The organism is Nitrosomonas sp. (assembly GCF_022842015.1).
Taxonomy (GTDB): domain Bacteria; phylum Pseudomonadota; class Gammaproteobacteria; order Burkholderiales; family Nitrosomonadaceae; genus Nitrosomonas.
The window spans coordinates 1-46,186 of the sequence record NZ_JALHQJ010000015.1 but is presented as its reverse complement, the minus strand read 5'-3'; the positions used below and the strand labels follow the sequence as shown (position 1 = coordinate 46,186).

Below are 46,186 nucleotides of genomic sequence, written 5' to 3'. Positions count from 1 at the left end.
TTTGTCTCGTTTACGGCTTCAGCTGCAGGTCCTTTTTATCAGTTCACTGTGGCTAAGAACGGTCATGTTTATGCGACGGTGGAGCCTAGTAGCGCCTCTTACGAAAACCATATGTACGCGGTTATTAATGGAGTTAAGTCGGGGGTATTTCTTAATAATCATTCGCCGGTCGGAACTGTTGTTGACTTTGGTAAATATCACAAGGGCGATCACGTTCAATTCCGCGTAGATGTTATTGATACGGGTAATACGTGGTGGTCGAACCCCGCAAAGAATTCCGATCATTTGCAGCACATGCAAGTTGACTTTAACTCGAAAGGAATGCATCTGCGCACAGGATTTGAGGATATTCGAGGCGGCGGAGATTTTGACTACAACGACATGAATGGATTGTGGAAAAACGTGCACGTTGCTGCCGTACCAGAGCCGGAAACATACCTAATGATGTTGTTCGGATTGTTGGTGGTCGTGTATGCGTTCAGGGCAAGAAAGTTTAAATAACAAGCAGGCTAATTTAAGTGTAACCGATTAAGTTTAACTAGCGAGACAAGCATGATCCACTACCACGGAACGCCTATAACGCCAGATGAAACATGCCTTTCGGCGGTTAAAGGGGGTCATGCTTTCGTTTCTCATAGATACCCTGGGCAATTAGGTTTAATTCTTGATGTTTGCCAGTCTTTCGCTGTTGATAACGGTGCTTTTTCGGCATGGAAGAGCGGATCTCCTGTTGAAGTTTGGTCAAGATATTACGAGTGGGTTGCACGTTTACACCGATTCCCTTCATTCGATTTTGCGGTGATTCCTGACGTGATCGATGGAGACGAAAAAGCAAACGATGAACTTATCGCTGAATGGCCTTGGAAAGATAGTTTTAAATCCAAAGGTGTCGGCGCACCTGTTTGGCATATGCATGAATCAATAGATCGTCTATTCAGACTTGCCACTGAATGGCCGCGCGTATGTATTGGTAGCAGCGCCCAGTATGCGGTTGTTGGAAGCGGAATTTGGTGGAATCGTATGGCCGAAGCTATGAATGCGATATGTGACAAAGAAGGAAATCCAATCTGCAAATTGCATGGTTTGAGAATGCTTGATGTTGATGTTTTTTCTAGGTTTCCTTTTTCGAGCGCGGATAGCACGAACATCGCGCAGAACGTCGGTATAGATCAAAAATGGAAGGGAACGTATACGCCAGCCAGCAAAAATTTACGAGCTCTTGTTATGAGAGACAGAATTGAATCTGTTCAGGCGTTAACTTTTTGGGATAAGAAGCAGATACAGCGTGGATTGGATATTTAAAGTTTAACTAGCGAGGTAATCATGGCATCAAAAGAGAGTGAAAGATTGGTTAGTTGGTTTGATGACTTGCTGAAAAGCGTTGCGGATCGGTTACACAAAATCGACATTGAAAAAAAGAAATCTGAAATGGAGTTAGATAAAACAAAGCGGGAGAGAGACGAAGCCAAAAATGAATCAGCGAGAAACAAATTACTCATCAAGCGAGAAAGAACTAGAGCGAATCAAGCTGACGACAAATCGACCTGCTCGTTACTGTGGTTGATAGCCGTGTGCATAGGTTTCGCCATCTATTTTACCTGGACGCAATTGTTTTGGTGATAGAGCGCAAGTACGCGCAATAGCGACGATTATTTTTTTATAAATTTAAGGACGGTTATGAGCATTTCACAGATTAAACAAGCAGAAAAAAGAGCAGATCAGTATCCACAAGAAACGGAACATGAAGCGGAGTTAAAGCGGCTTCAAGAGTATGCGGACGGTCGTGATATTTGTATTGATATGTTGCTGCAACGGTGCGACGACAAAGAAACTGAGGTGGTAAAAGAGAAAGTTAAGACAAAAATAATGTCGATTCTTTGCGCGACGCTGACCGCATCGGCTTTGCTTTACATTCTCATAATCAATTATTTCTGATTTACGCTGCATTTATGAGCGGCACAGTTTAATGCCTTGCTACTGTGAGCAATGAGGGCAGAGCGCCTACAGTCAAACAGGCGTGTGATTTTATCGAGATTTGTCATGATCCCGAATATAAAAAACTCTGCATCGATAAGTGGGGCGAATGGTTCGGTGAAAGTTTAGCGATTGCAATCCGGAGCGAATTGGAAGCAAGAAAAAATAAACAGGGCAAAAAGTAATATGAAATTTCAGTTTCCTGGATGCTGAAAATATAAAGAGCCAGGGCAAAGAACCATGAATATTTTAAGGATTTATCTTTTTGATTGAATCACAAGCACTTGAAGTATTCATGGTTGTTTGATTAGAAGCCTATATGGACTGGATAGATTGGAAAAGCTGAAAATGGAGATAACAAGGCAATGGAGCAACAGAGAATCGGTAACGCAACAATAATGAATGTTGATTGCATGGAATTCATGAGTACGTTGCCAGACAAGCACTTCGATTTGGCGGTTTGCGATCCACCCTATTTTGATGGTCCGCAAAAACCAGGTTATTACGCCGGATCAAAACAAAAAACTGATGTTGGTAGTTACAAGGATATTTCTTCAAGCTGGACGGTACCCGGAAAAGAATATTTTGAAGAACTGGTACGAATTTCAAGAAACCAGATCATATGGGGCATTAATTACTATGAATTCTTGGCGCCTGGCGGACGGTTAATATGGATAAAAGGCGAGCAAGGAAGTCCATTCAGCATGGCTGAGATTGCTTATCAATCATTCTATCTTAGAGTGGATATCTTTAAGCACTTGTGGGCTGGTTTTTGGCAAGAACCAGGGCATCACAAAGAAAAGCGCATCCATCCAACGCAAAAGCCGGTGCCGCTCTATGAGTGGATTCTGGTTAATTACGCAAAACTCGGGCAAAAAATATTCGATTCTCACATGGGATCAGGATCAAGCGCTATCGCTGCTAATAACCTTGGGTTTGAGTTCTTCGGATGCGAATTAGATAAAGATTACTACGAAGTTGCGTGCAAGCGCGTGATTGAGTATTCCAGACAAGAAAGATTGTTTGCTTAATGGAGGTATGACAAAGATGAGTATCGTAACCCTATCAAGTAACCAACCCGTTACAACCACTTTAGCCATTGCGGAAGGCACCAATAACGATCATGCGAGCGTTATTAAACTTGTACGAACTTATCTGGTTGATTTAGAAGAGTTCGGAAGGGTCGGATTTCAAATCGCACCCTTTGAAACCGCCGGTGGAGTCCAGCAGCGTGAGATTGCAGTGCTTAATGAACAACAATCTACATTATTGATGACCTATATGCGGAACAACGAGGTGGTTCGAGAGTTTAAGAAGCGTTTGGTTAAAGAATTTTGGGCAATGTCGCAGAAAATACGGCAGCAATCACAGAATCCCGCAAACCTATCGCGGCTTCAGTTACTTGAAATGGCCATACAAGCGGAACAAGAAAGAATGCTGCTTGAGAATAAGGTCGATGAACTATCACCCAAAGCGGATGCGCTTGATCGTATCGCAACCCATAGCAACGGCTCATTTTGTGTGCGCGATGCCGCCAAAACCCTCCAGATACAAGAAAAGAAATTCAAACAACTATTGTTTGCTGAAAAATGGCTATACAGACGGCCAATGGGAGCTGAATTGCTTGCTTACTCTGACAAGCTGCAAAGCGGATTGATGGAACACAAAATAACCAAGGTGGATAAAGATGATGGATCTGAGAGAATATTTACGCAAGCGAGAATTACCGCAAAAGGTCTGGCTAAATTATCAAAGATGCTTACTGCTAACCGGCCTGATCAGTTGTTTGCTTAGGAGGGCATAAAAAAATGTCTGATGTTGTGGCGATTTCAGCTTCAAGGGGCGCTTATAGGGAAACTGCTGACGGTTCTCTGGAAGTGAAAATTATCATAGATCCTCGTTTTAAAGATGATTTTCATCGTATTTTCAGGGAAAAAGACATGCGGGTTGCGCTTGCGCCATTGATACCAAAAGCTGCCGGCCTGGATATCCATACCACAGAGATAGCAACTAAAACCCCAAACAGGCTGGCTCAGGCGATGCACCTGGATGGATATTTTCGCAACCCGAAGTTATGGACCGGAATGGAAATAGCTGAAGTTTACAAGCAGGATGATCATAAAAAATATGTGGAAACACTTCCTTGCTGCGGTACCAAGTTCGCAAAGCATATTAACTGCGATGGCGATGTAGTGGGGCACCACGTCAAAACATCGGCCAATTCCGGCGTAGGAATCAAACCGCCGCACTGGTACCTGGTGCCATTGTGCCATAACCATCATATGACGTGGGCTCATGGCTCACATGCCGGATCCGCAACCCATGAAGATAGGCATGAGGTCCTTTTGCCGCACGCGGTTGCGCTTACGGCTAATCAAATGAAAGTGTACGTAAAGAAATTGATAGGAATCAGCAGCCTTTCCGAGATAACAATCGAATTGCTTAATACATTTGAAGAAGAAATCTTTGGTGAGGTAGTACATAAGTATGAGTGAAATTCAATTTGTGGTGCCAGGTCAGCCGGTGGCCAAGGGTAGACCAAAAGCGGCAAAAAGAGGCGATCACATAACCATCTACACGCCAAAGAAAACGGTTAATTATGAAAGCCTGGTTGCCTATGCAGCAAGCATAGCGATGGCAGGAAAAAATTTGATGTTAAAGCCTATTTATCTTGAATTGGATGTGAGGCTACCGATACCGGCCTCATGGTCTGCCAAGAAAAAGAAAAAGGCCGTGGATGGCTTGATAGCTGCCACCAAGAAACCAGATTTGGATAATCTTGAAAAATCGATCAAAGACGGAATGAACGGTGTGGTTTGGCATGATGATTCGCTGGTAGTGAAGGTTGCCAAGGGTAAACGCTACGCTGAAACCCCAGGTGTTGTAGTGATCGTGCGTGAACTTGATTTGGAGAGCGCTTAACAATGAATGACGCAAATGATTCAAAAGAATCTGAGAGCACAGAAAAAAACGCAGCCTGCAGCGATAAACGCAACACCATTTAATCACGTGGAGTGATCGTTCTATGGCTAGAGTCGTCAAGTATATTCCAAAAACAGAAGATCGAATCCGCCTCGTAAAAATATTGGGCAAACGTTTGCGTGAGGCGCGTGAAATACACGGTCTAAGCCAGAGTCAGGCTGCAATGCGTCTTGGATACGCCAACTCTTCAAAGCTGGCCAAGATTGAAGCCGGATCGGATACCAATTCAATCCCGCTGTGGCTAATTATCCGGGCAGCAAGGCTCTATCACGTATCAATCGATTTTCTATTCGGTGAATCAAGCGATTGGGAGATGAGCGCCCAGGCCGTAACTGAAAGAGATACCCAAAAATGGCTGTTTGAGGCATGGGATCAAGCCAGGCGCGAAGATATGGATAAGGTCAGGAGACTTCAAGACAGAATCGATGCTGTGACCGCATTCATGAAGAACTTCTTTGAGTCTGCTGTTGACTTGGAAATAGCCATGCAAAAGTTCATTGAGCTCAATCCGCAATTCAATGACATGAAGGGCAGTAATTCGCTTCTGACCAAAGCGGACAGGATCGCTGACTTGACCAAAAAATCACGCACCAAGCTGGAAATATACGCAGAACTAGCCAATGGTATCAATCGATTCAAGATAGACACCAACCCGCAACCACGGCTTTTTACGGATTAACCCATGGCAGCTAAACCGAAATTAACCCCGGAAGAGTGGGATGCGGTGAGAACTGCCTGGGAATCTGATCCCAGGGAAGGTTACTCATGGTTGGTTACTGAATTGAACCTGCCGGTATCAAGACCCGCTATTGGTAAGGTTGCGGCGCGGGAAGGGTGGAAAAAATTCAAGGTTACGCAAAAGAGCGAAACCATCAAAGAATCTGCCGCAGAGAAACCATCGAAACCTAAGCTACAAAGGGCTCAGAGCAAGAAAAGCGCCGCCAAGGTTACGAAGGTTACGCAAAATAACAGCGAAACCTTGAGCGAAACCATCAGCAAAACCATGGAGAAACCATCGAAAAAGCGGGCAGGGCAACCATCGCTATTTAAAGAAGAGTATATAAGTCAGGTATATAAATTATGTATGTTAGGGGCTACTGACAATGAGTTGGCTGATTTTTTTAACGTGACGGAAACTACAATTAACAATTGGAAAATAGAATTCCCTCCTTTCTTTGAGTCACTTACCAGGGGTAAGACAATGGCCGATGCAGATATGGCCGTAAGTCTCTATAAAAGGGGGATGGGATACTCTCATCCTGAAGTGCACGTCAGCAGCTATATGGGCGAGATCACCTTAACCGAATTAACGAAACATTACCCGCCTGAGACCGGAGCGGCCTTTTTGTGGCTGAAAAACAGGCAACCTAAGAAATGGAAAGACAAGATCGAACTTAAAGAGGAAATCAACTTAAACGTTTTCCCGCCCAAAGAAGAACTGGACGCCATTTACGCCAAAGCGCTTGAGGATGCCAAAAAGCAAAACGAAACGCTTCTTGGGCGGCGTGAGCGGCTTGGGGTTGTTATCGATAACGAAACCGGCTTGATTGATGATGATCTATGAATAAGCGAGTATTACTGCCCGAAGATCCACGATGGTTGCCATTTTGTGAACGCTACGCAGGAAGTATTGAGCGTTTCGCTATTGAAGTGGTCGGCATAACGCCCTCATATCAGCAGATGGAACTATTCGGCAGTGTTTCCCCTTCCAGATCGCGCACTTCTGTTGCTTCTGGTCATGGCACCGGAAAAACGGCAGGAATAGCAGTTATCGTTTTGTGGCATCAATTATGCTACCCAATGTCGGTTACATTGCTGACAGCAAACGATATGGATCAGCTAAAAGCAACCGCATGGAAAGAAATAGGCATATCACACGAACGTATCCGGCGTGGAAGGCATGGATGGATTGCTGAACACCTCGAAATTCTGGCCGATGCATCGTGTCGGATAAAAGGATTTGAAGCAATCTGGTTCACTGAAAGCAAGACCGCCAACGAAAAAACCGCAAACAAGATGGCTGGCCGGCACGGTGAATGGTTGCTGGTAATTGGTGATGAGGCTTCAACGCTTCCTGATGCGGTGCTAACCACATTATCGGGTGCTTTAACTGAGCAGCATAACCGGATGTTGCTGACCAGCCAGTTCACGCGCAACGCCGGGTTCTTTTATCGAACACAGAATGACCTATCGATTGAGAATGGCGGCGAGTGGACTAATCTCAGGTTTAATTCGTTTGATTCTCCATTTGTAAGTGATTCGTCTCTCAAAGAGTTGTGGGAACAATACGACGACGATGAGAGAAACGTTCGGCTGTTAGGAATTTCGCCGCAAGACTCATCAAAGCACATGATGAACAGGAAGGTGGCCGAGGCCATGTACCGGCGCGGTCGAATAATTAATGACAATGAGAATTATGGTTGGTTGGTATTGGCTGATATAGCTTCAGGCGAGGGTTTGCGCGATAAATCAGCGTGCGTTTTGGCGCGTGCAATCGGTTATGGTGACATGGGCCCGGACGCACGCCGGGTGGAAGTCGTCAAAGTACCACTTCTGACCAACAAAATCCGCTCAAATACGTTTGCCGGTTACGTTTCAGACAACGGATCCGATCTGTCCAACGTTACGTATGTAATTGATTCGGGTGGGCTCGGTATCAACGTATGCCAAGACCTTGAGGACATGAATAAGGTTGTGCACCGCGTGAACTGGGGCAATCCCTGCTTTAAGAATATAAATAAGGATAGGTATCTTAATCTACGGGCCCAGGCCATGCATCAAGCAGCCAGGGCAGCGAAAGACGGACGGTTGTCGATTCTAACCAGCGATTATCGTAATGCCATGTTGGATCAATCAGCCCGAATACCCAAAACATTTACGGATAAAGGCCGTATAAGAGTGCCGCCCAAAGGTGCCACTGAATGGGATGGGATGAGTTCACCTGACCTTTGGGATGCTGTTTGCTTTGCGTTTCTTGAGGATGTGAGTTACATCGTGTCAGGTGAGGGCGGGTGCGGTGGATTGACCGATTCTGCGGCTGATACCGCGTTAAAAAGAACCGAAGAAATGTTTAGTGATGTTTGATGCAGCGAAACGCATTTCAAAGAATTTGATAGAAGACTCCTCACCATTCCCGGAGAGTTTTCAAGATACATGACGCGCTTGAACCAGTTGTCCGTGTCGTAGCTGGAAAAGAAAGTGTTTGAATTGTATTGCTCGGCCAGTGTGCATGTAGAAAAACGATGGATCGTTTAGCCGATTCGACCGCAACGATTGCTGAAACTAAAGAAACTAATAAGCCTGCCGAAATGGCTGATATTGTAAACGATTCAGTAGTTCCAGTCTCTACAACGATAACAAATCAGCCCATCAGGGAATCGCATTTCAATGCTAACCGAGAATGTTGACTGGTCGCAGGTCGCGGCGTGCATTTCAAGCCCGGAAAACTGCATTTGCTATAGCCATAAGGCGCAACGGCTCAATATCGTACCTGACACCTGCAATGCAGCCATTAACTATGGTTAGATTGTTACTAACAAGCTTTAGAGGAAGGAAATTTGAAAATTCTGGATTTTATTACTTACAAACTGTTATTAATGCCTTATGTTTTATTCATTATTTTTCTTAGAAGTAATGGATTTATTACGCCTAAACGCTTTCAGTGTTTGCTATTCGATATACCCGAAAGAATGTCAAAACGCCTTTAAACTTTGACCAGTAGCAAATCTTTTAAGGCGGCTCCGAGGCTTTGCCAAAGGCAAAATGTAGGAGTTTTCAAGTTTGCGTAAACGGGTCATTTTCTTCTGCCATCTTCAATTCCCACATAATTCCACTTAGACTATATTAAAGAACAGGCTTGTGTGACGTTAGAAATTAACAGTAAAACACATTCAACTAGATGATAATATATATTTTTTAAACTAATAAAAAAGGTTTTATGATGATGAACTTGATAAATGAATATTCAATTATTATTGGAGGGGTTTGCATTGCTTTTTTAGTTCCTATTTATTTTATTGTTACTAAATTCGTGTTTAAGAAAAGCAAAGATAAAAATATTACACAGAAAATACAGGCCGGGAATAATTCTACTAACATTCAATCTGGTAAAGATATTAAATTTTAGAAAATGTTTAATAATTCAAAAGAACTGGTTGCGGGAAATGACTCATTAAATGTGCAAGCTGGCGTTATAAAAGTTGGATTAACATATTCTGAATGTAAAGAAATATTTCTAGATCTTTTTAATGCAAATTTTCCAAAATTGTTAGAGCAAGCAGGTAGGATTGCGCATGAGCGCGCGGAGTATATTTCGCAAAAAATATTTTTGGAACTTTTTAATCGAAACCCACAATCAATCATAAAGTTTAGCCAACCCGATTTACAATGTGATTTATTAACGGTTCAACGTGAATATGCCAGACAGGGCAACATTGAGATAGGGGATTTACTTGTTGAGCTTTTGATTGAACGTGTTTTGCAAACTGAGCAAAATGTGCTGCAAATAAATCTTACCGAGGCTCTTAGTATCGCTCCTAAACTATCTGCAAAACAACTCGATATTCTTACAATTGCTTTGCTTTCAAAACTTACTTTTTTTAATGAATATGAGCAATATTCTTATTTGATTGATTATCTTGAAACTAAAGTCTGCCCTTTTTCTAAAGAATATGCATATGAGCCTATAGATTATATTCATCTCGAATACTTAAGATGTTTATATAAATTACACAGTAATGGATTAGAAGATCCCCTCACTTCAAAATTAATTTCCGAGCCTAAGCTAATGAGATACTTTGCTAACGGAGCTACAATTGAGCAAGTTATTGAAAGATTTGGTGATATTAATCATATTGATAAAATATTAACAGAATCGTATCATGATTCATCTAAGTTACAATTAATTACATATGACCCTGTTAAATTTAATAAAATTCTTATCGATAATAAAATTACTTTTACAAAAGATCAAAATTTTTATTGGTATTTTACCGCAGGTGGTCAGCTTATGGGGGATGGGGAAATTAAGAAAATATTAAAGCAAGAAATACCTTGCATTGAGAAAGTGTTTCGATCGATAGAACGATTAAATGATTTTAAATTATATCCTTTAGGTATCGTTATTGCACAAGCAAACTACAAAAGGAGAATGGGTAATACTTTGGATATTTCTCAATTGATAATTTAACTACTCTTTTTCTCAAATTCTCTCTTTTAAAGTGGGTATGTTAAGTAAAACTTCTTTCTAAAATCATACCAAACCGGCTTTCAAGAACCAGTTGCCGTTTATAAAAATCAGCTTTAACTTCCAGTGTATTAATATCCTCATTGTGCCGCACTAACCCCTGCTTTAACAGTTCACTCGCGCTGCAAACTCAATAGCTGCTGGGCTTTCCAGAACAAAGCGCTATTCTCCTGCGGAGGAAAACCGTTTTCCATTCCGGAACACAAAACAAGTAACCCACAAACCGATATCCTTTCCTTTAATTGAACTCGCAATTCACCGTGGTCTTGCTGCGGGGATAGGTGTCGGGCGTGCGGAGCAAATTTATTACGGATGGATTGCTTCTAAAAATCGTTAAAGAAGTAGGTTAAACACAAATAGACGCTAAAACCAGTTTATTTAAAACATTGGGATAATTTCAGAGTTCTATACTTCTTTGCATATTGTCAGAAAAAAAATTACATTGGAGCTTATAACAATGTTTGAAAATAATGTAATGAGTAGAAAATCCAAAACTTATTTCAAGAATCAACAAGACTTACTGTATTCCAGCATAATAATTATTATAACTTTAGCTCTATCCGCATGTATGGCAGAGAATCATTTACATCAGGCTATTAGATATTCTGAGGCTTCAATAATTGCTGATGATGGAGCAACAATTGCAAGACACTCAACAACCGCAATAAGTCATGCGCTTTCAGTGCAAGATCAAGAGTATATTTCGTCTGCCAACCGTATTCATTTAGCAATGGCCATTGTTAGTTTGGAGAAGGCTATTGAAAATGGATATTATGACAAGGATGATTCAGCAAGGAATGCCGCACGTATCGCTATAGCTCACTTCAAAGAAATTAAGATAACTAAATAATTTAACCTACAACTTCTCCAAGGGTCGCGCCGCCGTCCGGCGCGAAGAGTGTGGCCCCGAAAAGGAGGGGCATGCTGCCCGATCCCTGACGAGGTTTATCTAAGTCCTAATTCCGTTATTGCTGAACGCTTTTTGATAGTTCTTCCATTTTATGGTTTATCTGATTAGACAAAACCTAACTTACGCCATCATAACTGTGTGCATAGATCAAAATAACCATTCCACACTGTACCATCATTTCTGAGTAAATAGGATGAATAATCTGGTCCAAAGCCGATGATATTTGTAATGCCTGGCAAATTGCACATCTGAATTGGAGTAAGATACTTAGCCTCTGCTCTGGGTGGTCCGGTTTTAAGAAAGCCGCTGCCCCATCCCCATATTGTTCCGTCTCCCTTTAATGCATAAGATGCAAAGGTACTTGTCTGAATATCAACGATATCATGCAGGTCCACTAACTGAACAGGTGTTGGAATGGGAGTTATAATATCCATTGACGTTCCGGTTCCAACGCCAATTGCACCATATAGATTATTCCATCCCCATGCCCAGACTGTTCCATCATTTTTGAGTGCAAGAGTGTTGAAGGTACCCACAGAAATTTTGATAATGCCGGTCAGCTCACTCACTTCTGTAGGCTTATCTACAGTTGTTGTTGTCATTCCAGTACCAAGTTGATTACCAGTATTATCTCCCCATGCCCAGACCGTTCCATCTTTTTTCAAAGCAAACACCTTCACCCCGACCAATGTCCCCACTACAGTAATTTCTTTAACACCAGTCAATCCAGCCACTTGTTCGGGAGTATCACGATCTGAACCTGTTATCCCATGAGGTAATATGGTATCAGAGTTCGTTCCATCTCCAAGCTGACCAACAAAATTACTTCCCCATGCCCAGACTGTTCCGTCACTTTTAAGCACATAGTAACTATTGAGCGCTCCATTCCCAGGGCCAGATTGAAAATCAATAACGTCAGAAAATTCATCAATCTGCGAAGGTAGACGAGTAGATTCACTACTGACACAAACTATAGCATGATCAATAATTCTGTTGGCTTGGCAACCCCATATCCATAATGTTCCATCCTGTTTAATCGCATAAAAGCCAGTGTGAGAAATTGTATTGTTTTGACCGATTACGGCCACATCGGTGAGCCCTTTTATTTGAGTAGGAGTGTACTGAAATTCTTTTAATGCTGCTAATCCTCCTGCTCCGTTACCAAGATCACCTTCAATATTCCATCCCCATGCCCAGACGGTTCCATCATTCTTAAGTGCAATAGTAGCATTAGCCCCGCTTATTACACTGGCGACATCGGTTAGACCTATAACTTTGACGGGCGTTGAACGAGCCTCTTTAGTACCGTCTCCTAGTTGGCCAAAACCATTATTTCCCCAACCCCAAACTGTTCCGTCTGTTTTGATTACAAAAGCTTGGCTACCTAAGACCATCGATTTAACATTAGTCAGTTTTCCATTATTGGCTGTCAGCAACAAATTAGAAAGACTATCAATGTAAGTCGGATTGACATTTCCCCAAGGCCCGCCGAATACATAGACACCGTTTTCATTTGTATTAACACCTGCATAAACATTTGAGTTTGGGTAAAAACGAAATAACCATGGCGTGATACTTTGCGTTGTTTCATGAGTTGGAAAGTATTGTGGATAATTACTCTCAGCCCAGTTTAATAATGTCTCTGTATTACTAGCTGTATCTGCAAAAGCAAAACTGATACTGCCAAGAAAATTTAGTGTGCAGCAAAACAAGATCAGTTGTTTTAATCGTTTTTTCATTATTATTTTCCGTTGAGTAGTCGAAATTGAATATGTTTAAAGAAAAACATCTTTATTCTTTTTTATTACAATTATCTACAGCGAATTAATATTAGCATGGAACTTATTCTTCAGGATTCACCTTCTTGCTCAACAGGTTTATATTTCAGATTGTCTGCCGCCAATATAATCAGTTTATGGAAACCGAAGTTAGGTGCTGTAGCCGCCTGTCACAATATGAGCAATACGCCGATCTTTCACATCCTGTCCTATTTCCTGTTTTGCGACCGCGTTTGAGGTGTCTTTTTTGCTGCTGATACTTCCCACTGGCGTAATAATTGGCGGGGCATCCGGTATCGAAGGTATGGATGACGACACGGAAGGAATGCTTGGCGCGGGTGCAAAAACGGTTTTAGCCGAATCATAGCTAACCGACGATGTGAAGGAATTGCTAGTTTCCGGTATGGACGCACCGACCACTGAAGCATAGCGTTTATCCAGAGCGGCCTTGTTAGCATCGATGTATTCAGCAGCAGTTGCGCTATTTTTACCGTAGTTATTATCAATGCCGAATTGTGTTTTTTGGGATAGATCGCCCTTTGAAAGCCCTTTTTCAGCCCCTTGAATCACTTCCTTGGCTGCAGCCGGTCCTAGTTGGTGCATCATATAGAGGTTTTCGGGTGTGATCGGCAATCCCTGCTTCTTAAGCATGTTCATGTTTTCCACCGTCAACTTCATGCCACCCTCAATGTTCTCATCAATATCAAAGCGATTCTTAATACCGACGCCAGTAGCGGTTCTCCCTGTGAATTGAAACACTCCAATGGCGCCGGTCTCGCTGATAGCATTGGGGTTGCCTCCGCTTTCCATGGCCGCTATTTTTTGCATCATAACGGGATCGAGCCCATGCTTCTTTGCTTGAGCCGCGATCTTGGCCTGAATCTCAGGCGACATTCCACCCTTTAAGTTTGCCGAAGTATTGGCCGCGCTGGTCTTTAATGCGCGTATTCTCTGCGCTTCAGCGTCAGTATAGGTTCCATGGCTGGCCAGTTTATCGCCGCCTTTTATGCCATTAAATGATGCCCTGTGCCGGTAGCCTTTGGGCATTACTGTTTCCAGCGCGGATCCTGCACCCGCTTCTGCAGTATCGTATGCACGCTTAACTGCTGATGAAACTTTATCTTTGACCGCCTGGTATCCACTTTTAACGGTATCAATAACCGGTTTGAGTGTTTTGTTGATATCAATGCCCAGTTTATCTTTGACGAATCCGGTAAACGTGGACCAGGCCGATTCGATCTTGCTGCTGACGCCTTCAATGAATGAGGTTAATTTTTCGCCAATAAGGTCCAGTGGACGGCGTATTGCCTCTATCGTTTTGTCATGAGCATTTGATAATTTTTCTCTGATATCCTTTCCTGATCCGGTCATTAACCACCCGATTCCAGCTATGGCCAGTGGCAGAACATACCTCATTAACCAACTAGTACCACCGCTATCGGACGTGCCGGTGGATTCTGTCGTCTCTTCAATATTTTTCAGGCTTTTATTGGCCGCTTTATTGAATAATGTTTCGTCTTTGCGGAATAATCTTAACTCACCAAAAATGCGACGAAACCACCGATCTTTGCGCTTCTCATCAATCCCATTGCCTATTGATAGCATTTCATAGCCGCGTGATAACGGCTGAGAAACTTCATTAAATGCTTTGATGGTAGGGTCAGTGTCCTCCATGCCGCCGCCGATGCTGCCAACAGCATTAACAATCTTGTTTGCTGCATCACGCAGAGTTCTACCGCCCTCTTCATTGGCGTAAACGGAACTTTCCACGCTATCATCCGTGCCACTTCGATTTCTGAAGCTGTCGTTTTTCTTCTCAAACCGTCCTGTCGTGGTATTTCTGTTTGCTGGCGCGGGAATGTTATTTCTCTCGCTTCGATTGCCGGATCCCTCGTTTTCTCCATTCGTGGTTGCTATTTTAGGGTTACGAGTGTTTCGAGTAATTGCTTCTCGTTCGAGAGGACTGGCTAGTTGCGAAAACTTACTCGTGCCAATGTCCTCACTGATTGGCTTGGCTATTGGCCTACCGGACGATGAATTAATAGCGCTCCTGGCTAGTGGTGTAGCTACTTGTGGTCTTGCCGGCGCATCCGGTAGTGGCTTTTTAATCCGAACTATAGGTGCCGCTAAGTCTCCCTTGCTGCTGCCGGTCAGAGCCGCACGGATTGCACGCAAATCTTCCCTGATTTCATTCCAAAGCCCGAAGGTTTTATCAAGATCAACGGATTCACCAATCAAAAATCCTTGATTGTCATGTTTAACGGCCATTGTCAGATTCCTATGCTTTTATGAAAGTATCTATTTGCGAGAATGTCATTTGCACCTCTGCCATAGCATCCTCGCGTCTGGACAGGCTGATATCAAGATTAGCTGGCCTGAACCATCCGATGCTCTCATACGCCCCATAGAGCGTGCTTTCTCGGGTAACAAATGAATGAATAATATTGAACTTGATGGCGTACATTGACGGCAACCCCACGGTACCATCTTGCGCTACAACATTGCTGTGGTGAAGTTCATACCATTTCTTTATGGTGCCAAACTGATCATCCATAGTGGAAATACGCATTTCTACCGGTTCGCCGGTGCGCACCGAATCGATAACCGAACCGCCCGTTCTGTGCTTATCACTGCCCACGGTAAGCGGCGCGTACTCAATCTCTGTTGCGAACATATTAAGCCAGGGGGATACCCAGTCGCCCATCAGTCGGCTGGATGCCTCAATCAAGAATAAGTTTTTCTTAGCCAGCCTGGTCGATTGCATTGTTTCATAGATTCTTAGCGCTTCTGTTGGAGTAATGCCGCCAAATAAGGGGGAAGGGCGGTTCCAGTACATTGCCTGGGAAGCTGCAGCACTCATGCCCGGTAAAAGTTTATTCAGCAATCCTGAATCGAGTATGCGCAAACCTGCGGCGTTTACATCGCCGCGCATGATATCGCCTACAACCCCGGCGCCAACGTTTAATCCGCGTCTTGCCGTGATAGGAATGTGCTTATTGATCTGGTTAATGACGACATTTCGACCGGTGGCCGCGCCAATACTGCCGATTGCTTTGGCCAGTTCGCCATTGCCCATCATGCTGGCGGCTCTTTGGCCGATAGTGTTGGTAATGGAACTGGCGCCACCTATTACTGAGCCGGTGAGACCACCCCTTGAGAGTGATTGTGCTACATTGTTATATAAACTCATACTTGCCCACTATTGGTTAATTTCCGCCACCAAAGCTGCCGCCTTCGCCTTCCGGATCATTTTTCACTTTAACGATGGTTGCAAACAATTTAGCCTGATCATCATCAAGCATCATGTTTTTAGTCAAGAATTCAGCCATTATTTCTTCGGTAGCGCCCATGTCCTTCATCATTTGAATCGATTGAGCCAACAGTAAGCCTGAATTCATTGAATCTGCTTTGGTACGCTGTTTTTCTGCCTCAAGTGCAGAGATTGAGCCGAAGAAATTAATATGCCACGGGCGATCTCTTTCATTGAATACAATGCCATACCGCTTCATGGTGTGGATGTCAATAATCTGGTTGAACATGTCGGCCAGTGATGAGCGGATCATTCGGGCATTTTCAGCAGCCTGGGCGGATGTTCTAAAAAATCCGCCTTCACCCAGTCCACCCGCCAGTTGATCGGCAAAACCAAGCATGGAAAGATCGACACCGATGGCACCGGATAGCAATCGTGCATGAATCATCACGTCGTCGATTATGATGCTTTGCATGGTTGATTTATCTGCACTGGATATTGAAACCAGTTGCTTGTCTGCGTACATTGGAAGGATTGAGGTGACGGTTTCCGGTATCGATCTGCCGTTTTCTATAGCCTCGGCAACGATTCCTTTAATATCCTTGTACATCGACACAACCGATGCCATAAACCGGTCCTGCTGCTCTTTAGTCATATTTTGCATCTGCAGCCCTACAATTCTGTGATCAAGCGATGCCTTCCATCGTTGACTGACCATGCCAAGTAACGTTGAATTGAAGTTGTTGTAGGCTTCCTCCGCGTTATACAAGAGCGAACCACCGGCCATGCTTGGCATGAGCGGTAATTCGTTAAGATCATCCTCAGTAATTGCTATTCTGAGTGATTTCTCAACCACTCCATACTGAGGTGTCCATTGCGTGCGTGACATTTTTAAACGAGCCATTTGCGATACATCCAGGCGCTCAAAATTGCGTCTGCCCGTAAATACGGCATAGCCAACGGTACGATTACCGCGCTCGAACGGTTGCACCATTGGTGGTCTGACCATTTCATCGGTGCTTACATCGATCACGCCCCGGTTATCCGTGTAAACGCGGCCATAGGCATCACCAAAAACCGCACCTATGTACGCGGTCTGAAATGCAATTCTATTGAATATGGGTTGGAGTTCCTCGGCTGTCTCTTCGACTAGCCGGATCAGCCTTTTATCCTTGCTGGCAGCAGGTGTCGTCTCCATAAATACGATATCGCCATTTGTTTCGTGACCACCAAGCGCTGATGTGACAAGTAGTTTCAATGCCGATGAAACAACGGCGTCTGACTCCATCTCACTCCACTTATTGTAGATTTGCTGCCTTGACCTAGCCGATTTTTTGCCCGATCCAAGCAATGATGCAACCGTCGTAATACCGGACCCATAAAGAAAGGTGTCTGCAGGTTGGATTTCCTGAGCAGGGTCCAGGTATTCGGATTTCCAGCGCTTTCCGGGTATCCCAAGGCTTGCGAGTAAACCTGGTTTTTTGGTTAATTTATTGTCTGAGGTAGGCATATGTCACACGATGGCAAATGATGCGCAGATATTAGAGTGGGTTGGCCATGAAATACCTCGCATTTTCCGCAGGAAGCCTATCTAAACGGAAAAACACAGGTAATTTGCTGGTATCCAGGCGGCATTATTGAAGAAATTCACCGAATGGAGTCAGCTATGCCAACTACTACACCCATGATCAGATATTCACTTAAAGAACGGGGTCGCAAATATACCGGCCAGTCGCGTAACTTCAATATCCAGAAGATTTTTGATAGCGTTAATGGCGATGCATGCCAGGAAACAGTTAATTCCAGAGGGATGATTGGATATTACGGTCACTTCCCTAGAATCCGGTTCGGAATGCATCCGTCTGAGGGCGGTTTAGATGGCGGTAAGTACGTTCCAGTCCAACCGGCATTCATAACCACTCACCTCAAAGTAACAATGGACGGCATGGTAGAGCATCAAGCGGAATTCCTTGATACCGCAGCAGGGCAGGTCGCAGAGAAACTATTTTTTCAGAAAGTGGGCGGGTTTTCTTCGGCTATCGATGAAAAGAGACCGCAATTCTATGGCTTCGATTACGTTCTGCAGCCTAATTTTCTTGATAATTCATTCAGGGGTGTGGCGCTTGACGATGCATTGAGCGGCAATACCGGTGAGCTCACATATGATGATGTGTACGCAGCCGAACAGGAAGAGCACGCCCATTCCATGATTGTGTTGCTGGATAGCATAAATACTGAGCGCGAAGCTACCAGTGCGGTTATCGAGAGATTGCAAGCAGAAAACGAGCAATTCCTATCGATGCTTGCCGGTAAAGGAGTCGACGCCAGTTCTATTCTTGATGCTGTGGCAATGGCGCCGTTAACAGTAGATATCAATCCCATCAGCACGCTGCAAAACGACCGTGATTATTTCCGCTCGGTAGAAAAATTACCTGAGTTTGAAGAGCCGGTTGAAGAGGAAGTCAGCGAACAGCAAGTTAACCCTACGTTTGGACGGTTAATTAACAAGTTCATGAGGTAATCCAGGCATGTTTCAGCCAGTTAAAAAGGCTTTTGGCGAGTATATGGGCAGATATTATGCCGGGATCGCGCCTACCACCAAGTCTCTGAATGAGTTTATAGCACGTGGATTACCAAAGTGTGTCGTATGGGCGCCATCGCGCATGGTTGATGTTGTTGAAGATATGCTTGCTGCCTGGCAGAGAGAGGATGTTGATAACACGCCAACCAACCCGGTAGATATGCCGATCATTATTATTGCGGTGGCTGAAGATTATGTGCCTTCCGGGCGGGATTACACCCGGCAAATATCAGAGGAAGTGTTTTTCACGTTTCCGGATGATGCCAAGGAGCGCATGTTTAAACTTCAGGCGATTGCCGGTGATATACGTGCGCAGGTAGTATTCGCCGCACATGACGAGCCAACTGCAAAATCACTCGCTTCACAATTCCTTTTGTTTATAGATTCCGCACCTAACCGTAGATTCGATGCGCAATACACCTTTGCCGGATTCGTTGATATGTGGCCGGTGCAGATTGAATCCACCGATGCTCCCGCCATGGCCATAAAAACGGACGCCAAGAATCTCACGGTTCTGGCTGTTGATCTTACCCTCAAGGTATCCACGCCTTTGTTTAAGGCACCTGCAGAAAATGAACCCAATGATGGAAAAGGAACCCCAGGAGATCCACTCGATCCTTTCGGGTACCCAGTAGTTGATCAAGTTGATTTTGATGCCAAAAAAATTAACAAACAAACCACGGTAACTTAATTATGGATGGCTCAACGATGAATATCATTTATGAAATTGACATAGACCTGATTAAACAGGTCGCTACTTATTACCTGCTTGCCGGTTTGGTTTTCTTATTCGCCGTATTGCACTTTGGCTTTAAAGACCCGGACGAAAAGGCAGATATTGCCAGCAATCTAGGAGTGGTTGTCATGACGGTAATTGCTTTCTGGCCATACAACCTTATTTGTCTGGTGTTTTCGTGGCCGGTGTGGTTGGTTCCGATAGGTGATTTATTCCGGAGACATAGATGATTCAGCAAATACAGGCTACTTTCGCTGGATATGGCGGTCGAGCTTGTACGTTATTTTCTGCCCTATACAAAGATACGAATATTCTTGTTATTGGTGCGGAAGCTGAATACAGAACAGAGCGCCGCGATAATTGCGTGGTTTTAACCAACGACCCCGACATACCGCGCGATAGTCTATTCGAGGATCTTGAGCTCAAACAGGCGATATCAGCGTTCTACTCTTTAAAATCCGGCGTTGCTGTTGATGGCAAAAGTTCTCGCCTGGTGATCTCTGACCGCGCAGCACGCGCCAATCCTGAGCCGTCAATCGAGAAGGACGGCATTGATAATTCAGGTCCGGTGTTTCGCGTTGCTGACGGAGTGACGTGCAGCCAGATTGCCGCTCTTGCTACATGCTTGTATGCTATTAGGGCAGGGACCATAGAAAGTGCTGTGAGCATGTCTGAGCAATTGCTGGCTTTATCGCGTGGCCAAATAATCACGATTTAAGTCTAATTACCCAATGATTGATAATAATTCGGTTGCTGCCAAGGATTTTTACAAGGAAGTCAGGATTTTTGCAGACAGCATTAAGCCTTGGGATACAGCCATTTTCTATGAAACAAAGCCTGATGAAGCCTACGACCTGTCGTTGGTATCTCAGCGCGTGTACGGTCGCCGTGATGAGTATCTTGCTGTCATGGCCGCTGCCGGTCTGGATATGGTCGATCAGGCTTTGCCACAAAAACGAATCATTCTGCCCACTGAAAGCCAGTTATACGCCATCAAGCGTCGCACTGGGTTCGAGTCTATTGGCACCTATCGAGAAAATTTCTCGCCTACCTGGGCTGATTAAACCCGGCCATGGCTAGTTTAATACTTGGAAATATTAGAGCCAGTATCGGCAGACTGAAAGGTCATGTCAGCGAAGCTAAGGCCAATGCCAGGGAGGACTTGCGCGAACGCCAGGCGGCTGAAAAGTCACCACGCTCGATTATCCTTACCAAGAATGAAGTGCAAGGCGAGTGGGATGCCAGCCGTGTGCTGATGACAACTATGGGTGGTCAGGTAAGACCAATTACAACCAGTGATCTTGCGCAATTCCGACACAATATGCGCCTGGCACAAAGAAACTTTAATGGCGATGGCATAACTGCCCGGCAAGTAATCGATTTAGCCGCTTCCAAGCCGATGCCAGAATCCGGACCGGAAACCGATCTAGATCGAGCCAAGAAACAAATCACCATGGCGGTACCCGCGTCAGCCATGAATGGTCAGATTAGATTCATTACCAATGCCGGACCGGATTCCGATGTAAACCGTCACCATGTATTGGTGCGCTTCAATGCATTTGCAGAAGCGGCCAATCGCCTTATGTCCTCCAAGGCCAAGGATAGTAAATCTCCAAAGCAGATAGCCAACTGGCTGAGAAAACAAAAACTCGCGTTTGATTGTGATTGTGGCCGCCATCGATATTGGTTCCGTTATATCAGCACCATAGGCAACTTCAATGCTGGCCGGAAAGAAATGGGATTTCCTAAGATCAGGAATCCGAATCTTAAAGGTGTTGCGTGCAAGCATGTGCTGCGAGTCATGGCCGAAGTGGAATCATCAGGCAATGTGCTCAACTTTCTTGCTAAACACATGGAGAAATTGCACGCATCAAAAGATAACACGGCCAAACATACTGCCCGGCAAGCGGATATCGATAAACAGAAAGCCAGTGCCACGCGCATTAAGACAAGCGAACAGCGTGCTGCAGAGCGCACAAAAGCAAGAGAGAAACAAGCTATTCATGAGGTGGCAAAGAAGGTCAAGAGAATTGTCAGGAAGCCGGTTGCTACGCGCAAAATTGAGGCGGCTCTGGCATCAGGTCAACTTTCAGCGTCAGACTTGGCGGTACTGCGCAGATTCAACATGACAGACAAACAGATTGCCGCAAAACTAGGAGGTAGTTAGTCATGCTTAATAATGTGCCAGGCGCGGTTAATCGAATGACAAGAAATATCGTCATTAACCATCCTAATACCTGGGAATGCCAGGTTTTCAGAAAGACTGTGAACCGTGTGGGCGAATCTGTTTCGGGTGGGTTGCCTACCCTGGGTGGCGTGGGCGTCATGGCTGCAGATGATGAAGAGGACGTTTCATTTGAGCTCGTGGGCATCGGATACGCGCTACAGGCTGAAATGTTCTCGGCATCCTCCATGATGGACCGACAGGACGCCAATAACGGGTTCGCCGGTGAATTCCGTTTTCTGATCGAGCCCGAAGAGCCAACAGGCATGCCCGGTAATTTCACAATCAAAAAGCGAGATGTGTTTTACCTGGTCATTTCTGATGAAGTGAAGCTGGCGTTCGAGATCGTTGATGTTGAGACGGTTATCAATATCCCGCCATTCGCAATGCGCTATGTGGCTAATCGTCGCGGTGATCTCGACATATAACCATGCTGCAGAGTTAAAAAAGCGGAAAAACCCCCGTTTTATAAAATATTAGACTCTCAAAATACGGGCTTCTATCGGTGTCATTGCACATTAAGCGCATTGATTCCGGGAATAGTTGCCCGGTCTTTAGTCCGGGTGTGTGTGAATAAAACCAAAGGACCAAAGACAATGACCACCACCATCAAGCGTACAAATCAAGAATACCTGAACAATAAGACTGCGGAAGTGGCAGTGTTTATTGATAACCTGAAAGAAAATGCCGTTAAGTCTGGAACTTTCGATTCCGCTGCAGCGATGGATTTTATCGACACAGCAACCAACCAGAATACCGGCGTAAAGATTCCTGAAAAGCTGCAAGTGGTTTTGGATAACCTTGATAGCAAGGATTCTTCGCGCATTACCCGAGCGTTACTGGATAGCGTTAACGTGTACGAATCACAGCATGGAGTCGAAGCACCTGCTGACGTGATCGAGCAAGCGATTCATTCTGCTTACGCCACAACCGACACAGCACGCAGACAACATAAGTTACCCACCCTTGATTCTGCTGATTCAAATCACCACGATCAAATCTCACTGCAACCTAACCGCGCTGTTGTTGCGATTCTGTCAGCGATGGGTGATGCAATTCCGTTTGCTCATTATCTCCCTGCAGATATCGGATCAAACGAAGGTATTTTGGCGATAATGTCTCACCGCGCCGGTAATACCTTTGGTCAATACGCTGAAGGCGGTTCATTGGACGGTGTTAACTCGGGCGATTCCTACATTTCATCTTCTCGCGTGAATAAGAGTATGCCTGATTCTGGAACCGGTGCAGTGACCGGCGCGTTAACCTCGATTCAGGATACTGACGAGACCTGCGCTGGCGGCTCTCAAGTTAAATTGCTGCGCGGTCGCTCAATTGTTTATGTGAACGGTATACCTGCTGCGAAAGAAGTTGATTCAGCCGGAACCGGTAACTCAGCCGTAAGCGGCACCATAATAGTTGCTGGAACGAGTTATGCCATCGGTGGAACGATCAATACCGATACCGGCGTTTATGCTCTGACCACCACTCCAAAACTACCGGATACCGTGCCGGTAATCGTAGAGGGCTTCCTTGACTTTGAACGCGCACCTGAATTAACGCCATCAATCGTGACTGCTGTTAATACTTTTAGACTGTACGCAAAGCCATGGAGAGTGACCACTTATCAAACCATGGATAGCCGCACTCAAATCGCTAATGAATTGGGTTTGGATGCTTACAGCGAAGGTGTTATCTCAGTGCAAACCCAGTTTGCGAACGAGCGTCATTATGAAGTTCTGAGAAAAGGTAAACGTATCGCTGTAAACAATCAAGCAACATTCGACTTTGATTGGGATGCACGTTCACAGCAATTGCTGAAATCACAAATCATGGTGGATCTTGCCTCAGCATTGGGCGCTGTTTCTCAACAAATGGCTATCGATACGATGGATCACGGCCTGACACACATTTATGTGGGTAAAAACCTGGCTGCAATCATCCAGGGAATGCCGCGTGAAGTGTTCGAGCCATCAGGTATCGCAGAACGGCCTTGCATTTTCCGCTTAGGCCGCTTGTTCGGACGCTATGAAGTCTACTACACGCCAAAAGTGGTCGTTGAAACCTCTAACGCTTCACAAATCCTGGGGTTTGGTCGAGCAACCAGCGTTCCAATGAATCCTTTCGTACTGGGCGATGCTGTGCCTCCAACCGTTCTGCCGCTGGCATTGAATGCCGATCTGAAACAAGGCGCTGCTTTCTATGCGCGCAATTTCACGGCGGTTAATCCGTTCCCGCAAGCTGCACTCGGATGCGCATTGATTAATGTAACCAACATGCCTTAATCGTCGCACGATAGCCGAGAAATAAGAGAAAGGAGTACCAAAATGACTAGAAAACGAGTCGACCTTGGCGCTCCTTCCCTAACGGGAAGGGTGGCCGAACTAATAGCTAAGGCATTTGCCGGATGCGTTTATCCGGTAGATGTTGAGGCGGTCAATCGCATGCCCCACGATATTACGCTCTCAGAAGTGCGAGGGCTTTATCTTCGGGGTGTTACGGTTTCCGATGGATCCAACAAAAAAGTGGTGCAAATAGAGAGTGAAGATCAATTCATTCGGCTTGCATCCAGCATTCAGCAAATCGCCACGCTGAATGGTCATGGATATGTGGTTATGACTATTGAAATGATTGCCGAGGATGAGCAAGAACCAGAACCGGTACCTGAGCCTGACCTGGTGCCTGAGCCCGATCCAATCCCTGAGCCTGATCCAATCCCTGAGCCCGATCCGGACCTGAATCAAGGGCTAGAAGGCGATAATCCAGCAGGTGAGGATAAAAACGAAGGCGAAGAGACGCAAGTAGAAGGTGAACTCACCTCATCCCAGGCAAACGATTCAGCCACGGAAACCGACGCCCATAAGAAGGCAGGTCCCAGGAAATCCGGCAAATCGCACGCAAACAGCAGCAAAAACGGAGGTTAATAAGCCATGACTACCACTTTCGTTAGACAACTTGGTGCCGAATCTGGCGTGCAGCTTAATCCGCTACGCGACAATTCTGAGGTTCCGTCACAGGATAATCAGGACCAGGTATTCGGAATAATGATGCGTTCTGCGCGTGGCCGCATAGACAAGCCTTTCAAAGTTGATCGCGGCAACGTGCTCAAAAAACTTGGGAAAGGCGAACTGATTCGCACCTCTGCTTTGAATGAAGCCTGGGTGCACGTAGTTGAAGCGCTTAATAATGGCGCTTATGAGGCGGTTGTGCAACGACTGGTAACTGATGCAGCCTTAATAAAATGGGCTGTTATAACCGCCTCAACCGATACGCCAGTATTTGCGGCGTCACATTTACCTGCCGTGTTAACGGCTGTTGTCAATGCCGGTGCGATTACTTCCGTGACCGTTGTGAGTGGTGGCACTGATTATGCTGGAACGGAAACAATTACAGTGGGTGGACCGGGTACCGGCGCCACGCTAACCCCGGTGTTTACGGATGGGGTTATTACCTCCGTAACTGTGACCGCTGCAGGTGCTGGATTCTCAACGGCTCCGGCTCTCACCATTCTGCCTACGTCAGAGACACCTGTCGGCACTTATTTCTTTGCGGTAAAGCATCTTGAGTGCTTTAACGATGGAATTATTGTCGAGTTTCGCGCTGATGAGAAGAAAACCGGTGGTTCTGCGGTCGATAATGACTTCATTACCTTGCGTATCAAAGACAAGGCCGGAATTTTGATACATGAATTCACTGGATCTCTCAATGCGGATGCCAAGGATGATTTTGGAGGCTCGGCTTATCTGCCTGATGTGATATCCGCGCAAACCGATCTGGTAGAGGTCTTGGTTGGTGTGACTGGCGGCGCTGCTGTGGTTACAACCACCTCCGATGCCTATGGATACAACACAAGCGGCTTGGAGAAATGGGCTAAATCGGGTGTTCTGACATGCTTTGTAGAAGGTGGAAATGCATATTCAACCGATGATTATGTGGCTGCGCGGCAAAAGTTGCAGTATACGCCGTTCAATTACACCTACATCTCTTCGGGTGGATCTCAATCTGTAGCACTTTTGGGGCAATTGGCTCAATTGGCGTTCGATACTAACCGTCAACTGCGATTCGATGTGCCAGGAAACCTTACCGCTGCTGCCGCGATTGCTTTCGTAGAGCAGTTAAATCTAGGTGCAAATGAAACCTCTCACCTGATTCATGCTTTTTGGGCGCCCATCAAATCAAATGACCCTGCGGGTGTAAATCCAAATGGTTATTTTGGTATGGCCACGCTGAATATCGCGTATGCGTGCGGTCGCAATGCTCAAACCGATTCAAGAGGATTCGCGCCAAAGAATTATCCGGTAGCGAATAAGAATTGGCCTATCCGCCGTTCTCGAATGATACAGACCTACTCGCCAAGCAATCAGGAATTGAATGCTCTGGCAAATGCCAAAATTAACCCGGTAACCTGGGAAGTATTCTCTGGCGGCGGTCTCTTCGTATTCCGCGATTCATTAACCAGCGCAACGGTTAAAGACAGTTTGAGAAAGCTGATTTCCACCGCTGACATGTCAAGCAGCATTGATGACGCGGTAACAAGACTAGGCAAAGACGTCTTGCAGCTACCTATGCAGATTGCTTTGAAGCGATTGAAAAACGCTCTCACGCAATTATTCGAGGGTGCGGAGGCTTCCGGCTGGCTGGTTCCTAGTGATGATCCAGGAATGGACGGACAGGCGTGGAAATTCGAAGTAGTGCCTAACGAGGTGCATCCTTATGATCGAATCGACTGTTCGTATTGGCTGCGATATGACGGTGTTGCACGCCAAATATATGTCACTCAGACACTAACCCGCTAATCATTCTCATAACCTAAGAGGACTGAAATATCATGAATCATTTAAGAACCAGTGAAATACTGCGTCGGCAAATAGCAGCCAGCCCAGTGGGAGATAATGCCAAAGGCAAGAAAACGCTTGACGCCGCCGAAGAGGGCGAAGCCAAGTCATTGAGCGGTGCCGATGATTATACTATTGCTGATATTACGATGGCCGCTGCCGCCGTAGTTCAACAATGGGTGGAAACTGACGACCTGGCCAATGGCGAGAGCTCCGCTGACCGCCTCCTGGCAATGATGATCGGAATTGCCGATGAAAACAAAGACGGCGAAATTACCGATGATGAGCAAGCGGTTCTCGATGTTGCGCTGAATGCATCCTGGGATTACCTGACCAGCAAAGGAGTAACAGAAGAGGACGCTGACTCACTGCTGAATGATTTTGACGGCGATGTGGCTGATCGCGTTCGTGATCTGGTTGCTTCCGCACTTCCAGAGGGCGAGGATGAAGCCAGTTCCGATATCGATGATTTTGTATTCGGTGATGACGACCAGGAACCAGCACTGGATGCTGCGTACAAAAAGAGACTTGTTATTCGCAAAGGCAAAAAAGTGCGTATCAATAAGCGCGTTTCTGGAACGGTTCGTTTGAGTGCAGCGCAAAAAGTGGCTATCCGTAAGGCACGCATGAAAAGCCACTCGGCTACTGCCCGAATGCGTCGCGCAAAATCAATGAAAATTCGCAGAAAAACCGGATTGAAGTAAATACTTCGATTCATCTTGCGTTGAAATCAATGGCGCTGCCGCATTCACAAGTGGCGGTGCCTTTTTTATTGGGTACTATCAAATGAATCAGCCGCCAAGCCTTATTTCAGACTCTCTATCATCGCAATGGGATGGGTTATCACCGCACCTGATCGCCAGCTTTTACGAGGTCAAGAAAATAAAGGAAGGTGTGTGGCAAAGATCAAATGATACCGATCCAAAAGCTGTGTTTGCACCGCTCACCGAAGCCAGTATGGAGTTGTCATTGAACTGGCAAAGCCCGTTTGAACATGCCGGTCCAGAGTCACGCGCTCCAACGTTACTGGCAATGCTCCAATCCGGCGCCCTGCAGCCTGTTATTGACGCCTTCCTGGGGAATGAAAATCCGGATCGCAGCGCAATTGGGCTGGCGCAGCAGAGATCGAATGATTTTATACGTCAATTTGAGGGTAGAACCGGTATCACCAAGTTAAATTCCACCCAGGTGTTCAATGGAATGCCGCCTGTAAAGATTCAGGTAACGGCAATATTCCGTGCGTGGGATGATCCAACCAAAGAGGTCGAAGAGCCATTCAACAAGTTGATGGAATGGGCGCTGCCGGTCAAATTATCGCCTGATGGCTCGGTTCTTGCTCGATCAGCGCAAGCGGCCAGGGGAAATGCCGGGTTCATCGACGCCCTGGTGCCATCGATAGCCCCTACAACAATCGCGCTGCGCTATAAAAACCGCATTTATTCACCTTTAGTAATTGAAGCGATAAGTGAGCAGATGACTTCCAGTATTGACGCTAGGGGCAGGTATGTGGAACTGCTAGTGCCGATGACTCTTGCAACACTAACCGCTCTTGATCGTGATGACTGGGTGAATTACAACGCGCTCAAGCTGTAACGATTTCCCGAAACGGAAAAAATAACAAATCCCGAGCCACAATTTCCGCACAATCTCGCTCATCGAAATTTTAGGTGAGAATCCTGGTGATCCATTTCCCAATACTGCGTACCCGGCGTTTGACGGTGCAACTCAAAGAGCTGTCCATTGGCGAGTCCATCGCAATCGCAGCCATGCCGTCTCATCTTGAAGAGGCAGTCACGACCGCGTTTTTGCTTAAAGCTGTTGCATCCGCAAAGGGAATCGAAAACCCTGCAGACTGGACGGTTCAAGAGCGAATGATGGTTGTTTGTCATTACCTGGCTTCAGTCTCTGAGGACGGTCCTGATTTTGCCGTGGGAGATGGCCGGTACTCGGATTACCTGGATGGAAGCATCGACAAAGCGCTGGACCAGGCGATTGAACTGGGCGAGATTGAAGGTGATGTTTGGTTGCTGCAAGACCTGACCGGCGCTATGGCGGAGTCAATAGAGAGGATTCAGGGCGAGATTGAGGGCGTATCCGGGCGATTAAACTGGTTACTTGGATGCATGTCTGCTCAATTGATCAGAAAAGGCGAAGAAACACCGGTGCCATCGGACGGCGAAGGCAGTTATGACGAACATCTAATTAACCGCATGCGTACCATATCGAGTTTTCCCGAAAGTTCTTTTGCTGCATTGATGGGTGCGTACATGCATGGCCGGGAGAGTTTGCACCATTTATTTAAGATCGAACTATCCAGTGACGGCCTCGTTGCGCTACCAAAAGGAGGGGAGGCAAGCAATTTGCCACCCGCCCGATTTCCGGTTCGTACCTGCGTCTCAAGACTGGCGAAAGACCTGGGCAGAAAATCTGATGAACCAGGCGTCTAGTCTCAGTATTTATTCCAACACCTCGCTGACCGAAGCATTGTCAATGCCGGTTAGTGTCGTAAACAAGTTCTTCAAGTGCAAACCATTTGATGATTGGAGAAAAGGCAAGGAATCGGAGTTGAAGATTCAAGTCGCCATCGTAAATCGATTAAACAGTGTAATCAGCGCGTGCGGCATTGTTGCCAAGACAATTGCCAGCGTTATAAGGAGGTAATTGACGTGGATATTCATGCAAAATTAACCCCTCATTTTACGTTGAATGAACTGATCCGCTCTGCCAGGGCTAGTGAACTCGGTATAGATAACACCCCACCAAAATACGTTTTAAATAACTTAATCCAAGTTTGCACACACATATTGGAGCCGGTCAGAGCGCATTTCGAGCGCCCGGTCAGAATCAACAGCGGTTACAGATGCCTAGCATTAAATTCAGCCATCAATGGAAGCCAAACATCGCAGCATATGACAGGTCAAGCGGTGGATTTTGAGATAGATGGATTAGCCAATTACGACCTTGCCTTATGGATATCGACAAATCTGACTTTTGACCAGTTGATTCTTGAAAATTACGTTAGTGGCAAACCCAATTCAGGTTGGGTGCATTGTTCTCTCAAAACAGATCAGAACCGTACGCAACTATTGACGATCAACGGCAGAAACAAGCGCTCAGGATTGATTAAATAAGGAGAAAGTGCCATGCCAGATGATTGCCCTCACACCATGCAAATAGGTTCGCTCAATGCGCGTGTTTCTGCCTTGGAAAAGCGTATCGATGATCATTCATTATCGCTGGAAAGACGATTGAATGAGCTTTCATTAAAGATGCAGAGCAATGCGGATCATGTGCTTGAAGAGAAATCAAAAAAATCTGGATTCTTTCGTGGCGTGCATATCACGGCCTCATTGACAGGCTACTTCGTGCTTATGGTTCTACTGCTGATAGCTGGAAAAATTACCGGCGGGATAGATCAGTTCATCAAGATGATTGCCTCGCTCGGTTTTAAGATTTAAGTGATTTCTCAACCAATCAAAGGAGATGGAATGTTTAAAACGATACCGGCAATACTCTTCACTGTTTTATTGCTGATTCTCACTGGCTGCAGCACGGTATTAAAAAATACCAGTGATCTTGCGAATATCGCGGTTGCAAACGACCAAGTTATGTCCGGCCAGGTTGCGGCAGTGATCAAGAGCGCACCGCTCAGTGCTACTGAAAGCCTGATTGTGGATCATGCAATCAATCAATACGTGGGGTTCGTGGATAAGTGGAAGTCATCAATCATTTATCTGGATGCCAGGGAGCCGATCTTTGCTGAGTTTGTCGCTGATTACAATAAGATTGTAGCGCAATATCGCGCAATCAAAGAGCGCGTGGTGGCGGGGCATTGGAACGAATATACCGAAGAAAGCCGCGCACTGCTGAATGGATACCATGACCGCGCGGAGCGAATTAATGATTCCGTTGATAGTTTGATCGCAGCAGGAAAGCGGCACCAAGCCTTGCTGGATGCTATCTGGCTCGGTCAGGTATTGGCAGGGATAACTGGTAAAGCGTTATGAATGAAATAACCGATCTTCTGATCGACAAAGGTGAAGCCATAAGGCTTTGCATGTTTGCGTTTGCAAGCATGTTGGGAATGTTGTTTGCCTACGTTAACAGATGGGCAAATAGCGATTCAAAAGAAACCCTTAAATCATACCTTTTTGGCGATCCGAAGGCGGTAGTTAAGGCTTTTTCCACCTTATTCATGTTGTGGGCTGGCGCCGGTGGCCTGTCTTACCTGGATACTTTAACCGGATTCAATATCTTTTTGGCTGGCGCTGGAATTGGTTATCTAGTGCCTCAGACTGCAGATAAAAAGGAGAGCGTAAATGTCGCAGCAGCTAATACCAAGAGCAAGTAAATTACGCTACATTGAGGGGCAGAAATACCGCTCAGTAGAGTCGTTTTGGGCGATGTGCAATCTGCGTCCTCACAGAGAAATAAACCTGCACAACATAAATCTGACGCGCGATGGCATGTTTTACTTGACCCCAGGGTACTCATCCGATGGTCCGAGTGGACCTACAATTGACACCAGAGATTTTATGCCGGGCGCTATGGGCTGGCATGATCCCTGTTATGAATTGCTTCGCTACGAAATGATGCATATCGAAGTGGACATTATTCAGCCACCATCGAGACCGGGCGAGGGTGTTATCTATCGCACCAATCCAGAAGATAAAATAATCAGAAACGCTTCGCATGAGCAAATACGCGAAGAAGTAGATAAATTTCTGGCCGATATCCTTCTTTTAGACAATATGTGGAAGTTCAGAGCCCAGTATGTCTATGAGGGCGTGCGCAAGGGTGGATTGTCATCCGCTTCGGTGTGCACCAAGGTATACGCCGCGCCTTAATCGATTCTATATTTTTAGCAAAACCCCACTAACCCGGAAAACCTCCGGGTTTTTGTTTGCCTGTTTGAAATACAGTTCGATATCTGCAACCGACACTGACCCAATGAGGATAAACACATGGCCGTCTCAAATTCAGCTTATCTAAAGCAATTCCATGAAGCATCAAAAGCGATGGGCGCCAAGATCATTTCTAGCGATTTTACGTTTGAAGTCGATGGTTTTGAGCAAAACTATTTACTGGCAAAGCAGGTGCCGTGGGCAATAGTCTCGCCAGCCGGTGAAATTGAGGTGCCTGGTCCATTGGGAATGGCCTCATATCAGCCGCAACAAGCTAAAACATACATGCAAGGACAGGTTGCGTTTGAGGAAACAATCGCCGGTTCTGTCGATAACATGCTGGTTAATCTGTTAACCGGCGGTGGCCGATTCAATGCCACGGTTTATGAAGGAACCCCGCAAAAATTCCTGCGTGCCAAGCGTTACATCGACTGTTTTGTGCAAATCGATAATCCTGATCGTGACTGGGAGAATCGTTCGCAGATCATGATTTTTACCGGAACGTTATTTTTTCATTACTTCGGTGAAATTATCCCCGGTAACTCACTGGATTACACTTAATAGTCATAGTTTTTTAACCAACCAAAGAGGTATCAAGAATGAATAAAGCACCGTCATTTTTAGGGGCTCCAGTAGCAACTCCACCGGGAGCCACCGAAAACCAAGTGATCTCAGCAGCCGATGTTGAGTTGAATTACGTGAATAAAGCCACGCCAAAGATCGATGATGGCGCGGATCAGCCTATGGGTGTGGTAACGCTTTCGGGGGGCACTGCGTTAGTGACCAACGATAAAGTAACCGCCAATAGCCGGATCTTTCTGACCGCTCAGGTAGGTGGTGGAACGCCCGGCTTCCTTCGTGTTTCAGCACGTACAGCAGGTACCAGCTTCACCATCACTTCCAGTAGCGGAACTGATACTAGCGACGTTGCTTTCCTGATTGTGGAACCAAACGCTTAACGATGGACACCATTACCTCACTGGTCGAGAATTATCTTACCGTTGAACGGCCAGTCAGCGTAGTGCTTGACCCTGCCACCGTGCTTGCTCAGGCGGTGGTGGCGGCTAAAAATTATGCCGGTTTTGCAGGGCTCATTACCAATGATGGAGTGGAGCCGCCATTACCTGCCGTTACCGAAGCTACCGAATTAAGCAATTCCGAGTGGTCTGTAATCAAGCCGCTTTTTGTTCTCTACATCGAGCGTGAATCGGCCATTCATCAAGAGGCATCGCGCGGGTTAGGACTGGATGTTTTTGGGCGATCGACAAGCGAAATTGCGCAGGATATCGCTAATCTTGAGTTGAACATGCCCATGAACGCCTTCTATCAGCCTATCGTTACAGTCTAAAGATACCTTGCCATGATTATTTACCTATCCAATGGCATCCAAATACGTGGCGACCTAATAAAATCCGCTGTTCTGCGTTCTGATATGTCGCCGGTACCGGTAACACTGGAAGCTGAGATCAGGACCGACGATGATATGACCAGGTACCTGTCCGAAGGTCAAATATTGACCATTGGCGGCGAATCAGGCGATGCACTGCGTATCATCAAATCAAACAGAGTCATAAACAGAATGGTCCAGGGTGAGCGTGAAATGTCAGCCATCCAGATTACGGCCATACTGGATGCCTGTCACAACATCGTATTTGTGCGTAGCAGAGCGATTATAAAAGAGAATTCCGCGCTATCCGCCATCTACCGTGCAGCGGGTGCCAACATAAAAGCCATTGATGCCGACTTTCCGGTACCGAGATTCTATTGCCCGATAGGAGATACTCCTAGTTTCCATATAACCCGAGCATTGCAGGAAGAGGGCGGTATTGTTCGTTGGAAAAAAGGCGCGATAAGTTTTATTCGTTTACATGACCTGTTTAAGCAAAAAGCGGTGATGGATTTACCCAACAACGCATCCGACGACGTTGATAGTGGGTTTTTGGAGCGTCACGAGATCCCGTGGTTTTATTCTCTGGATGAGAATGGCGCGGTTGTGATCGGCAACCAGCAAAAACCACGTAGCGTGCGATTCTCGCCATTTAAGAATGTTCAGCGACTTTACAATATGTCGCGGTGTCTTATCCAGAAAAAGGTTACAAAGATCAATCTGAATGCAAGATTGGTGGCAGGTGATCTGATTAATTTCATTGATGGCGTACCCCTTAGCATCATCACCGCCGCGCACGTTTTTGAGAACGACACGGACGGCAGCGGCAGCAATCAATACAGCCGTTTGTGGCTTGGAAGTTTGGAGGATTGATGACTGCAAACAATAATTATGGCCAGATGCCCGGACGCTACCCCGCGATCGTTAAATCCTACGACCAGGACAGACGCACCTGCAGGATAGAAATACCCGGTGTAACCGATGGTGCAGACGTGTTTCCAGAAGCAGAAATTGAATATCCCATAGGTGATAAAGCACGGTCCGGCGCGAATGCTACTGAGATCGAAATATTGCCCGGCGACACGATATGGATTGCCTTTATAGGTGGCGATTCCAGATATCCAATAATTACCGGGTACCGCAACCCTCAATCGGGAAATTCAACGGATTGGAGGCGGTTTCACCATGCGAATATAGAGCTCACTGCGGATGGAATGATGAAATTGAATGCCGAGACCGTGGAGATCAATGCAACCAACGTGATCGTCAATGGCAATACAGCCGTGGTTGGCAGTTCGTTAACTCACAATGAAGTAAATGTGGGGTCAACGCACACCCATGGAGGCGTTCAGTCTGGATCATCCAATACTGACGTACCAGATTAATTTTAAATGATTAAACGGAGAGTGTGAAGTGGATAAAATACTTTTTAGTTTTGCCGATTTGAGCGTTAAAGACAAGGCAGCTAAAGAAGCGGCGAAATATTTCTCGCGTGCCGGTGCGCACGTAGTTCAGCAAGATGTATCGACTGCCGCAAAGCGTGCTGCCGGAATCAGCTTCCGTGAAATGACACTCACCTTTGCCGATTCTCAGAAAGTGATTTTGCGGATAAAGCAAACCGGCGATATCTACCAGGTGTTGCTCAACGGCAAGATTCTGCCAATTAAAAACCAAGACGATCATGTCCAGGCAATATCAGAGATCGTTGCCGCGATGGATGCCGGTCGAACCAAGTTCCAGAAGTTACTCGCTGCGGTAAAAATAAGACCACCTGCCGGGATACGCACGGCTGCACCGAAAATGGAGCAGGTTTTAATCAGCAAAAGGGATGCTTTGAAGGTTGCTATTAGTGAGGTCAGGGCTGAGATCGAAAAACTAAATCAAGGAATGGTGCCATCATGAAATTAGCCAAATTAGCGATTGTTTTACTCATGCTAACCGTATTTGTTGGTTGCGATCACCCGGCGCATGCCGGTGAAACAATTAAGCCTGGCTCAATCATAAGTGTTCATGACGGCGATACCTTTACGATCAATGTCGATGGTGACTGCCCGAACATTCTTTGCAGCAAGATCCCGGTGCGAATAAACGGAATTGACGCGCCTGAATTGAGAGGTAAATGTGAGCATGAAAAGAGCGGCGCCATGGATTCAAGGGCATACTTGACTCATTTGTTATTGAGCGCAAAGGAAGTGGAATTGCGCAACGTGCATAGGGATAAATACTTTAGGATAAATGCTGCGGTATTTGTGGACGGACTAGATGTTGGTGCGGATATGATCAGTAAAGGCTTTGCTCGATCATATGGTGGGGGGAAGCGTGCCGGATGGTGTGATACCCAATAACAGATAGTGTTTTATTCTGCAATAACTTATTTGATTCCTTATTAAAACTGAACGTTTATTTGTCATTAGGTTTGCAAATAATCAAATTCACATTTAGCATTAGTCACATAAGGAGAAAACTAAAATTTTTAGAAATTTGATATTGTCAGCACTTCTAATTGCCACTGTACTGTGTGCGTTAAATACAGCTCACGCTGATGAGACGCTTGAGTATAAGCTGGCAACCATTAACGCTCGCAGCTACGTTTCAAAAGACCACATTACTGTTGCCCGATTTCGCAGTTTGTTGAACCAGCTTGCGTCCGTTTACGTTGAGGACAAACAACAAATTGCTGATATAAGCGTAACTGCACAGGAGATGCTAAAAAAATATGGTATAGAGGAAGCTCTTCTTAATATTATGGAAGGATTAAATCAACTTTTCGCAACCAGAATTGAGAATCAAAAATACACCGAGTATGCAGCAGCTTATGTCACATTAAGAAGTAAGGGGCAGTCTCACTCCCAAGCAATTGGTGGACTTCAAGCGATTTTGCGAAACTTGGGTGTATATTAGTGGACTTGTACCTATTAAGACAATGCAGTCGACGCAAAAAAACGACACAGCTGATTTGCTGCGTTATCTCAGTCAAAAACGAATGTGTACTATCTCACTATCCGCCCTAGTTAATATGCTTAATGTACGATTTAAGCATGCCATATATCTAAAAGTGTCAGATTACGTATAAATCCATATAGTTAATATAAGGCTATGTCGCAATTAGCTGTTGAATTTGGTGTCCAATCTCTGTATCAAGATATAACAAAAGGGGCACGAACCATGAAAACAATGGAATTTAAAGTGTGGATGAGATCAGTTGATCGCATGAGTCGTGGCCAGCGAGAGAAGCTGCGAGAGAGATTAGAAGGAAAAATAAGCAACCAGTCAAACCGATAACTGACTACAAGCATTAATCTGACTGATCGTAGCATATTGATTTTATGTAAATTGAGACAGTCGATGTAGATCCTTATGGATGTTCCATCACGAGTTGAGTAATTAAAGCACGCAACTCTTCAGTTTCGCCAGAACGAAATCCTCGATGTATATGCCGAATGTTTCCTTTTCGAACAATTAAATAGGATGTTGGCATTGCTATTACTTCAAAACCTTTGGCGCATTGTTTACTGGGATCCGCAACAATAGAAAAATCCACCGGATATTTAGCAAGAAATTCCTGGGCATCTGTAACTTTCTCATCCAGATTAATGCCGATGACATGTAAGCCTTTTTCTTTCAAATCATGATCGAGCTCATTTAAGAATGGAAAGGATTTCACACAAGGGAGACACCAAGATGCCCAAAAATCCATGTAAACAACTTTCCCTTTAAATTCCTGCAAATTATGTGCGGGCGCACCTTCCAATGTAGTCAACGTACAGGCAGGGGAGATCTTATCCAGATGTTCTGCAACTGATGTCGTTGTAAACAGACTCAGCATTGGAACTATAATGAACAACCACTTTATTTTCTTAATCATTGTTCTGGTACCCTCATTGATTATTGGAATCATTTGACAATGCTATCCAATCATCTTCCAGGTTCACCACTACAAGAAACTGGGATATCAAATAAATCACGGTTTAACATCCTAAACGTCAAGAATCACTCAAATTGTTTGACACTAATATCTGTTCCGGTATGAGTACCTGTTGCTGTCTTACAATGATAGTCGACTACAAATTGTCTTGGACCTACATCGGTTTTGTTCACCACCAACAAATAAACCCCGTTCCCTCCTTGCAGTATAATGGATGGGCTTGGATTTGCATCCCCTGAAACTGTGTCGCTGACACTAATCGCCGTGTCACCCTTTAGCAACAGCAAATTAACCAATAAATGTTCCACTGGGGCGGAAAGGTCTATTATATCGGCTTCTAAATAATCAGCCGGTCCATTGCCATTATCAAAGCAGGTGATTTGCGCATAACCGGTAAAATTTCTAACGGTACCTGCTGGATCCAATACTGCACCAGCTTCATCCGCTCCACTGAGCTGCGCATAACCTATCGTATACGCCAACATAAAAATGCTGATTGATAATTTTTTCAAGATGTTGGGTTGCATAATTAATTCTCCTCATGTCGTAAAGACGCATTAAGCTATTTCTGGAACTACACCTTTATCGTATTACCTGATCTTATTATCATGTTCAGACAAACAAATAGCAATGCGACAAAATGTCGCACCCCCATCAACAAAAACCCGACAAGCTAGCAATATCTTGTCGGGTTATCCCGTTGCGGCAAGCTCCGTAAAGAGCTCATGGTTTAGCGATCTACGGCAGCGGCCAGATCAGTTGCCCGTCAATTACAACTGGCATATCGCGATTAATTTGCGCGGCCGATGGTTTTACTTCTACAGTGACGCCAGTACCACCACATGATGAAGGCAATGGATTTGTTACCAGATCGCGCGTAATAGTAAATGAAGCCGGGCCATCGTCGGTTGTGCTCACGCGATCATACGGGGTACCCAGGTCATTATGCGTCCACAGATCAACGACACCTTCTCTGCCAAAATCACCCACACCGGTAATTTCGCAGATATTAGCAATCGAAACACTGATTTTCACGCTACTGGCGCAGGATGTCGGTTCGATTCCTGCTGCTGTAAGTCTCACAGGCGTGGCAACATTCAAATCGCTCGGCATACCGGGTCCACCGCCCACCCAGAATCCAACCACGTTACCGTTTGAGTCTTTTTTCTCTGCCATCGCATCGAATGCTCCGCGATTCCATAACAGCTGAAAATTATTTCCATAATTTGTCAGGAAATCAGTCAATGGACCACCATGCGGCTGACCATCCACGAGAATAGCTGAATCCAGACCATTTGGAAATACAACTGATGTCCCAATAACACGGACAGTATCACTGCAGGAGTGACCAATTACGATATTATTGATTGTCCGAGTTCCTTCAGTTTGCGTGGGAACATCTAGGCGCGTATGCGCCAGAACGCTCTGCCCCAAACCCATCAGCATGATGCCAGTCAATGTACGTGCAAGTAATTTCATTTTGTTCATGTTTATTCTATTTCCTAAGAGAAATACTAAGAAAGTAATTGTGTAATAGGGATTTAGTCGTATTCATAATTTTGACTATTTAATACTGTTGCTAATCCCTATAAGGAGTATCTTTCTTCCTGGAAGAAAAAACAATGCGACAAAATGTCGCACCCATGATTCTGCATCTAAGATTTAACAATTAAATTAACAGCATGCCATAAAAATGGAGTGTCGATAACAACATTTTTCACACATCATGAATTTATTAGAAACATACCTAAAATATACACCTGCCCTAATTTGTACCTTTGCAAGAAAATCCTAGAAAATTCCGAACTAACTAAAAGGCTACGGAATGAGTACTTCAATGATCACACGTACAGTGGAACAGACAGCCCCCTATAAAAACAGATGAATACAGATTTCAGAGCCATAAAGTAGCATCTGTGCGAATCCGTGTTATCTGAGATTTAAGACAATAAATGACGAAATCTTTTAATCTCTTCCGGGTTTAACTCCCCGCCCCTTGGGGCGAAAGCTGGTTGAAAACCAGCAGATTGAAGAGCGAAATTAATACCCCGCTGCTTGCGGCGGGGTGCTTTATTCTCTGAGGGTTCAATTCCCCGCCCATTGGGGCGAAAGCTGGTTGAAAACCAGCAGATTGGAGAGCGCAGTTAATACTGCTGCTTGTGGCGGGGTGCTTTATTTTGGCTATGTAGTAATTAATTGTTGAAATTGTCTTGTTTTTCCAAGAGACATTAGGAAACAAAGAGTTGGTGTAACGTTCTGACCGAGACGGTCAATCATTCTATGCCACCCCAGATAACTCGCAAGGTAGCGTGTTGCTACACCATGGAACTTCGCCATCCATTGTCTGAGCCGACTACCATAAGCATTAACATTCTGAATGTAATAAACATCGTTGATAACTCGTTGGCCTGCAGCAACATTGACTGGGCGATGAACAATTTTTGCATTCCTGGTGATCTGACTGTAAGCGGGCATCCCATCTGTGCAGAGAATGACATCTTTGCTTAACAAAGGGATAAGCACTGTTCCGATTTGCTCTGCGCTTGTGTCCCGCAGTATACGATCATCAGTTTCACCATGACGATCACGTATCACTAACACGGGTATCTGTTCTTTAGATGTGCCTCGCTTGGCAGCTTTGCCGCCTCGTTTGTGTGCAGCTCTCGGTAAATGACGTTGCCCCTTAAAAGATACCAGAAAATACATCTCGTCAGCTTCAACAATGCCATTCATTTTGGAAGATTGATGGAGTGCAGGCACCCGCAGAAAACGGTGACCCCATTTAAAGCTCGTGTTCGCGGTTACTCCGCAGCTGATCGCTGCTTTACGTACACTTACCCCTTGAACCATCGCTTGTTCATAATCAAACCATTTGTCTTTGTGGCGTAATCGGGCCAATGCCGTGCCTGTTAGGGCGTTAAACGTGCGATTACAGTGGCGGCATCGATAGCGTTGTAACTCACTGGCTTTGCCCCATCGGTACAGCTCTGTTCCCTGATAGTAGGGACAAATTCGTTCATCATTTTGCCTTTGCTCAATCAATTCTATGATCGTATCAGCACCGGCTTTTCTTTCTAATGATCTTATCCAATCTTTGAATTCAGCTACTTTCATGATGCATACCTCTTTTTTACATTCCAATGCATATTTGACCAGCAATTCAACAATTAACTGCTACAGAGCCTAATATAATAATATCCGCAATATAAGCCCGGTAATTCCGGGCTTTTTGCATTGTAGAGCGGAAAACAGACCGAAATACTGCCCTTCAAGCGGCTTACCATGCCGTTCATGACACATTCCACTGACAACCAATTCATTGACATTGAAAACGCTGCCCACGGCGGTGCGTTTGGGGTCAATTCAATTCCTGAGCCGACTGACGCTCAGTGCCTTGCTGGAAATTACAAGATGGGGCGTGTCAGTCTTCATGGATTGACTATAGCTATCGAGCAACCGCGAGGTTCGTATCGTATCGGCATTGATCAGAAAACCGGCAAACGGTGGACTTCTCGCATGGCCGCGCACTACGGATATATCAGCCAGACAAAAGGAAATGATGGAGACGGTGTTGATTGTTTCTTAGGTTCTTACCCGCAATCGATGACTGCCTACGTGATTAACCAGTTCATTGATGGCCGGTTCGATGAGCACAAAACAATGCTTGGATTTTCAGATGAAGATTCAGCTCGTAATTCGTACCTGGGAAGCTACGATCGCGGGTGGAACGGAATGGAAAGTATCGTTCCACTATCAATTTCTCAATTTAAATGGTGGCTCAAGAACGGTGATATGAGTCAACCGCTGCGTGCAAAAAATTTACCTCAAGAAGGACTAGAAGGCATGACAAAAAGAGTGCAATGGAATAGCGATGCTTTGCCTTACGATCAAACGCTTGACCAGGTGTTGTATGAAATACGGCAATCAGATTCAGGCGAAAATCTATTGCTTGATTTGATCAGCATCAACGACATTATTGAGGATTCCGATGGCGTTCTGGCTCTGGATGCGCTGGTTACTCCTTTTGTGAGGCTGGAACGCAAGATGGAACTGCTGCGCGGGGTTATGGATCGTGCCGGCAAGTCAGTTAAGGTGCAATCGATGCAAATATCCGATCCATTTAGTCAGCGCGGCACGGCTAATGTGGCGGTGATATTCGAATTATCGGATGGACAAACGGTATCCATTTACTTCCACAATCCCGACGTAACGCCAAAGAAAATGACACCTACGGATGAGGTTATTTCCTGGAAGTGGTTGCTTAACAAGAAAGATATCACGATTGTGGTGGCACCCGAGCGCGGCCAAGACCTGAATGTGCGTGAAGTTGCGCGCCGCATTATGAGGCTGGCAGAAAAGAACAGCCCTGCCTTCGCGCGTGCGAACGCAAAGCGATCTGAGCGGATGCAAAACATTCAGGGGTTAAAGGATGAAATAACCGTGCTGGAAAAAGAGCTTGCCGATGCGCAGCATGAATTGGAAGTGGTCAAGGTTGAGGCTGCTGATAACTCAAACCGGAAAGAGAATTTGCAAATCGCTGTGCGTGAATCCCTATCGAAAATGGGCTGGAAAGGATTCGATGAAGGCGCGGCCATGACAATTAACAACTACCGGGCATCGGGTGACGGTAATGGATTCAAGGTAGAGCGACTTGATAGTGTTTCTGGTACCTGGGTTGATGTTGGAATGGTTGCTGTTATTCCCAATAAAACAGCAGATCAGATTGCTGATGAAATCGTTTCAATGACAACCAAAGCAGTTGAGAGTGAAGTCAAAATTGACCCGATCAGCCCGGAAGGATACGCCAAGATATCGGCCAGTCCTGAGTTGCAAGATAAGTACCAGGATGTACTTGATGCGTTTTTCCAAGAGCGGATTGTTGCTGTTAGGAATGCGCTGCGTGATCTTGGTTGGAGTGGCGATAAAAACGATCCGGTTTTAAGTAAATCATCGGGAGATACCTTTTATCAAACTTCATTTGATTATAAACAGGTTGGTGCCGGAAAGAATGTTGTTGGAATAACTGCTGTTGTTAAGTCTGTTACCGGATTAGCAGAGAATGCGAGTGTCAATCCAGAGACTCGCATAACTGACGATCTAACCCAAACACCCGAGCAGATTGCCAAAGAAATCGATGCTTCCGTTCCAATTAAATCGGAGCCGCAACCAGAACCAGCGCTAGAGCCAGAGCCAGAGCCAGAGGTAATAGAGCCAGTTGCAGAAATCGAAGCGGCCACTGAAACACAGAGCGGCAAAAGTGAAAAAATCCTTGAAACGAAGGAAGCTGCTGAAATAGCAGCCGCAAAAGCATTCCTAACATCTGTAGTTGACGGCACTAGCAATGCCAGCGACCTCATGAAATTGCTTGATGAGATCGAGGCATCCGCTCAAGCGCTGATCGATGCCGGTCTTGGCGCTGAAAGTGATGAATTAATAGGTGGCGCCGCTGAAAAATGGGCTGAATTAGACCAACAGGCAAACGGTTAAGAAAATGACTCTACTGGCTCTTGATGATGTGAGCGGGTCCGAAAAGTTAAAACTCGTTCGAGAACTCGGAACTATACGGAAGAATCTGCCGGATGTTGCCGGGGTAAATAAACTTACGTTGGTTAAGCGCGTGCGCGAGATACGGCAACTTCTGTCGATTGCTATCAAGCCGGTTACAAGCCTGACAATTGATCCAACCAACCCTGCGGAATCAATTAAAAAGCTAACTGATTACCTGCGCAACGGGATTTCTGCGGTACCTGAGTCGTTGCGTGGAGCTGAAGCGGATACCTTAACAAAGATAATCAAAATGCTTTCAAGAGGGAGTGACGAAAAGGCGTATCAGGAAGCTAATTCTGATTGGATGGATGCTTATGCTGATCTTCGCATTCCCGCTGGCGGCGCTGCTGAAATGGCCGCTTTTGAACACTACAAATCAGCTGGAAATGTTTTTGATGTTGATGCGGATAGAATCAAATCCATTGAAGATGAAATCAAGGAGCTGTCATACAAGCCGCCGCAAGATACGCCTGAAATTCTTGCAGAGCAGAAAGCTGCTCAGGAAGAGTACGAGAAGTTGCGGCTTGCCTTGACGGACCTGTTAGCGGTAAACGAGGCCAATGGATATGACAAGGAAGCAATTGAAAAAGCGTCAAATATGTTCGAGGTTGCCGCGCTTAAAAAGCAAGAGGTTTGGGAGAAGTTGATAACCCTTGACAGACAAAAGCATGAGCTCAGGAAAAATCAGGTCAAGGAATTAAAAGAAAGCCTGGAACCAATCGGCAAGAAAATCATAGAAACCATCCTTGGCACTTCAAAAGTGACCATGGAGGAAGCCGAATCATGGGCTAATAGCCAGGTGATAGGCAAATCGGCAATAGCGAGACTCAAAAAAGCAAAATACCCGGAAGCGGAAGTACGCAGGGATATGGCTGAATTCTATCGTATCTCAGGCGGCAAGCTGAGGCTCATAAAGATTGAGTCTGAGCGCAGTGGACGCGCACATGCTAAGGGTATCGGTCATTTTGAGGATGCCTCAATTAATCCTGGAAATGGTTTTAATAAAACCGTTTTGTGGCATGAAATGGCTCATCATCTTGAGGCTGATTCCGCTGCTAAGTCTGCGGCCAATGGTTATCTGCTGAAAAGACGCCAGGGCGACAAGGTGTATTCATTGAAATCGTTGACCGGTAATCGTGCATACGGAAGCAATGAGGGCGCTTATAAGGATGACTTTATTGATCCGTATGTGGGTAAAGTTTATAGAGATCAAACCACTGAAGTGTGGGCAATGGGAATCCAGTATCTGGCCAATCCATACGATGCGGCAATGCTGGCATTCAAAGATCCGGAAATGGCGGCGCTGATGGCTGGATACTTACAGGCCGATTTAACCCCGGCCATGAAGTTATTCCAATCCCTTCAGGACCAGGCAAAGGACATAGTACAGGGAAGGCGCGATACAGAGCAATCCGAATACGAGAAAGCACTAGAAAAACTGTCTGAGGGTGTTGAGATTGTTGGTGACAACTGGTTCAACGATCTTGACGTGGTTGATCGTGAGAATCTACTTGGTAAGTTGGGTGGACTGAATGATCCAAAGGCCAAATACATTGGTTCCTGGGGTGGTTATAGAGTATTTGCCGGTAAGTTCAAAAATCCACTATCTAAGCGCATTGCTAATGGGTTTGGAGTTGCTTTTACAAACCAATCCGGTTCATTCGTTTATCCGGGAGATCCTAGCCGCAGAAATATACCGACTTCTATAGCGGTACACGGCGATATGCTTAATCTAAAAGCATTTCTGCGTATGGCAAGCATGAGCAAGGACAACATTCTAGGCGTTTTTTATCACAGGGCAACAAGGAAAGACAGAGTTATAGAAATGGCCAAGGAATTACAGGGTGAGCAATCATGATGAATAGCGTTTATAAGGTTCTTACGCCAGCCGGTCAATTCGATGCGATCTTCGCTGAAGATAAGGATATCCCGATTGAATACAGCGGCGATGAATTGGCGATCGGTTTTTTTAAAGACTGGTTGTTCGTTAATCAAATAAGCGGCGAACACGGACATTTGCTGGATAGCCTTAAATTGACTCCCAATGATCTGTACGGATTCTGCCAGCCCTTAAATAGTGGGATAGAGGTTATCCCTCCATTTGACGATTTTATGTCGTACACGCAAGAGGATATCGCCATGCCCAGGGATGAGTTTGATTCTGCAATCATCAACGATGAAGTTAGAAACATAGCGGATATGTTGCTTGATGGCATATCGGGAATAGAAAAAATAAAACTGATTAAAGAAGCCGGAAGTATTCGAGTGAATCTTCAAACCGTTCAGTCTGGCATGGAAAAGCTGAGGATGGTTAAGAGGATCAAGGAAATACGTGATGCTTTGGGTGTTAAAACAGAAGCAAGCGCAGACCAACAAGAAAATGCTGCGGTGGAGGTGGCAACCATGGCCGCTGTTAACAAGGTTATGCCTTTACTGAAAAATTTCATTGGCGCTGCGCAACTATCAGCCGTTGGTACCCTAATTCGCGGTGAAGAAGGCCAATTCTTTAAAGATAAGTTGGTCGAAATAGCCAATGTAATCCAAACCATGCCGAAAACTTACGGTCAAGATGGCATGGGCGATAAGGCAATTGTCTATCTGCATTATTTCAAGGGATCCGGCGATTGGTACATAACCGAAAAAGATATGGAGGACGACCAAATACAGGCGTTCGGTCTTGCGGATATCTTTGGTGATGGCGGCGAACTCGGATACATCAATATCGAGGAAATAATTCAGCATGGCGTAGAACTTGATTTTCACTGGACACCTAAAACCCTGGAGCAGATCAGAGGCGCCGACAGCGAGGATGAAACTCAAGGAACTGATGCCGGTGATGAATCGAAAGAAATTCAAAAATTTACCGAAAATCCCGATGCAATATCGCCAGAGGACACCATAAAATCAGGATTTATATTAGAACTGGAATCACTCAAAGCAGAAACCGATATCAATCGATTCAACGAGCGTCTGGATGAGATTGCCGCCAGGATTGAGCAAGCTGGTTTGATGGAGACGCTTGATAAGGAATTGAATGATGCGGCTGATGTTCTCACAGCATTACTGTCGGCAGCAGAGAGTGGCGGAAAATGATAACAAAACGCCCTACGTGAATTAGCAAATCTGATCCGGCACCGCGCTAAATTAATCTTGATACGATCTGACAGTCGGCTGTCGGCCCAGACTGTGTGAAAACTATGGAAGTATTTCAAGTTAGCAAATTATAGGCATCAAATTGAATTGGTCGTAGTGAGATCGTCGCTTATACGACAATTTGCAAGGGCTAATTTCAAGACCAAAAATTGAAGTCGAGTTTTCACACAGTATGGGCCACATGCGGTCATTCAGTGACAGCCAAATACCCAAGCTGGATGCTTAGACGGTGAAATATTTATTAGACAGTGACAAACGATTAAGCTCACCTGCCCGAAGCAGTAGGTCTGAGGAGCGCCGTTAGGCCGTATATTATTGGTATGAACAACTATTATCTTGGAGATCTTTGCTTTTTGTATTGTTCTTCATCTTGATGCTCACAATTTGCTTGTTTTTCTAGAAACTCATCTTTCCGTTTTAATAATTCCTCCCAAGCAAAATCATCTATAGTGAATGGATAATGTTCACGATGATGCGATCCGCCGGGTGTGTACAGGAGACCTTTACCCATTAACGTACTAACAGGCGGAATATTGACATATGTGAAGAAAGATCGGCTTGTATCTTTCAAACAATTAGCAAACTATCTAATTTCTATGAAAGATAAATGCTCCAATCTTTTAACAGGCCGTTGAAAAACCCACCGAGTCGGGTAAAATTTGATGGAACCCACTCACCTCATAAATCATGCGCGGAATTGAACACTCGCAACAACAGCTTTTTAGCTATGTCAATCTGGAAGAACGGATCCCTGTCAA

General features: G+C 45.3%; 51 protein-coding genes. 43 read left to right on the top strand and 8 right to left on the bottom strand.

The window, feature by feature from the left end; all coding sequences use genetic code 11:
* The 13 genes from Q0C11_RS04435 to smbP all read left to right on the top strand — a co-directional run.
* Positions 1–501: PEP-CTERM sorting domain-containing protein (locus Q0C11_RS04435; RefSeq protein ID WP_293006109.1), on the top strand; the 501-nt coding region annotated here is incomplete at its 5' end.
* Between the two features lie 51 nt (positions 502–552).
* Entirely contained in the window at positions 553–1,302 is a 750-nt protein-coding gene (locus tag Q0C11_RS04430; protein WP_293006108.1) for a hypothetical protein, read from the top strand.
* Positions 1,303–1,323: 21 nt separating this feature from the next.
* Entirely contained in the window at positions 1,324–1,620 is a 297-nt protein-coding gene (locus Q0C11_RS04425; RefSeq protein WP_293006106.1) for a hypothetical protein, read from the top strand.
* 57 nt (positions 1,621–1,677) lie between these two features.
* The gene (locus Q0C11_RS04420) at positions 1,678–1,935 is read left to right on the top strand and encodes a hypothetical protein (protein ID WP_293006105.1); all 258 of its coding nucleotides are present in this window, start codon (positions 1,678–1,680) and stop codon (positions 1,933–1,935) included.
* Positions 1,936–2,339: 404 nt separating this feature from the next.
* Positions 2,340–3,005: a DNA methyltransferase gene (locus Q0C11_RS04415; RefSeq protein ID WP_293006103.1), complete on the top strand. Its 666-nt coding sequence runs from the start codon at positions 2,340–2,342 to the stop codon at positions 3,003–3,005.
* 16 nt (positions 3,006–3,021) lie between these two features.
* Positions 3,022–3,768 carry a phage regulatory protein/antirepressor Ant gene (locus Q0C11_RS04410; protein ID WP_293006101.1) on the top strand — a complete coding sequence of 249 codons (747 nt, stop codon included), beginning with the start codon at positions 3,022–3,024 and terminating at the stop codon, positions 3,766–3,768.
* Between the two features lie 14 nt (positions 3,769–3,782).
* Positions 3,783–4,469: a hypothetical protein gene (locus Q0C11_RS04405; RefSeq protein ID WP_293006099.1), complete on the top strand. Its 687-nt coding sequence runs from the start codon at positions 3,783–3,785 to the stop codon at positions 4,467–4,469.
* Positions 4,462–4,896, top strand: a complete 435-nt coding sequence (locus Q0C11_RS04400) for a RusA family crossover junction endodeoxyribonuclease (RefSeq protein ID WP_293006098.1) — start codon at positions 4,462–4,464, stop codon at positions 4,894–4,896. The genes Q0C11_RS04405 and Q0C11_RS04400 overlap by 8 nt, the downstream gene beginning before the upstream one ends.
* Before the next feature lie 103 nt (positions 4,897–4,999).
* Positions 5,000–5,635 (top strand): helix-turn-helix transcriptional regulator, encoded by a 636-nt coding sequence (locus Q0C11_RS04395; RefSeq protein WP_293006096.1) that lies wholly within the window; start codon positions 5,000–5,002, stop codon positions 5,633–5,635.
* A gap of 3 nt (positions 5,636–5,638) precedes the next feature.
* On the top strand, positions 5,639–6,520 hold the full coding sequence (locus Q0C11_RS04390; RefSeq protein WP_293006095.1) for a hypothetical protein: 882 nt from the start codon (positions 5,639–5,641) through the stop codon (positions 6,518–6,520).
* Positions 6,517–8,040: a hypothetical protein gene (locus tag Q0C11_RS04385; protein WP_293006093.1), complete on the top strand. Its 1,524-nt coding sequence runs from the start codon at positions 6,517–6,519 to the stop codon at positions 8,038–8,040. The genes Q0C11_RS04390 and Q0C11_RS04385 overlap by 4 nt, the downstream gene beginning before the upstream one ends.
* Before the next feature lie 1,045 nt (positions 8,041–9,085).
* Entirely contained in the window at positions 9,086–10,144 is a 1,059-nt protein-coding gene (locus Q0C11_RS04380; protein WP_293006091.1) for an LPO_1073/Vpar_1526 family protein, read from the top strand.
* Between the two features lie 514 nt (positions 10,145–10,658).
* Entirely contained in the window at positions 10,659–11,051 is a 393-nt protein-coding gene (smbP, locus tag Q0C11_RS04375) for a small metal-binding protein SmbP (RefSeq protein WP_293006089.1), read from the top strand.
* A 188-nt stretch (positions 11,052–11,239) separates the two neighbouring features.
* On the opposite strand, the gene Q0C11_RS04370 is transcribed toward smbP, so the two are convergent.
* The 4 genes from Q0C11_RS04370 to Q0C11_RS04355 form a co-directional block, all read right to left on the bottom strand.
* Positions 11,240–12,850: a hypothetical protein gene (locus Q0C11_RS04370; protein WP_293006087.1), complete on the bottom strand. Its 1,611-nt coding sequence runs from the start codon at positions 12,848–12,850 to the stop codon at positions 11,240–11,242.
* Between the two features lie 189 nt (positions 12,851–13,039).
* Complete coding sequence (locus Q0C11_RS04365) at positions 13,040–15,157, bottom strand: transglycosylase SLT domain-containing protein (protein WP_293006085.1); 2,118 nt, start codon at positions 15,155–15,157, stop codon at positions 13,040–13,042.
* Positions 15,158–15,167: 10 nt separating this feature from the next.
* Positions 15,168–16,079, bottom strand: a complete 912-nt coding sequence (locus Q0C11_RS04360; protein ID WP_293006083.1) for a hypothetical protein — start codon at positions 16,077–16,079, stop codon at positions 15,168–15,170.
* A 16-nt stretch (positions 16,080–16,095) separates the two neighbouring features.
* Positions 16,096–17,649 (bottom strand): hypothetical protein, encoded by a 1,554-nt coding sequence (locus Q0C11_RS04355; protein WP_293006081.1) that lies wholly within the window; start codon positions 17,647–17,649, stop codon positions 16,096–16,098.
* 156 nt (positions 17,650–17,805) lie between these two features.
* Here Q0C11_RS04355 and Q0C11_RS04350 point away from each other — a divergent pair, with 156 nt between their 5' ends.
* From Q0C11_RS04350 to Q0C11_RS04220, 27 genes are all read left to right on the top strand, one after another.
* Positions 17,806–18,660, top strand: a complete 855-nt coding sequence (locus tag Q0C11_RS04350; RefSeq protein WP_293006079.1) for a hypothetical protein — start codon at positions 17,806–17,808, stop codon at positions 18,658–18,660.
* Positions 18,661–18,667: 7 nt separating this feature from the next.
* Positions 18,668–19,411, top strand: a complete 744-nt coding sequence (locus tag Q0C11_RS04345; RefSeq protein WP_293006078.1) for a hypothetical protein — start codon at positions 18,668–18,670, stop codon at positions 19,409–19,411.
* Between the two features lie 17 nt (positions 19,412–19,428).
* On the top strand, positions 19,429–19,686 hold the full coding sequence (locus tag Q0C11_RS04340) for a hypothetical protein (RefSeq protein WP_293006076.1): 258 nt from the start codon (positions 19,429–19,431) through the stop codon (positions 19,684–19,686).
* Positions 19,683–20,174: a hypothetical protein gene (locus tag Q0C11_RS04335; RefSeq protein ID WP_293006074.1), complete on the top strand. Its 492-nt coding sequence runs from the start codon at positions 19,683–19,685 to the stop codon at positions 20,172–20,174. The genes Q0C11_RS04340 and Q0C11_RS04335 overlap by 4 nt, the downstream gene beginning before the upstream one ends.
* Positions 20,175–20,187: 13 nt before the next feature.
* Positions 20,188–20,520, top strand: coding sequence for a hypothetical protein (locus Q0C11_RS04330; RefSeq protein WP_293006072.1), 333 nt, complete (start codon positions 20,188–20,190; stop codon positions 20,518–20,520).
* A gap of 8 nt (positions 20,521–20,528) precedes the next feature.
* Positions 20,529–21,623, top strand: coding sequence for a hypothetical protein (locus Q0C11_RS04325; RefSeq protein WP_293006070.1), 1,095 nt, complete (start codon positions 20,529–20,531; stop codon positions 21,621–21,623).
* A gap of 2 nt (positions 21,624–21,625) precedes the next feature.
* The gene (locus Q0C11_RS04320) at positions 21,626–22,108 is read left to right on the top strand and encodes a hypothetical protein (RefSeq protein ID WP_293006069.1); all 483 of its coding nucleotides are present in this window, start codon (positions 21,626–21,628) and stop codon (positions 22,106–22,108) included.
* Positions 22,109–22,276: 168 nt separating this feature from the next.
* Positions 22,277–23,962 carry a hypothetical protein gene (locus Q0C11_RS04315; RefSeq protein ID WP_293006067.1) on the top strand — a complete coding sequence of 562 codons (1,686 nt, stop codon included), beginning with the start codon at positions 22,277–22,279 and terminating at the stop codon, positions 23,960–23,962.
* Between the two features lie 42 nt (positions 23,963–24,004).
* A complete protein-coding gene (locus Q0C11_RS04310) occupies positions 24,005–24,601 on the top strand; it encodes a hypothetical protein (protein WP_293006065.1) in 597 nt (198 codons plus the stop codon).
* A gap of 6 nt (positions 24,602–24,607) precedes the next feature.
* Entirely contained in the window at positions 24,608–26,473 is a 1,866-nt protein-coding gene (locus tag Q0C11_RS04305) for a hypothetical protein (RefSeq protein ID WP_293006063.1), read from the top strand.
* A 32-nt stretch (positions 26,474–26,505) separates the two neighbouring features.
* Complete coding sequence (locus Q0C11_RS04300; RefSeq protein ID WP_293006061.1) at positions 26,506–27,216, top strand: hypothetical protein; 711 nt, start codon at positions 26,506–26,508, stop codon at positions 27,214–27,216.
* A gap of 82 nt (positions 27,217–27,298) precedes the next feature.
* Positions 27,299–28,105 carry a hypothetical protein gene (locus tag Q0C11_RS04295; RefSeq protein WP_293006059.1) on the top strand — a complete coding sequence of 269 codons (807 nt, stop codon included), beginning with the start codon at positions 27,299–27,301 and terminating at the stop codon, positions 28,103–28,105.
* Between the two features lie 74 nt (positions 28,106–28,179).
* On the top strand, positions 28,180–28,959 hold the full coding sequence (locus tag Q0C11_RS04290) for a hypothetical protein (RefSeq protein ID WP_293006057.1): 780 nt from the start codon (positions 28,180–28,182) through the stop codon (positions 28,957–28,959).
* A complete protein-coding gene (locus Q0C11_RS04285; protein ID WP_293006055.1) occupies positions 28,943–29,173 on the top strand; it encodes a hypothetical protein in 231 nt (76 codons plus the stop codon). The genes Q0C11_RS04290 and Q0C11_RS04285 overlap by 17 nt, the downstream gene beginning before the upstream one ends.
* Positions 29,174–29,178: 5 nt before the next feature.
* Positions 29,179–29,643 carry a D-Ala-D-Ala carboxypeptidase family metallohydrolase gene (locus tag Q0C11_RS04280; protein WP_293006053.1) on the top strand — a complete coding sequence of 155 codons (465 nt, stop codon included), beginning with the start codon at positions 29,179–29,181 and terminating at the stop codon, positions 29,641–29,643.
* Between the two features lie 12 nt (positions 29,644–29,655).
* Positions 29,656–29,970 (top strand): hypothetical protein, encoded by a 315-nt coding sequence (locus Q0C11_RS04275; protein ID WP_293006051.1) that lies wholly within the window; start codon positions 29,656–29,658, stop codon positions 29,968–29,970.
* 30 nt (positions 29,971–30,000) lie between these two features.
* On the top strand, positions 30,001–30,519 hold the full coding sequence (locus Q0C11_RS04270) for a hypothetical protein (RefSeq protein ID WP_293006049.1): 519 nt from the start codon (positions 30,001–30,003) through the stop codon (positions 30,517–30,519).
* Positions 30,516–30,863: a hypothetical protein gene (locus tag Q0C11_RS04265; protein WP_293006047.1), complete on the top strand. Its 348-nt coding sequence runs from the start codon at positions 30,516–30,518 to the stop codon at positions 30,861–30,863. The genes Q0C11_RS04270 and Q0C11_RS04265 overlap by 4 nt, the downstream gene beginning before the upstream one ends.
* On the top strand, positions 30,832–31,359 hold the full coding sequence (locus Q0C11_RS04260) for a hypothetical protein (protein ID WP_293006045.1): 528 nt from the start codon (positions 30,832–30,834) through the stop codon (positions 31,357–31,359). The genes Q0C11_RS04265 and Q0C11_RS04260 overlap by 32 nt, the downstream gene beginning before the upstream one ends.
* A 117-nt stretch (positions 31,360–31,476) precedes the next feature.
* A complete protein-coding gene (locus Q0C11_RS04255; RefSeq protein WP_293006043.1) occupies positions 31,477–31,977 on the top strand; it encodes a hypothetical protein in 501 nt (166 codons plus the stop codon).
* A gap of 38 nt (positions 31,978–32,015) precedes the next feature.
* Positions 32,016–32,375, top strand: a complete 360-nt coding sequence (locus tag Q0C11_RS04250; protein WP_293006042.1) for a hypothetical protein — start codon at positions 32,016–32,018, stop codon at positions 32,373–32,375.
* 2 nt (positions 32,376–32,377) lie between these two features.
* The gene (locus tag Q0C11_RS04245; RefSeq protein ID WP_293006041.1) at positions 32,378–32,764 is read left to right on the top strand and encodes a hypothetical protein; all 387 of its coding nucleotides are present in this window, start codon (positions 32,378–32,380) and stop codon (positions 32,762–32,764) included.
* A gap of 12 nt (positions 32,765–32,776) precedes the next feature.
* A complete protein-coding gene (locus Q0C11_RS04240; RefSeq protein WP_293006039.1) occupies positions 32,777–33,676 on the top strand; it encodes a hypothetical protein in 900 nt (299 codons plus the stop codon).
* The gene (locus Q0C11_RS04235; protein WP_293006037.1) at positions 33,676–34,188 is read left to right on the top strand and encodes a hypothetical protein; all 513 of its coding nucleotides are present in this window, start codon (positions 33,676–33,678) and stop codon (positions 34,186–34,188) included. The genes Q0C11_RS04240 and Q0C11_RS04235 overlap by 1 nt, the downstream gene beginning before the upstream one ends.
* A 28-nt stretch (positions 34,189–34,216) precedes the next feature.
* Complete coding sequence (locus Q0C11_RS04230; RefSeq protein ID WP_293006035.1) at positions 34,217–34,705, top strand: hypothetical protein; 489 nt, start codon at positions 34,217–34,219, stop codon at positions 34,703–34,705.
* On the top strand, positions 34,702–35,148 hold the full coding sequence (locus Q0C11_RS04225) for a thermonuclease family protein (RefSeq protein WP_293006033.1): 447 nt from the start codon (positions 34,702–34,704) through the stop codon (positions 35,146–35,148). The genes Q0C11_RS04230 and Q0C11_RS04225 overlap by 4 nt, the downstream gene beginning before the upstream one ends.
* A gap of 142 nt (positions 35,149–35,290) precedes the next feature.
* Positions 35,291–35,704 (top strand): hypothetical protein, encoded by a 414-nt coding sequence (locus tag Q0C11_RS04220; RefSeq protein ID WP_293006031.1) that lies wholly within the window; start codon positions 35,291–35,293, stop codon positions 35,702–35,704.
* A gap of 454 nt (positions 35,705–36,158) precedes the next feature.
* On the opposite strand, the gene Q0C11_RS04215 is transcribed toward Q0C11_RS04220, so the two are convergent.
* The 4 genes from Q0C11_RS04215 to Q0C11_RS04200 form a co-directional block, all read right to left on the bottom strand.
* Positions 36,159–36,668 carry a TlpA disulfide reductase family protein gene (locus tag Q0C11_RS04215; RefSeq protein WP_293006029.1) on the bottom strand — a complete coding sequence of 170 codons (510 nt, stop codon included), beginning with the start codon at positions 36,666–36,668 and terminating at the stop codon, positions 36,159–36,161.
* Positions 36,669–36,793: 125 nt separating this feature from the next.
* A complete protein-coding gene (locus tag Q0C11_RS04210) occupies positions 36,794–37,255 on the bottom strand; it encodes a hypothetical protein (RefSeq protein ID WP_293006027.1) in 462 nt (153 codons plus the stop codon).
* Positions 37,256–37,466: 211 nt separating this feature from the next.
* A complete protein-coding gene (locus Q0C11_RS04205) occupies positions 37,467–38,216 on the bottom strand; it encodes a hypothetical protein (protein ID WP_293006026.1) in 750 nt (249 codons plus the stop codon).
* Between the two features lie 693 nt (positions 38,217–38,909).
* Positions 38,910–39,842 (bottom strand): IS1595 family transposase, encoded by a 933-nt coding sequence (locus tag Q0C11_RS04200; protein ID WP_293006024.1) that lies wholly within the window; start codon positions 39,840–39,842, stop codon positions 38,910–38,912.
* Positions 39,843–40,010: 168 nt separating this feature from the next.
* Between Q0C11_RS04200 and Q0C11_RS04195 the strand changes: the two genes are divergently transcribed.
* From Q0C11_RS04195 to Q0C11_RS04185, 3 genes are read left to right on the top strand one after another with little or no spacing between them, the layout of a single operon-like run.
* Entirely contained in the window at positions 40,011–42,215 is a 2,205-nt protein-coding gene (locus Q0C11_RS04195; RefSeq protein ID WP_293006023.1) for a hypothetical protein, read from the top strand.
* 4 nt (positions 42,216–42,219) lie between these two features.
* Positions 42,220–44,133 carry a hypothetical protein gene (locus Q0C11_RS04190; RefSeq protein WP_293006021.1) on the top strand — a complete coding sequence of 638 codons (1,914 nt, stop codon included), beginning with the start codon at positions 42,220–42,222 and terminating at the stop codon, positions 44,131–44,133.
* A complete protein-coding gene (locus tag Q0C11_RS04185) occupies positions 44,130–45,368 on the top strand; it encodes a DUF2958 domain-containing protein (RefSeq protein WP_293006019.1) in 1,239 nt (412 codons plus the stop codon). Before Q0C11_RS04190 ends, Q0C11_RS04185 begins: the two co-directional genes overlap by 4 nt.
* Positions 45,369–46,186: the final 818 nt, after the last annotated feature.

Coding starts and splice junctions, on each gene's coding strand:
- Q0C11_RS04400 (WP_293006098.1), top strand. CDS start 4,462: ATGAGTGAAATTCAATTTGTGGTGCCAGGTCAGCCGGTGGCCAAGGGT.
- Q0C11_RS04410 (WP_293006101.1), top strand. CDS start 3,022: ATGAGTATCGTAACCCTATCAAGTAACCAACCCGTTACAACCACTTTA.
- Q0C11_RS04305 (WP_293006063.1), top strand. CDS start 24,608: ATGACTACCACTTTCGTTAGACAACTTGGTGCCGAATCTGGCGTGCAG.
- Q0C11_RS04185 (WP_293006019.1), top strand. CDS start 44,130: ATGATGAATAGCGTTTATAAGGTTCTTACGCCAGCCGGTCAATTCGAT.
- Q0C11_RS04240 (WP_293006039.1), top strand. CDS start 32,777: ATGATTATTTACCTATCCAATGGCATCCAAATACGTGGCGACCTAATA.
- Q0C11_RS04255 (WP_293006043.1), top strand. CDS start 31,477: ATGGCCGTCTCAAATTCAGCTTATCTAAAGCAATTCCATGAAGCATCA.
- Q0C11_RS04225 (WP_293006033.1), top strand. CDS start 34,702: ATGAAATTAGCCAAATTAGCGATTGTTTTACTCATGCTAACCGTATTT.
- Q0C11_RS04340 (WP_293006076.1), top strand. CDS start 19,429: ATGAATATCATTTATGAAATTGACATAGACCTGATTAAACAGGTCGCT.
- Q0C11_RS04425 (WP_293006106.1), top strand. CDS start 1,324: ATGGCATCAAAAGAGAGTGAAAGATTGGTTAGTTGGTTTGATGACTTG.
- Q0C11_RS04420 (WP_293006105.1), top strand. CDS start 1,678: ATGAGCATTTCACAGATTAAACAAGCAGAAAAAAGAGCAGATCAGTAT.
- Q0C11_RS04345 (WP_293006078.1), top strand. CDS start 18,668: ATGTTTCAGCCAGTTAAAAAGGCTTTTGGCGAGTATATGGGCAGATAT.
- Q0C11_RS04205 (WP_293006026.1), bottom strand. CDS start 38,216: ATGAACAAAATGAAATTACTTGCACGTACATTGACTGGCATCATGCTG.
- Q0C11_RS04360 (WP_293006083.1), bottom strand. CDS start 16,079: ATGAGTTTATATAACAATGTAGCACAATCACTCTCAAGGGGTGGTCTC.
- Q0C11_RS04215 (WP_293006029.1), bottom strand. CDS start 36,668: ATGATTAAGAAAATAAAGTGGTTGTTCATTATAGTTCCAATGCTGAGT.
- Q0C11_RS04355 (WP_293006081.1), bottom strand. CDS start 17,649: ATGCCTACCTCAGACAATAAATTAACCAAAAAACCAGGTTTACTCGCA.
- Q0C11_RS04350 (WP_293006079.1), top strand. CDS start 17,806: ATGCCAACTACTACACCCATGATCAGATATTCACTTAAAGAACGGGGT.
- Q0C11_RS04200 (WP_293006024.1), bottom strand. CDS start 39,842: ATGAAAGTAGCTGAATTCAAAGATTGGATAAGATCATTAGAAAGAAAA.
- Q0C11_RS04285 (WP_293006055.1), top strand. CDS start 28,943: ATGAACCAGGCGTCTAGTCTCAGTATTTATTCCAACACCTCGCTGACC.
- Q0C11_RS04235 (WP_293006037.1), top strand. CDS start 33,676: ATGACTGCAAACAATAATTATGGCCAGATGCCCGGACGCTACCCCGCG.
- Q0C11_RS04295 (WP_293006059.1), top strand. CDS start 27,299: ATGAATCAGCCGCCAAGCCTTATTTCAGACTCTCTATCATCGCAATGG.
- Q0C11_RS04275 (WP_293006051.1), top strand. CDS start 29,656: ATGCCAGATGATTGCCCTCACACCATGCAAATAGGTTCGCTCAATGCG.
- Q0C11_RS04370 (WP_293006087.1), bottom strand. CDS start 12,850: ATGAAAAAACGATTAAAACAACTGATCTTGTTTTGCTGCACACTAAAT.
- Q0C11_RS04385 (WP_293006093.1), top strand. CDS start 6,517: ATGAATAAGCGAGTATTACTGCCCGAAGATCCACGATGGTTGCCATTT.
- Q0C11_RS04315 (WP_293006067.1), top strand. CDS start 22,277: ATGACCACCACCATCAAGCGTACAAATCAAGAATACCTGAACAATAAG.
- Q0C11_RS04335 (WP_293006074.1), top strand. CDS start 19,683: ATGATTCAGCAAATACAGGCTACTTTCGCTGGATATGGCGGTCGAGCT.
- Q0C11_RS04320 (WP_293006069.1), top strand. CDS start 21,626: ATGCTTAATAATGTGCCAGGCGCGGTTAATCGAATGACAAGAAATATC.
- Q0C11_RS04390 (WP_293006095.1), top strand. CDS start 5,639: ATGGCAGCTAAACCGAAATTAACCCCGGAAGAGTGGGATGCGGTGAGA.
- Q0C11_RS04250 (WP_293006042.1), top strand. CDS start 32,016: ATGAATAAAGCACCGTCATTTTTAGGGGCTCCAGTAGCAACTCCACCG.
- Q0C11_RS04265 (WP_293006047.1), top strand. CDS start 30,516: ATGAATGAAATAACCGATCTTCTGATCGACAAAGGTGAAGCCATAAGG.
- Q0C11_RS04395 (WP_293006096.1), top strand. CDS start 5,000: ATGGCTAGAGTCGTCAAGTATATTCCAAAAACAGAAGATCGAATCCGC.
- Q0C11_RS04330 (WP_293006072.1), top strand. CDS start 20,188: ATGATTGATAATAATTCGGTTGCTGCCAAGGATTTTTACAAGGAAGTC.
- Q0C11_RS04260 (WP_293006045.1), top strand. CDS start 30,832: ATGTCGCAGCAGCTAATACCAAGAGCAAGTAAATTACGCTACATTGAG.
- Q0C11_RS04270 (WP_293006049.1), top strand. CDS start 30,001: ATGTTTAAAACGATACCGGCAATACTCTTCACTGTTTTATTGCTGATT.
- Q0C11_RS04190 (WP_293006021.1), top strand. CDS start 42,220: ATGACTCTACTGGCTCTTGATGATGTGAGCGGGTCCGAAAAGTTAAAA.
- Q0C11_RS04415 (WP_293006103.1), top strand. CDS start 2,340: ATGGAGCAACAGAGAATCGGTAACGCAACAATAATGAATGTTGATTGC.
- Q0C11_RS04430 (WP_293006108.1), top strand. CDS start 553: ATGATCCACTACCACGGAACGCCTATAACGCCAGATGAAACATGCCTT.
- Q0C11_RS04300 (WP_293006061.1), top strand. CDS start 26,506: ATGAATCATTTAAGAACCAGTGAAATACTGCGTCGGCAAATAGCAGCC.
- Q0C11_RS04310 (WP_293006065.1), top strand. CDS start 24,005: ATGACTAGAAAACGAGTCGACCTTGGCGCTCCTTCCCTAACGGGAAGG.
- Q0C11_RS04210 (WP_293006027.1), bottom strand. CDS start 37,255: ATGCAACCCAACATCTTGAAAAAATTATCAATCAGCATTTTTATGTTG.
- Q0C11_RS04365 (WP_293006085.1), bottom strand. CDS start 15,157: ATGGCCGTTAAACATGACAATCAAGGATTTTTGATTGGTGAATCCGTT.
- Q0C11_RS04245 (WP_293006041.1), top strand. CDS start 32,378: ATGGACACCATTACCTCACTGGTCGAGAATTATCTTACCGTTGAACGG.
- Q0C11_RS04380 (WP_293006091.1), top strand. CDS start 9,086: ATGTTTAATAATTCAAAAGAACTGGTTGCGGGAAATGACTCATTAAAT.
- Q0C11_RS04405 (WP_293006099.1), top strand. CDS start 3,783: ATGTCTGATGTTGTGGCGATTTCAGCTTCAAGGGGCGCTTATAGGGAA.
- Q0C11_RS04325 (WP_293006070.1), top strand. CDS start 20,529: ATGGCTAGTTTAATACTTGGAAATATTAGAGCCAGTATCGGCAGACTG.
- smbP (WP_293006089.1), top strand. CDS start 10,659: ATGTTTGAAAATAATGTAATGAGTAGAAAATCCAAAACTTATTTCAAG.
- Q0C11_RS04195 (WP_293006023.1), top strand. CDS start 40,011: ATGCCGTTCATGACACATTCCACTGACAACCAATTCATTGACATTGAA.